A 56,097-nucleotide genomic window follows, 5' to 3' on the forward strand; every position below is an offset into this window, starting at 1 on the left:
GCCGGAGGAGACGGCCGCGCTGCTGCGCCGGCTGGAGGAGGCCGGGCTGCGCGCACTGGACTCGATGGACGCCATGGTGGGCGCGCTGCGGGAGCCGCGCGGGGACGGTGAGGGCGTGCACACTCCGGTGGGCGCGGTCGGCGCGACGCGGGTGTACGGGCTGGGGGACCTGCCGGAGTTGGTGGAACGTTTCGGCAGGACCGGGCCGACCCGTGCCCGGTTGGAGGCGGCGCCGGAGGCCGTGGGCCTGCTCACCGGGGAGGCGGAGGCCGCGGCGTACGCGGCCGTGCTGGAGGCGCTCACCAATGTGCGGCGGCACGCGCCGGGTGCCGCCGAGGCGGTCGTGCGGGTGGAGGTGCGGGCGGGCGGCGACGTGGCGGCGGTGATCGTGTCGGTGAGCGACGACGGCGCGAGCGGATCCGGTGTCAGGGGGCTGCTCCGGCGCCGGCCGGGCAGCGGCGGCACCGGGCTGGTGGCGCTCGCCGAACGGCTCGCCGCGCACGGCGGCACGCTGGAGGCGGGGCCGCTGCGCCCGGCGGGGTGGCGGACCGGCTGCGAACTGCCCGTTCGGTAGGCCGGATCGGCGGGGGGGTAGGGCGGAAACTGCCCGCCGAAGATCTGCCGATCGGCGGATGGCGGCGGTGCGGCGGACGGCGATGCTCGTAGCCGTGACCGCGTCTGTCGAAGGAGAAGCCGCCATGGCCGCCGTACCCGCCGTTCCGAACCGGCCCGACGAGCCCGCCCCGACCACGTCCCCGACCGTGCCCCCGGCCGGCCCGGGCCGTCGGCGGCGGGGGAGGTCCGCGGGCCGGATGCCCGTCGCGGGCGCCGCCGTGGCCGTTCTGCTGACCGCGGTCGCCGGCTGCGCCGAGGCCGGGGACGCCACGCCCGAGTCGACGGTCTTCGGCTTCAGCGGCGGCACGTTGAACGTCGTGTCACGGCACCACGTCCCGACCGACCTCGTGGCGACGGACCGTCAGGACGTGAAGGTGACCCGCTGGTTCAAGGCGGACGGGATCGGCAAGGAGCGGACCGGCTGGACACTGGAGGACAACACCCTCACCCTGGAGGCGAGTTGCTCCGGCTTCGCCAACTGTGACGCGCGGTTCCGCGTCGAGGTGCCGACGCGGACAGCCGTGCTGCGCGACGGCCGGGCGACCGACCTCAAGGGCACCGGGGCGGCCTGAGTCCGGCCGCCGCGGGGTGTCGTGCGAGACTGCCGTGCGTGACGAGTCCGAACCCGGAACCCATCCGCACGCTGATCGCCGACGACCAGGAGGCCGTGCGCCGGAGCGTGCGGCGGATCCTGGACGCCCAGCCCGACATCACCGTGGTCGGCGAGGCGGCGGACGGGGTCGCCGCGCTCGAACTCGCGGCACAACTGCGCCCGGACGTCGCGCTGGTGGACATCCGGATGCCCCGGATGGACGGTCTGGAGCTGACCAGGCGGCTGGCCGCTCCGGGGGCCGCGACGCCGGTCCGGGTGGTGGTGCTGACCACCTTCGACCTCGACGAGTACGTCTACCCGGCGCTGCGGCACGGGGCCTGCGGGTTCCTGCTGAAGCGCTCCGGTCCGGCGCTGCTGGCCGAGGCGGTCCGGGCGGCGGCGGGCGGGGAGAGCCTGATCAGCCCGTCGGTCACCGTGCGGCTGCTGCGGCACATGACCGCGCCCCGGCGGGTGGACCGCCGGTCGGCCCCGGCCGCGCCGCTGACCGAACGCGAGGTGGAGATCGCCGGCCAGGTCGCGGCCGGACGGACCAACGCGGACATCGCCGCCGAGCTGTTCATCTCCCCGGGCACGGTGAAGACCCATGTGGCGAGCATCCAGCGGAAGCTAGGGGTGCAGAACCGGGTCGGCATCGCCGTGCACGCCTGGGAGATGGGGTACGCGGTGCCGCCCGTGCGGTGACGCGGGCCGTAGGACGTGCGGAACCTGCGAGGTGGAGGATGGCCTCCGGATGTGATGTCCTCCGGCCAAGTGGTTCGATCGTCGACCGAGGTACCAGCGGCAGACCTTGATCCGTCTCGATCTGTCGCCACTGCCTCCTGCGGTCGAACTTCCTCTACGACCCCGCAGGTCCACCACCATGATGCGCCCGGGGCGGGGGAATCACCAGGGGGTTTCGGGAAAAATCCGCCGGATTCGGACATTTGTTGTCCTGGCGGTTCACCTTCGTCGCCCGGGCGGTTCAGTCGCGCAGCGCGTCCTTGCGCAGGAACCGCTTCAGGCGCTGCCACGGCCAGGTGTTGATCACGTCCTCGGCGCTCAGCCAGGCGCGCTGCGCGGTGCCGATCCCGTACCGGGGGTAGGCGAGGTGCGGGGTCGCGTGCGCGTCGCTGTCGATCGAGAACTTCACGCCGTGGCGCTTGGCCCGCAGCACGTCCTCGTCCCGCAGGTCGAGGCGCTGGGGCGAGCTGTTGATCTCGACGGCGGTGCCGGTCCGGGCGGCGGCCGCGAAGACGGCGTCCAGGTCGACGTCGATCGGCCCGCGCCGGCCGATCCGCCGGGTGGTGAGGTGGCCGATGACGTGGACGTGCGGGTTCTCGCAGGCCCGGATCAGCCGGCGGGTCTGGGCGTCCCGGTCCGCGCCGAAGTGCGAGTGGACGGACGCCACGCAGACGTCGAACCCGGCCAGGAACCCGGCCGGCCAGTCCACGGTGCCGTCCGGTCCGATGTTCAGCTCGGTGCCGTGCAGCAGCCGCATCCGTCGGTGGCGCCCGGCCAGTGCGCGCAGCCGCTCGCGCTGGGCGAGCATCTTCTCGTCGGTCATCCGCTGCATCACCAGGTCGGGGGCGTGGTCGGTGACCGCGAAGTACGCGTAACCGCGGGCGGCCGCGGTGTCGATCATCTCCTCCAGGGTGGCCAGCCCGTCGGTCAGGTCGGTGTGGGTGTGCAGGTCGCCGCGGAGGTCCGCCTCGGTCACCAGCTCCGGCAGCTCGCCGCGCAGGGCGGCCTCGATCTCCCCCCGGTCCTCGCGCAGCGGCGGCGCGATCCACGGCAGGCCGAGTGCCGCGTACACCTCGTCCTCGCTCGCCGAGACGATCTTCCCGCCGCCCTCGGCCTCGAACAGCCCGTACTCGGAGAGCTTCAGCCCGGCCCGGACCGCCATCGTCCGGAGCCTGATGTTGTGCGCCTTCGAGCCGGTGAAGTACACCAGCGCCGCGCCCCAGTCCTCCTCGGGGACCACCCGCAGGTCCACCTGGACGCCGTCCGTGGTGCGCACCGAGGTCTTGGTCGGCCCGCTGCCGATCACCTCGGCCACGAAGGGCAGCCCGGTGAGCGCGGCCATCAGCGGCGCCGAGTCCTCGGCGGTGGCCAGCACGTCGATGTCGCCGACCGTCTCGCGCATCCGGCGCAGCGAGCCCGCGTACGCGCACCGGGTGCACCCCGGCACGGCGCTCAGCGCCGCGACGAGCTGGTCGGCCAGCGCGGTGGCGGCGTCCAGCAGGGTCCGGCCGCCGGACTGCCGCATCAGCTCGATGCCGTGCAGGATCTTCTCGCCGCTGCGCTCGCCCAGGCCGGGGACCTCGCTCAGCCGGTCGGCCCGGATCGCCTCGGCGAGCTCGTCCACGGAGGCGATGCCGAGGTCGCGGTAGAGCGCGAGGGCGCGTTTCGGCCCGACGCCGGGCACCGACACCATGGCGCGGACCCCGGCCGGGATCGCGGCCCGGAGCGTCTCCAGCGCCTCGATCCGTCCGTAGGCGAGGTACTCGGCGATCTTCTCGGCGGTGGACTTCCCGACGCCCGGGATTTGCTGGAGCCCCTTGGCGTCCAGGCCGTCGATGTCGTCGGGATGGCCGCCGACCGCCCGGGCGGCCTTCTCGTAGGCGCGGGCACGGAAGGCGTCGCCACCGGTGATCGAGACCAGGTCGGCGTACTCCTGGAGCAGCTCCCTGACCTTGTCGTTGAGCCGGGCCATGGGGCCAGTCTAGGTTCGCGGCGCAGATCCGGCCCGGGAGTCCGGGGCGAGGCGGCGGCACGGTGACGGCGGGGTGGGCGGCAGGGTGACGGCGGGATCGGGGACGGGGTGGGGGACGGGGTGGGGGCGCACGGCGGAGGGCGCGCGCCGGTGCGGTGCTCCCGTCGGTCGGCGGGTGACGGCCCCGCTGGTCGGAGGGGTGGCAGTGCCCTCCGGGGCCCGAGGGCCGGATTGTCACCCGGGCGGCGGGAGCGCAGGCTTGGCGCAGGGCCGGGGAAAGCGGCCCGCACCGGGCCGTCGTGGAGGCGGCGGACCCGGTTCGCGCGGGACGAGGGGCAGGACGATGGCAGGCGGGAAGCTCTGGGGCTACGTCGCGTCGGGCGCCCGGGCGCTGGGCGGGCTCGGCCCGCTCGGGCGGTCCGGGGCGTTGGCGGGCGCGCGGCTGGTCAAGGGCGTCGGCGGGGGCGGGCGGCAGGAACCGGGCGGGCGCGCGGGAGTGCTCGGCGGCGTGGCGGGGCCGGCGGACGCCGGTCGTCCGGGGCGGGTCGGGACCGGCGGCATGGCCGGGCCGCAGCCGTTGTCGCGGCCGGAGCTGGAGCGGTTGCGCTGGACGGACCGGGCCGGCGGGTGCGTGCCGGACGCGCGGCACGTGCAGCCGGCCGAGCTGGTGGGGCGGGTGCTGCGGGGCGGCGGCCGGGCGTCGGCGGTGACGGTGCGGGTGCCGGTGGGGCTGCCGGTGGTGGTCGCGGACTCGGTGCGGCTGGAAGCGGCGCTGGCCGGGCTGGTGGACCACGCGATCCGCCGCAATCCGCCGGGCGCCCGGGTGCTGGTCCGGGCCGATCCGCTGCCGGGTCCGGACCCTCGGTTCGGCGGCCGGGGCGGTTCGGGTGGTTCGGGTGGTTCAGGTGGTTCGGGCGGGTGGGCCGGTTCGGGCGGGGTGGAGTTCGCGGAGGTCTTCGGCGGGCCGGACCCCTGGGCGGTGGAGCCGGCCCGGGTCGAGCTCCGGGTGGTGGACCGGGGCACGTCGGAGCCGCCGGAGGCGCGGCAGTGGCTGCTCGGCGGGGTGTCCGGCGGCGGGCTGCGTGACGCCGGTGCGGGCGGGCCCGAAGGCCGACCGGAGGGCGGGCTCCAGGGCGGCCTCGCGGGTGGGGCCGAGCGGGTCGGGCCGTCGATGTCGGGCCTGGTGCGGGCGGCCGGGGGCCGGCTGTCGGTGGAGCAGACGCCCGGCGGCGGGCTCACGGTGGTCGTGGTGCTGACGGTCGCGCGGGACTGAGGGCGGGCCCGTCGGCGCCCGGCGGGGCCTCGCGGGCGCTCCCGCCGGGGCGTGGGCGTCCGCCCTGTTCGAATCCGCAAAGAGTTCTTCGCAAAAACCCTTTGCGAAGAGTCCTTTGCGGTCCTATGGTGCTGCCATGACCGATGACCGCAGGTGGCCGCACAGCCCGGACCCGCAGACCGATGTCGTGATCGACGCCAGGGGCCTGCGGGCCCTGGCCCACCCCGTGCGCGTGCAGCTGATCGGGCTGCTCCGCAAGAACGGGCCGTCCACCGCCACCAGGCTGGCCGAGCAGCTGGGGCTGAACTCCGGCGCGACCAGCTACCACCTCCGCCAGCTGGCCGCCGCGGGCTTCGTCGCCGAGGACACCGAGCGCGGCAACGCCCGCGACCGCTGGTGGAAGGCGGTCCACCAGGTCACGTGGTGGACCGACAGCGACCTCGCGGAGCAGGAGCCGGAGGCGGCGCTCGGCTATCTGCGCTCGATCGTGGCCGCGCACACCCTGGCCGCGCAGACGGCGCTCAACGCGTACGAGACGATGCCGGTCGAGTGGCGGCACGCGCTGGACCTCAGCGACATGGTGCTCCAGCTGACCCCGGCGGAGGCCCGGGCCCTGGCCGGGGACCTCTCGGCGGTGATAGCCCGCTACCGCCGGATCGAGCCGGGGGCAGCCGCGCCGGAGGGCACGGACCGGGTGGCCGTGGTCGTCCACGTGCTGCCCGAGCCGCAGGGCGGCGCGGCCGGCGACGAGCCGAAGGAGCGGCGGCCATGACCGCGCGGGCCACGGGCGCCGCCCCGGCCGCGGCCACGCCGCGCAGCCTGTGGCCGATGGCCGGCGTGCTGACGGCGATGGCCGTCTCGCTGACCGGTACCCGGGTGTCGGCCATCGCCCTGCCGTGGTTCGTGCTCGCCACCACCGGCAGCGCCACGATGACCGGCGTGGTCGCGTTCGTCGAACTGGCGCCCTACGTGCTGGTGAAGGCGTTCACCGGTCCGGTGATCGACCGGCTCGGGCCGCGGGTCGTCTCCTGGACCACGGACGCGGTGAGCGCCGTCGCGGCCGGCCTCGTGCCGCTGCTGCACGCGCTGGGGCTGCTGCCGTTCTGGCTGCTGCTGGTGATGGTCGCGGTGATCGGCGGTGCCCGCGGCCCGGGGGACCTCGCCAAGGAGGTCATGGTTCCCGAGGCGGCCGACCGGGGCCGGGTCCCGCTGGAACGGGCCACCGGCCTGGCCGGTGTGACCGAGCGGCTGGCGACCACGATCGGCCCCGCGGTCGGCGGCGGACTGGTCGCCCTGGTCGGTCCGATGGCCGGGCTGACGGCCAATGCGATCGCCTTCGCGCTCGGCTCGCTGGTCATCGCCGTCGCGCTGCCGCGCGGAACGGGCCGCGCCGCCGCCGCGCCCCCGGCCGCGGCCGGGGACGACCGGCCCGCCGGCTACTGGCAGCTGTTCCGGGAGGGCTTCGCGTTCCTTCGGCGTGAACCCCTGCTGCTGGCGATCATCGTGATGATCGCGGTGACCAACCTCCTGGACGCGGCGTTCATGACCGTGCTGGTCCCGGTCTGGGCCCGGGACTCGGGCGGCGGACCGGCCGCGATCGGCCTGACCGGGACGGTCTGGGGGGTCGCCGCGGTGGCCGGCAGCCTGATCGCGGCGGCGGTCGCCCACCGGCTTCCGCGCCGCGCGGTCTTCTTCGCCGGCTTCCTGCTCGCCGGAGCCCCGAGGTTCGTCGTCCTGGCCCTGGACGCGCCGATGAGCGTGGTGGTCGCCGTGTTCGTGCTGAGCGGCTTCGGGTCCGGCTTCCTCAATCCGATCCTCGGCGCCGTCCTGTTCGAGCGGGTACCGCGCCACCTGCTGGGCCGGGTCAACGCCCTGGGCGACTCGCTCGCCTGGGCCGGTATCCCGCTGGGCGGCCTCCTGGCCGGCGCCGCGGTGGCGCTGTGGGGGCTGATACCGGTGCTGCTCACGTGCGGCGGTCTGTACCTCGTCACCACCACCCTGTCCGGCCTGCGACCGGAGTGGCGGCAGATGGACCGCGAACGCGGCCACGCCCGGGCGGCCGCCGCCGCGAGCAGCGAACCGGAGAAGAAGGCACCCGACCCGGCGCACCTGCCGGTGGGGGCGTCGACGGCGGAGTGACCCAGGCGGCGGTGAACCGGTCGCCGCGTCGGTACTCGACGCCGAAGGGCCACCGCTGCCACCGCTGCCACCGCCTGGCCGTCAGCCGGGCGGCGGTGGCCGGTGCGGGTGCGCGGGCCGAGGGGTGGACGTCCAGTGGAGGAGGAGGACGGAGGCCAGCGCGGCGAGGGCGCACCAGGTGGAGATGAAGGCCAGCCGCCAGAGGAGGGCGCAGACCAGCGCGCCGATGCCGGTGAGCAGGCCGAGGCGGCGCAGCCCGCGGTCGCCGCTGACGAGCAGGGCGCCGACGGTGGCGAGGAGGTAGCCGGCCAGCAGGAGGGCGGGGTGCGGGACGCCGACGCGGTAGTCGAGGGTGTGGGCGTGGGCGGTGACGCCGACCGGGTGGGTCGCGACGGCGTGCGCCAGCGGCACGGCCACCAGGAGACCGAGGAGGACCAGGGCCGTGAGCAGGCGCCGCCGGGACCGGCCGGCGTCGAGGGCCGCGCAGCGTACGCCGAGCGGCACCAGCAGGGGGAGCAGCGGCAGGGCGATCACCGCCCAGGCGGTGCGGGCCCAGGCGGCCGGGGCGGCGGGCAGCTCGCCGTCGGCTCCGAGCCAGACCGCGGCCTCGATCAGCTGGTGCACGCCGAGCACGAGCGGGAGCGCGGCCAGCGGCAGGCGTTCGGGTCGGCCGGCCCGGTGGGCGCGGACCAGGGCGAGCACGCCGACGGCCGTCACCGCGCCGCCGACGACGAGGTCCGCTCGGGCACTCCAGCACATGGGGGCTCCTGCCGCCGGTCAGCCGTGGCCGGCGGGCGGGTCGTCGGTCGTGCTGTCGGTCGCGCCGTCGGCTGTGTTGTCGGGCGCGCCGTCGGGCGGGTCGTCGGTGGCGCCGTCGTCCGGGTCGTCCGGGACTTCGCCGATGGACTCCAGGGTGTCGCCGACGGTGCCGGGCAGGGCCGGGTGGCGGCCGATCACCACCACGCCGACGACGATGGCCACCAGCCCGGCCGCCTGCCAGGCCAGGGCGCCGGGGGTGACCCGGAGGCGGTCGCCGAGGAACCCCACCGCGCAGGCGATCCCGCTGATCGGCTGGGCGGCCGTCAGCGCGGGCAGGGACATCCGCAGCGGTGCGGCCTCGAAGGCGCTCTGGACCAGCAGCAGTCCCACCACCCCGGCCGCCACCACCGCGTACGGCTGCCAGCTGCGCAGCACGGCATCCAGCCCCTGGTGGTCGAGTCGCTGGGTGGTGGTGCGGGTGAGCGCGTCCTGGAGTCCGTAGAGCAGGCCGGCCGCGAGGGCGAGCACGGTCGCCTCCTCGAACAGCGGCAGGCGGCGGGCCGTGGAGATCAACAGCAGCGTCAGCCCGACCACCGTGCCGACCACCAGCCAGTGCCGCAGCTCGCTGGCCGGGGGCCCGCCGCCGGTGGGCCGGCCGGCCACGATGAACGTCGTCACACCGAGTGCGAGCAGCAGCACCCCGGCCCAGCCCGAGCGTCCGAGGGTCTGGCGGGTCAGCACCCGGGCGAGCGCCATCGCGAAGATGAGGTTGGTGGCGAGCAGCGGTTCGACGAGCGAGACCTCGCCCTTGTTGAGGGCGAGCGCGGAGAGGATCAGCCCGGTGATCATGAAGCCGGTGCCGAGCAGCCACTGCGGCATCCGCAGCAGGTCCAGCAGCAGCCGCCAGTGGAGCAGGTCGGCGCGCGGGGCCCGCTGCGCCGCGTGCTGCTGGAGGACGAATCCGAGCCCCAGGAAGCAGGCGGCGCTCAGAGCCAGGACGAAGACCGCCACGGAGGGACCACCCGAGGGTTGTTGACCGCACCGCACCGCCGCCGGCCTCCGGGGCGGCTGCTCGGACGGGTCCGCCCGCGCGGCCCGGCGATCCGGCACGGGGTGTCCCGCGGCATCGGCGCGTTGGGGCCAGCCTACCGCCGGGGTGGGGCGCCGACCCGTGGAGCCGCGCCGTCCGGCGGGTCGCGGCGGGGTGTGCGACGGCGGGCGGCGCGGCCCGGTGCCCGGTTGCCGCCCCCGCGCCGGGGGGCGCACGCTGGTGTCAGCGGCCGCCGCGGGAGCGCCGCCCGTACCGGCCCGATCAGGCGCGACGGGGGACCGGCGCCAGGAGGTGTGGCATGCACAACCAGTGGGATGTGGAGCTGAGCTTCGAGGAGGACGGCGTCCACACCGGATGCCAGGCGAGGCTGACCGGCGCCCGGGCCCCGGGCCTCACCGCGCACGGGGAGTCGACCAGGAGCGTGGACGACCGCCCGCTCGCCCGGATCGGTGAGGAGGTCGCGGCCTCACGCGCCCTGGAGGCACTGTCCCGCAAGCTGAAGGCGCAGGCCGACGGCGAGATCGAGGACGAGGGGCACCGGCCGGGTTACCTGATCTACTGACGGGCCGGCGCCGTCGTCGCCGCCGTCCGGTCGGTGGCGTGGCGGGGCGGGACGAAGAGCAGCGCGAGCAGGGTGGCCACGCCGAGCACCCCGGCGGTGACCACGAACGCCTGGTCGTAGCCGGCGGCGAGGGCGGCCCGCGCGGTGTCCCCGTCCGTGGCGGCCCGGTGGGTGGCGGCCACCGCGACGGCGGACAGGACGGCGAGCCCGATGCTGCCGCCGCACTGGCGGCCGGCGTTGAGCAGCCCGCTGACCAGCCCGGCCTCGCGCGGGTCGACGCCCGAGGTGCCCATCGCGGTGTTGGCGACCATGCAGACGCCGACGCCCAGGCTGGTCACGATCGACGGTCCGACGAAGCCGGTCAGGTAGTCGGAGTCGAGGCCGAGACCGCCGAACCAGAGCATCCCCAGCGCCGAGAACAGCAGTGCGCCGGTGAGCGTGGCCCGGCCGCCGAAGCGGGCGGTGAGGCGGCCCGCGAGCATGCTGCCCGCCGCCGTCCCGGCGCAGAACGGCAGGAACGCCGCGCCGGCCGCCAACGGCCCGTAGTCCAGCACGTTCTGCAGGAACAGCGAGCAGAAGTAGAAGCCGGCCAGCATGCCCGCGCCGAGCAGGGTCACGAGCAGGCTCGACACCCAGGCCGTCCGGGCCCGCAGCACGCCAGGCCGGACGATCGGCGCGTCGGCGAACCGGGTCTCCCAGAGCAGGAAGAGGAGCCCGAGCAGGACGGCGGCGCCGAGCGTCCCGAGCGTCCGGCCCGAACCCCACGGGTGGCGCTCGGTCTCCATCAGGCCGTAGACCAGGACGGTCGTCGCCCCGGTGCCGAGCACGGCGCCGAGTACGTCGGGGCGGCCGGTGAGCGGCGGGCGCACGGCGGGCACCGAACGGAGCGCCAGGGCGAGGCCGAGGAGCACGATCGGTGCGTTGACGAAGAACACCCAGCGCCAGTCGAGCAGGTCCGTCAGCACGCCGCCGAGCAGGACGCCCAGCGCGCTGCCGCCCGCCGTCACCATCGACCAGATGCCGACGGCCCTCGCCCTGGCGGCCCCCTCGGCGAAGGTCACCATGATCAGGGTCAGCCCGATCGGGGCGAGCACGGCCGCCGCCACGCCCTGGCCGGCCCGGGCCGCGACCAGCTGCGCGGGGGTCTGCGCGAACCCGCCGATCACCGAGGCGAGACCGAACAGCACCAGGCCGGAGAGCACCGCGCGGCGGTGTCCGACGAGGTCGGCGATCCGGCCGCCGAGCAGCAGCAGTCCGCCGAAGGCGAGCGCGTAGGCGTTGACCACCCACGGCAGCGAGCTGTCGGCGAAGCCGAGGGACTCGCCCATGGCGGGGAGCGCGATGTTCACGATGCTGGCGTCGAGCGTGACCATCAGTTGGCAGACGGAGACGGTGGCCAGGACGAGGCCGGGCCGGGCGACGGCGCGGTCGCGGCTGCCGGGCGGGGCGGAGCCGGGTGGGCCGGCGGCGGGTGGGGCCGCGGCGGACGGGGCGGTGCGGCGGGACGGCGCGGTGCCGGGCATGGCGATCTCCAATGCGAACGTTGTTCGCGTAAGGTAAGCCTTACCTGAATGGCGGCGCAAGCGCCCAGGTCGGGAGGGGGGTTGGCGCAGGCATGGCAGGATGGCGGGGTGTCAGAACGGAGCGGCCGGCCAGAGGCCGGCGACCACCAGGTGGACGGGCCGGACGGCGCCGAGCGAGGCAAGTACGGTCGCAGGCGGCCGCGTCCCGGGCTGACCACGGCCGGGGTGGTCGCCGCCGGGCGCCGGGTGATCGAGCGTGACGGCATCGACGCGCTCACCATGCGGGCCGTCGCCACCGAACTCGGCACGGCGCCCGCGTCCCTCTACCGGCACGTCGCCGACCGCGACGCGCTGCTGATCGCCGTCCTGGAGCAGATCGCCGAGGGTCTCCCGCTCGACGTGCCCGGCGCCGGGCCGCAGGAGCGGTTGCTGCGGCGGCTGGTCGGCGCCCACGACTACATGGCCGGCCACGCCTGGGTGCTGCACATCCTGATCCGGGGCGAGCTGGTCGCCCGGAACGCGCTGGCGTTCAACGACGCCTGCCTCGCCGATCTGATGGCCGCCGGACTGTCGCCCGAGCGGGCGCTGGCGGCGTTCCGCGCCTGCTGGCAGCTGGTCCTCGGCGAGCTGCTCTCCGAGCACCCCGTCAGTGCGCCCCGTGAGCCGAGCCAGCGCCGGGCCGTCATCGAAGCCGCGGACCGCGAGCGGCTGCCCGCGCTGGGCCGGGTGCTGGCGGAGGTGGGTTACGTGGGAGTGGGGGAGAGCTGCGCGGACCTGGAGACGGCGCTGGCGGCGCTGATCGGCGGGTTGGCGGGGGAGTGATCCCGCCCGCCCCCGCGCAGGCCGGCAGCTGGTCCCGCCGGCCGGCCCGGGTCGCGACGAGGCGGTGTCCGGACGGTTCCCTGGTGGCGAACTGCCCATGATCGCACGGAGGTTGATACTCGGGGCCAATGGCGGCCGGCGGTGGAGGTGGTGACGATGAGTGCCGCACTCGGACCAGTTCGAGCACGCCCGACCAGGGGCCCGGATCGCACCCGATCGTGGACCGGGACCGGCTCGTGGATCAACAGCCAGGGAGCCTATCCGTACGTCAAGTTCTACGACCGGAACGGCAACGTCGGCCGGCCCTCGCCCGGCGGCTGCAGCGCGGACCCCGACGCCCTGTGGGGCTGGGTCCACTGGCTCAACCCCTGCTGAACCGGCCTACGGTGGCGCGGCCCGGCCTGCCGGGGGCCAGGAAGGCGGTGAGGCGGCGGTTCAGCTCGTCGGAGTGGGCCGTCAGCAGGGTGTGGTGGGAGGCGTCGGGCAGGACGGCGACCGCCGCGTCCGGCAGGGCCCGGCGGGCGCGGGCGGCCACGGCGCGGGCGTCGTGGGTGCGGCTCCGTCCGGCGAGCAGGACGAGGGTGGGGGCGGCGAGGGCGCGCAGTTCCGCCGCGCCCGGGCGGGGGCCGATGACCGGGCGGGCGGCGGGGAAGCCCGCGAAGCCGAGGGCGTAGAGCTCGCGCCAGGCGGGGTCGAGGCCGGTGCCGCCGCTCTCCCAGTCGAGGTAGGCGCGGGCCTTGGCGGCGGTGCGCGGCGGCAGGAGGAGCGGCAGCGCGCGCGGCAGGTAACGGGCCCGGAAACCGGCGAAGCACCGGGTCGGGTCGAGCAGCGCGAGCCGACGGACCCGGGACGGGGCGTGCAGGGCGTACCGCAGGGCGATCCACCCGCCGTACGAGTGGCCGGCCAGGTCGGCGGCGGGTACCTCCAGGCCGTCGAGGACGGCGTCCAGCCAGCCGAGCAGGCCGGGGAGGCCGCCGAGGCGGGGGCGGTCGAGGGTGCTGCGGCCCGGGTCGCCGATGAGGTCGACGGCGAGCACCCGGTGGCCGGCCCCGGCGAGGGCGGCGGCGTTGGCGGACCAGCAGGCGGCGGTGGCGCCGCCCCCGGGCAGCAGTACGAGGGGGCGGCCGTCACGCGGGCCGCAGGCGTTGACCCGGGTGGCGCCGTACGTGGTGGGGATGGTCAGCGCCTCGACGGGGAGGGGCCAGCGGGCGAGGGCTTCGTCATAGGCGGCGAGGAAGGTGTCGAGGGCGGAGGGGGAGGGGGCGGGGCCGGTGGCAGGGCGTACGGACATAGTCTTCCCCCAGGGTTTGACGTAATCGCTCGTCGAGCATGTATCTCGCTCAACGAGAGAATACGTCCGGAGCACTCCCGAGGGAAGGAGTTGAGGTGGAGCCGGAGCGGACGCCGATGCAGCTGGTGCATCTGCTGCGCGGGCTGACCGTCGAACTCGACTTGTTCGGCGCCGAGTTCGCCGCACGGAACGGCCTGCACCCGACCGATCTGCGGGCGCTGATCCATCTGCTGGACGCGGCGCGGGCCGGGACGGTGGTCACGCCGGGGCGGCTCGGCGAGGCGCTGGGGCTGAACTCGGCGGGGACGACCGGGCTGGTCGACCGGCTGGAGCGGCTCGGGCTGATCCGGCGCGAGCGCGACCCGGCGGACCGCCGCAAGGTGCGGCTGCTGGTGGAGGAGCGCGCGATCGAGCTCGGCGAGGGCTTCTTCGGCGGGCTGATCGCCGATCTGGTGGCCGCGATGGGGACGTTCGGGGACGCGGAACTCGCGGTGGCCCGGCGCTTCCTGGCGACCATGACCGAGGTGGTGGCCGCGGCCCGGGCGGAGTGAGGATCGCGGGCCGAGGGCGGTGAGGAGCCCGGGCCCGGCGCGAAGGCGGCCCCGCCGCCACGGTCGGGCACTCCCGTGGCGGCGACCCCGGCGACCCCGGCGACGCGGCCCGCGCCGCCGGGGGCCTGGCGGACGCCCCGGAGCCGGCCGGTCAGGGGCGCAGGCCGGCGAACTCGTCGAGGACGGCGACCCGCAGCTCGTGCGCGCCGTCCGGGCGGGTCTGCTCGTAGTACAGGTACCAGCGGCCCCGGGCCGCGACGACGTCGGCGTAGCGGACGTCCAGCCACGGGCCGTCCGGCGTCAGGCGCTGCCAGTGCCGCAGGTCGGTGGAGACGGCGAGTCCGCAGCGCTCCTCGTAGTTGCCGGCCGCGTCGGCCGAGCCGTCGTAGAGCGCGAGCCAGCCGCCGGAGCCGTCGGGCAGCACGGTGGTGATCCGTGACTCGTAGGCGTCCCAGGCGGTGTCCGGGCCGACGTCGAGGACCTCGGCGGCGCGGCCGGTCGGCGCGGTGAACCGCAGGCCGTCGGCGGAGTCGGCGAGTGCGCTGGGCTGGACGGTCAGGCCGGTGGTGTGGATGTCGGCGGCGGCGTGGGCGCGGGCCTGCTCCTCGGCGGTGAAGGCGCGGGCGCGCGAGACCGTGGCGAACAGCCGGACCCCGCCGTCGTGTTCGAGCAGGTAGGGGTCCTTGACGCCCTCGGTTCCGGTGCCGTCGGCGGTGAGGACCGGGGTGCGGGTGGCGAGGTCGAAGGCCTCGGGCGTGTCGGCGCGGAGGGCGTCGATCCGCCAGCGCCGGTCGGCGGGGTCGACGTAGCTGAGGTGGAGCAGGTAGCCGCCGTCGCGGCGGAGCAGGGCGAAGCGTTCCATGGAGGGCGAGCCGAGCTCGGCCCGCTCCACCGACCAGAGGTCGCGGAACTCCACGCCGTCCCGGCTCTCGGCCACCGCGCAGCGCCAGCCCCGGTCCTGGCCGGCGGAGGCGCCGCCCGCGCCGCCCGCACCGGCCGGACCGCCCGCGCCGCGCGGGCGGCGTTCGCGGTAGGTGAGCAGGAAGCGGTCGCGGTCGGGCTCGTAGCGCACGCTCGGGCAGCCGGCCCAGTAGCCGGGCTCGGGGCGTTCGGGGGCGCGGACCAGGGCGGAGCCGGAGAGGTCGGGCGCGGTCGGCAGGGTGGTGATCGGCATCGTCGGCGGGTCTTCCTCACGGGGTAGGGGCGGGATCTCCGCCACTTTCTATCAGATCGATAGAAAGTGGCGGAGAGGGTTCCGGCTGCGGCCGTCATGTCGGTCCCGGGCGCGAGCGGCCTGTCACATGGAGTGATTCTATGAATCGGATGTTTCCCCCTGTGGCGATCGGGCAACGCAGCCCGGCCTGGTCTTGACCCTTCTTGCAAGATCGGGAAAAACTTCTTCTCAGAGTCGATCAAACAGAGGAAGCCCGATCCGATGACAGCCCCCACCACCGACGCACCTGGCTACGGCGGTCTCGGCCTCTACGTCGGAGACCTCCACAACCACTGCGGGATCAGCTACGGCCACGGTCCGATCGAGGACGCCTACGCCAACGCCCGCCTCCAGCTCGACTTCGCCAGCGTCACCGGCCACGGCTGGTGGCACGACCTGCCCGAGCGCACCCCCGAGCTGGCCGGCCTGGTCGACTACCACACCGAGGGCTTCGCCCGGCTCGCCGACCGCTGGGAGCACGTCCAGGAGGTCACCGCCGCCGCCCACCAGGACGGCCGCTTCGTCACCTTCCAGTCCTTCGAGTGGCACAGCCTCGCCCACGGCGACCACTGCGTGTACTTCGACGGCCCGCGCGGCGAGATCATCCGCGCCGCCGACCTGGAGGGGCTGCGCGTCCGGCTGCGCGCACTGGCCGCCGAGGGCGTGCGCACCTGGGCGATCCCGCACCACATCGGGTACGGCACCGGGCGGCGCGGCATCGACTGGTCCAGCTACACCGAGGAGTTCGCCCCGGTGGTGGAGATGATGTCGATGCACGGCTGCGCCGAGTCCGACGAGGCGCCGCGCACCTATCTGCACACCATGGGGCCGCGCGACACCGCCGGCACCGCCGTGCACGGGCTCCGGCTCGGCCACCGGTTCGGGCTGATCGGCTCCACCGACCACCACAGCGCCTTCCCCGGCAGCCACGGACACGGCCGACTCGCCGTCTGGGCGCCCGAGCTGACCCGCCCGGCGGTCTGGGACGCGGTCCAGGCGCGCCGTACCTACGCGATCACCGGCGACCGCATCCTGCTCGCCACCTCGGTCAACGGCGTGCCGATGGGCGGCGAGGCGCCGTCCGCCGACCACCGCCGGATCGAGGTCACCGTGCGCGGCCGGGACGCCCTCGACCACGTCGAGGTGGTCCGCAACGGCGTGCCGATCCACCGTTTCTCCCGGCCCGAACTCCTGGCCGCCGCGGGGCAGGAGGCGGGCTTCGACGGCACGCTCGGCTTCGCGGTCGGCTGGGGGCGGCGCGAGGCGGCGGTGCGCTGGGACGTCACCCTGCGCGTCGAGGGCGGTGAACTGCTGGACGTCCAGCCCCGGTTGCGGGGCTCGGAGACGGTGGCGCCGGCCGAGTCGGAGCCCGCCGGCTACCGGCCGCACGACTGGCGGCGCACCGGGCCGGGCGAGCTGCGGCTGCGGACCGTCACCGAGGGCAACCCGAACACCGCGACCGACGCCACCCAGGGCTTCTCGCTGGCCGTCGTCGGCGACGACCGGACCAGGCTGACGGCGCTCGTCAACGGGGTCGAAACCTCCTACAGCGTCGGCGAGTTGCGGCAGGGTCCGCGGACCGGCTTCATCGGCGGCTTCGTCTCCGGCGCCTTCCGCTTCGACCGGGCGGTGCCCGATCGGGAGCTCACCGCCGATCTCGACCTGGTCGACGAACGGCCGGGCGGGGACGGCGACTTCTACCACGTGCGGGTCCGGCAGCTGAACGACCAGTGGGCCTGGTCGAGCCCGACCTGGGTGGGCCGGGCGGGTGGCGGCGGACGGGCGGAGTCCTGTCGACGGGCCGGCTGACGCCTGCCAACCGTCGTCGGCCGGCCGCCCCGGTCACCGCCCACCGTCACACCCGACCCGCACCGATCGAGGAGTACCACCATGTCCGCCCGCATCTCCGCGCGCCGCGCCGCCGGCACCGCGCTGGCCGCCGCCCTGCTGACCGGCACCCTCGCCGCCCCGGCGGCCGTCGCGAGCACCGCCGCGACCACCGCGAGCGCCGCGACCGCCACCACGGCCGCCACCACGGTGTTCGCCGACGACTTCGAGTCCGGCACCGTCTCCCAGTGGACCCGCCAGCGCATCGACGGCAACGGCAGCATCACCGTCACCGGAGCGCCCGCCGGCGGCTCCGGCCTCGCCGCCCGCTTCAGCGTCCCCAACGACGGCGCGTCCTACCGCTCCGAGGTCGCCGTCAACGCCCTCGGCTGGGGCAGCTACCGCTTCGCCCTCGCCGACTACCTGCCCGCCGACTGGGTGCAGACCTCCACCGAGACCATCGTCGCCCAGTGGCACGGCTACCCGCTCGCCGACGGCAGCGACACCAAGCCGCCGATCGCGCTCACCGTCAAGGACGGCAGCTGGCGCCTCAAGGTGCACTGGCTGACCGACCCGACCACCGTCGCCGAGGCGGTGATCCCGCTCGGCACCGTGCAGTTCGGGCACTGGAACCAGTGGGCGTTCGACATCACCTGGTCCACCGCCACCACGCCCGGCTCGATCACGGTGTACCGCGACGGCGTCCAGGTCGGCGCGCACAGCGGGCTCAACAACTACCACCAGAACCAGGCCCCGTACTTCAAGACCGGGATCTACCGCGCCAACTGGAACCCCGCCAAGGGCATCCCGTACCCGACCGGCGGGCCCGACGTGGTGCTCTACAGCGACAGCGTGGTCGTCACCCAGTACTGAGCCGGCCGCCCCACCCCCCAACCACCACAAGAGGTAGCAGCACCATGAGCGAAGCGGCCCGTCACCCCGGCCTGCCCCGAAGAGGCTTCCTGGGCCTGAGCGCCGGAGCGGCCCTGCTGGCGGCGGGCTGCCGCTCGGCCACCGACCCGGACGCGGGCGCCGCCCCCGGCGGCACCGCCGCGGCGTCCGCGCCCGACCTGCAGATCGTGTACGGCAGCGCGCCCGACCCGACCCAACTGCTCCACCGCGGCCCGGACACCCCGGCGTTCGTCAACCTCGTGCTGGACCGGCTGGTCGACCTCGACCCGGCCACCCTCCAGCCGGTGCCGTGGCTGGCCACCTCCTGGGAGTGGAGCGCGGACCGGCTGAAGCTGGTGCTCAAGCTGCGCGAGGACGTCACCTTCCACGACGGGCGCGCGCTGGAGGCCGACGACGTCGTCTTCTCGCTGGTCGGCGCCACCAAGAGCTCGCAGGTCAAGCCGCTGCTGGAGCGCCTCGCCGATGTGAAGGCCAGCGCGCGGAACGAGGTCACCCTCACCCTGGCCAAGCCCACCAGCAACCTGTTCGACGCGCTCGCCTTCAACCCGGTGGTGGACGCGCGGACGTACGTCGAGGGCCGGGCGAGCGACACCGTCAACGGCACCGGCCCGTTCTCCTGGCAGTCCTTCAAGGGCGGCAACCAGCTCGACCTCGCCCGCAACGAGCGGTACTGGCAGAGCGGGCGCCCGCGCTTCGAGCGGATCACCGTCCGCTCGGTGACCAGCAGCCAGGCCGCGCTGTCCGCCCTGCAGTCCGGGCAGGGCCACCTGATCGGTGCCGTCCCCGGGCGGGACCTCAAGGTGCTGGCGGGCAACCCCGGTTTCACCGTGCAGTCCGCCAAGGCCTCCTACCAGCAGGCGTTCCTCGGCGTGAACGTCGCCTCCAAGCCCTTCGACGACCTTCGGGTCCGCCAGGCGCTGCAGTACGCGGTGGACCGCGAGCGGATCGTCGCCCAGGTCTACGGCGGCCACGCCGAGGCCAGCAGCCTGCCCTGGCCCTCCACCACCCCCGGCGTCACCCCGGACCAGGTCACCCGCTACCGGCACGACCCGGAGAAGGCGCGCGGGCTGCTGCGCGAGGCCGGTGCCGAGGGCGCCCGGGTGCCGCTCACCGCCGCCAACTCGCCGGTCTTCAGCTCGCTGGTCGAGCTGGTGAAGTACGACCTGGAGCAGGCCGGCTTCGGCGTCGACGTGCAGCTGCTGGACAACGCCGCCCTCCAGCCGAAGATCCAGCAGGGCACCCTGGAGGGCCTGTTCGTGGCCAACCACGGCATGGTCAGCGTCTCCCCGCTCAGCGGGATCACCGTCTCCGGGCCGCTGCAGGTCGGCAAGAACACCTCGCACGTCACCGACCCGGCCTACGCCGACCTCCAGGCGCGCGCCTTCGCGGCCGCCGACGAGCAGGCCCGCGCCGACGTCAACCACGAGCTGTCCGAGTACCTGCTCGCGCAGTCCTTCCACATCACGCTCGCGCACGCCTGGGAGACCTACGCCTTCGCCTCCTCGGTGCGGGACGTGTCCACCAGCGCGCTGGGCTACCTGAAGCTGACCGACACCCGCCGGGACGCCTGAGCCGCCGGCCCGCGTGGTCGGCCGTCCGCCGCCCGCCGCCCGCTGCCCCGCTGCCCGTCGACCGCCGACCGCCGTCCCCGGACGACCCCCACCGCCCGGGGACGGTGAACCAGCCCGCCCCCGTAACGCCGCCGTCCCGCCGCCCACCCCCGGAGAACCCCGTGCCGTACTGGACCAGAAAGGCCGCCGGAGCCCTGGCCACCCTCTGGCTCGCCTCGATGGCCGTCTTCCTGCTGCTCCGCCTGGCCCCCGGCGACCCGGTCTCCGCCGCCCTCGGCGCCGAGGCCGACCAGGAGCAGCGCGACCACCTCGGCCGCCAGCTCGGCGTGGACCGGCCGCTGCCCGCCCAGTACTTCAGCTGGCTGGGCGGCCTGCTCGGCGGCGACCCCGGGCTCTCCTTCCACTACCGCGAACCGGTCACCCGGATGATCGGCCAGAGCCTCGGCTCGACCGTCCAACTCGCCCTCGCCGCCGGCCTGCTGATGCTCGTCCTCGGCCTGCTGCTGGGCGCCGCGCTGGCCGCCGAGCGGCGCGGCCGGCTGGCCCGGGCGCTCGACCCGCTCACCACCGCCGTCCTCGCCCTGCCGGTCTACGTCACGGCGGTGCTGTTCGTCTTCGTCTTCGCCGTGCTGCTGCGCGTGCTGCCGGCCGGCGGCGAGAAGGACCTGTTCACCGCGCCGGACCTGGCCGTGCAGTACCTGGCGCTGCCCGCCGTCGCGCTCGCCCTGCCCGGCTCGGTGGTGCTCGCCCGGCTGCTCGCCACCGAGCTCCGGCGCACCCGGCAGGAGGAGTTCGTGCTCACCGCGATCGCCAAGGGCGCCCCGCCCCGGCGGATCCTGCTGCGGCACGTGCTGCCCAACAGCCTCGCGCCGTTCTGCGTCGAGTTCGGGCTCAACCTGGGCGAGCTGCTCGGCGGCGCCGTCGTCGCCGAGCAGCTGTTCGCCCGGCACGGCCTCGGGCAGCTGCTGCTCGACGCGATCAACCAGCGGGACTACCCCGTCGCGCAGACCCTGATCATGCTCGCGGTCGCGGTGGCCGTCACCGTGCAGCTCGGCTCCGAGCTGCTGGTCGGCCGGCTGGACCCGCGGATCGCCCACGCCGGCGCCGGGGAGGCCCGATGAGCACCACGGCCACGTCCGCCGCCGGGGGACGCCGTTGGCGGCCCGCCCTGCCCGCCGCGCTGCGCGGTCGGCGCGCCCGGACCGGGGCGGTGCTGGTCGCCCTGGTGGTGCTGCTCGGGCTGCTCGGCCCGCTGCTGCTCCCCGCCGACCCCTACCAGCAGGGCCGGGAGGCGCTGGCCGGACCGTCCTGGTCGCACCCGCTCGGCACCGACGAGGTCGGCCGCGATCTGCTGGCCCGCGCGCTGTACGGGGTCCGGATCGAGCTGCTGGTCTGCCTGCTGGCCGTCCCCGCCGCCGCCGTGCTCGGCACCCTGCTCGGGCTGCTCGGCGGGGTGAACCGGCTGCTCGGCGAGGCCGTCCAGCGCCTGTTCGACCTGCTGCTCGGCTTCCACGGGCTGCTGCTCGGCCTGGCCATCGCGCTGATCGTCCGTCCCGGCCTCGGCAGCGTCGTGGTCACCGTCGTGCTCAGCGCGCTGCCCGCCTTCGGCCGGCAGGCCCGCGCCGCCCTGCTCGCCCAGCTCGCCCGCGACCACGTGGTGGCCGCCCGGGTGCTCGGCGTGCCGCGCGCCCGCACCCTGCGCCGGTACGTGCTGCCCAACGTCACCGACGCCGCCACCGCGCTGCTGGCCGTGGCGATGGCGCACGCCGCCAAGATCGAGGGCGGCCTGAGCGTGCTCGGCTTCGGCATCCAGCCGCCCACCCCCTCGCTCGGCACGATGATCAACACCGGCAGCAAGTACCTCTTCCTGCACCCGGGTTACGCCCTCGCTCCGGTGCTGCTGCTGGGCCTGCTGGTCTTCGGGCTGACCCTGCTCGCCGACTCGTTCAACCGGGAGAAGCTGCGGTGACCGCGCCGACGACGAACACCCCGACCGCCGCCGCACCGGCCGGGACCACCGCACCGCCGCTGCTGGAGGTGGCCGGGCTGCGCGTCAGCGCCGGACCCCACCAGGTGGTCCACGGCGTGGACTTCACGGTCCGCCCGGGCGAGATCCTCGGCCTGGTCGGCGAGTCCGGATCCGGCAAGACGCTCACCGCGCTGGCCGCCAACCGGATGCTCCCGCCCGGCTGCCGGACCACCGCCGGCACCGTCCGCCTGGACGGCACCGATCTGCTCGCCCTCCCCGAGCCCGCCGTCCGCGCCGTGCGGGGCCGGCGGATCGGCATGGTCTTCCAGGACCCGCTCGCCTACCTCAACCCCCGGATGCCGATCGGCCGCCAACTCGCCGAGGCCGCCCTGGTGCACGGCGCGAGCCGCACCGACGCCCGCGCCCGCGCGCTCGAACTCCTCGACCTCGTCGGCATCCCCGAGCCGGCCCGCCGCCACCGCGACCGCCCGCACGAGTTCTCCGGCGGCATGCGCCAGCGGGTGCTGATCGCCATGGCGATGGCCAACCGGCCCGACCTGCTGATCGCCGACGAACCCACCACCGCCCTCGACCCCACCACCCAGGCCGGCATCCTCGACCTGCTCGTCCGGCTCCGCGACGAGACCGGCACCGCCGTCCTGCTGATCACCCACGACCTCGGCGTGGTCGCCCGCACCTGCGACACCGTCCAGGTCATGTACGCCGGACGGATCGCCGAACGCGCCCCGGTGAAGCGGCTGCTGGCGGCGCCGCGGCACCGCTACACGGCCGGGCTGCTGGCCGCCGTGCCCCGGTTGGACGGCCCGCGCGGGCTGCCGCTCGCCGTGATCGGCGGCCGCCCGCCCGCCGCCGGGGAGCCGCTGCCGGGCTGCGCGTTCGCCCCGCGCTGCGCCGCCGCGGTGGAGCGGTGCGCGCAGGAGGCGCCGGGGTGGGTGACGGAGCCGGCGGTGGACGGGGAGCGCGGGTACGCCTGTCATGTGCCGGTGGCGCCGGGGGAGGAGGCCCCGGCCGAGGACCTTTCCGCGGTGCCGGAGGAGCCCGCGGTGCCGGAGACCGCCACCGAGCCGGTGCTGGTCGCCGAGAACCTCACCGTCCGCTACGGACGCCGCCGGGGCGCGCCCGCGCTCGACGGCGTCGGCCTGACCGCCGCGCCCGGCCGGGCCGTCGGGGTGATCGGCGAATCCGGTTCCGGCAAGTCGACGCTGGCCCGCGCCCTGCTCGGGCTGCTGCGCCCGCAGTCCGGCAGCGTCCGGGTCGGCGGCCGGTCCTGGGACGGGGCCAGCGGGGCCGAGGAGCGCGCGCTGCGCCGCCGGGTCCAGTTCGTCTTCCAGGACCCGTACGCCTCGCTCAGCCCGCGGATGACCGTGCGCGAGGCGCTCGCCGAGCCCCTGCTCGCCCACGGGCTGCCGCTCGGGCGCATCGACGAGCTGATCGAACTCGTCGGGCTCCCGGCCGCGTTGCTGGAAGCGCTGCCGCACCGGCTGTCCGGCGGACAGCGCCAGCGGGTGGCGATCGCCCGGGCGCTCGCCGTCGGCCCGGAGGTCCTGGTGGCGGACGAGCCGACCTCCGCGCTGGACGTCTCCGTGCAGGCGCAGATCCTCAACCTGCTGATCGACCTGCGCCGCCGCACCGGCATCGGCCTGGTGTTCATCTCCCACGACCTCGCGCTGGTCCGCCACCTCTGTGACGAGGTGCTGGTGATGCGGCACGGCCGGGTGGTCGAACAGGCCCCCGCCGAGCGGCTGTTCACCGCACCCGAGCACCCCTACACCCGGCAGCTGCTCGCCGCCGCCGGGCAGCACTGAACCCTGCCACCGTCCCCGCCCGAGGAGTACCATGACGCCGCCCGCCCGACCGTCCCGCCGCCAACTCCTGCGCGGTGCGGGCTCCGTGACCGCCCTGACCGCCCTGACCGCGGTCGGTGCGGCGCCCGCCTCGGCCGCGCCCGGCCGCCCGTCCGGCACCCCCGAGGTGACCGGACTCGGCCCGGGGAACGCCGACTTCCCGCTGATGAGCGCCACCCTGATCGGTGAGACGCTGTGGATCGGCTCGCGCAACCTGGCCCCGGCCAAGGTGGTCGGCTACCACGTGCCCACCGGCCGGGTCACCCGCACCGCCACCCTGCCGACCGGCAACTTCGTGCAGGGCTCGGCCGCCCACGGCGGCGTGCTGTACCTCGGGGTGACGGACGCGCCGAAGGCCGTCAACCTGTACCGCCTCGACCCGGCGGACGGCAGCGTGCGCGGCCTGGCCGCCGTGCCCGGCGCCGACGTCCGGGACGTCGCGGTCGCCCCCGACGGCGTGGTGTTCGCCACCGGCCGGCAGAAGGGCCGGGCGGCCGGTCCCGGCCTGTACGCCTACGACCCGGCGACCGGTGCGCTCACCGAGGTCGCCTCGCCCGCGCCGGACGCCACCCAGGGGCGGGCCGTCGAGGCCACCGCCACCCACGTCTACCTGGGCGTCGGCAGCAATCTGGCGGGCGGCGGCGGGGCCACCCTCGCCTCGCTGTTCGCGGTCGAGCGGGCCACCGGCCGGGTCACCGACATCACCCCGCCCGCGCTCGCGGCCGACACCATCATCCGCCAGATCACCGCCCTCGGCGACGACCTGCTCGCCGTCTCCACCGAGGGCAAGCCCGCCCACGTCGCTCTGCTGGACCCGGCCACCCACACCGTGCTGCGCTCCTTCCCGGTGCCCGGCACCAAGAGCGTCACCAACTTCCAACGCCGGGGCGACACCGTCTGGTTCACCTCCACCGAGCACGGCACCGTCTGGCGCTACCGGCTCGGCGCGGACGGCCCGGAGGCCTTCGCGGTTCCCGTCCCCGACGGCAACTCCTGGGGCCTGGGCCGGATCGGCGACACCCTGGTCGGCGTCACCGAGGGCGGCACCGCCTGGACCCTCGCCACCGCGACCGCCGCCGTCACCACCACCGACCTGGTGGCCGCCGGCGCGCCCGCCGAGGCGCAGCTCGGCATGTCGGTGGCGGCCCGGTACGGCCGGGTGTACGTCGGCGGCAACGGCTCGGTCGCGCTGCACGACCTCAACGCCGGCACGGTGCGCAAGCTCCCCGTCCCCGGCGAGGCCAAGGACACCGTGGTCCTCGACGACGGCACCCTCTACCTGGGCGTCTACTCCTCGCAGGGGATCTGGCGGTACCGGCCGTGGGCCGACGAGGCGCCGGTCCAGGAGGCGAAGCTGCCGCAGGAGCAGAACCGGCCGCAGACCGTGCGCTGGGACGACGAGCACCGCCTGCTGCTGCTCGGCGTGCAGGCCGACACCACCGGCGGCGGCTCGTTCGTCACCTACCGCCCCGGAAGCGGGCAGCCCACCGTGCACGTCGACCCGCTCGGGCCCGAGCAGTTGGTGCGCGCGGTCGCGGCCGGGCACGGGCAGGCCTTCCTCGGCGGCGACAACGCCAAGGCCACCGGCCCGCGCGGCGACCTGGCGGCCTGGGACCCGGTGGCCGGGCGCGAACTGTGGCGCGCCGCCACCGACTTCGGCTCGGGCATCAGCAGCCTGGTGGTCCACGGGCACCGGCTGTTCGGCATCACGGTGAACGGGCAGGCCTTCGCCGCCGACCTGCGCACCGCCCGGCCGGGGCGCCCGCCGGTGATCGACGCCAGGGCCGACCTGCGCGCGATCACTTCCGCCAACCCGCGCCTGCTGGTGGCCCGCGGCCGGGTGTACGGGATCAGCGAGAAGACGCTGTTCCGGCTGGACCCCGTGACGCTGGCCGCCACCGTCCTCGTCCAGGTCGACGCGGAGTGGTACAGCGGCGCCCGGGTCGCGGTCGACGACGCCGGAGTGCTGTACACCCTGCGCGGCCGCGAGCTGATCGCCGTCCGGGACCGCTGACGCGGCCGGGTGCGTGCCCGGACGCACTAGGCTGGCGCCATGGGGGAGTCGAGGGGTCGGTCGGGTGCGAAGCGGTCTCGCTGGGTACGCCGTGGGATCGGTGTCTTCGTGGCGACGTTCATCTGCGTGATGCTCGTCCTGATGTGGGCCGCAGACGATCCGGGACCCCGGATCGACCCCAACTCGTCCGGCTCGCCCCCGGGCGGGGGGACCCAGACCTCGGCACCGGCCGGGCTCGACTTCGGTTCGGCGGCGACGATCAGCGCGGTCGCCGGCCTGGTGACCTCGGTCGGCGTCAGCGCGTCCAAGATCATCGGTGCTGTCGCCGAGCTGACCCGAAGCCGGGCCGACCTTGCCCGCGCCCGCCGGGAGGAGGAGGCTGCCGCCCCCGCCCCGGCCCCCGCCCCCGCCCCCGGTGCCGGGCCGGAGCCCGCGCCGGGGGAGGATGCCTGACGGACGAGGGTGCCGGTCGGCACCCTTCGGAACGGCGGCCGAGGGGCTGCGGGCCTGGTGGGCGGAGCACGTCGGCGCGCCGCTGCGGCCGGTCGGCCTCGCGGACGTCGACGACGCGGTGGCGGCGGCGGTGCGCGGCGGCGTGTCCGGCGGTCCCGACCGGGTGGTGCGGCTCGCCGAGGTCGCCGGGCTCGTCGACCCCGCCGCCGGGGAGGTGGTCGTGGTCCTCCAGGAGGCGGAGCACGTGTTCGCCGCCGCGATGACGGCGGGGGAGTTCCGCGCCTCGGCGGGCGCCGTCCTCACCGCCGAGGGCGGGGTGCACGCGATCCTGGCTCCGGGGGCGGCGCCGGTCCTCGCCGAGCACGACCGCGACCACGCACCCGACGGCCGCTCGGCCGGCTGGGTCGCGCTCTGGGAGGCCTGACCGGGCGTCCGAACCGCCGCGCCCGCCGCCCGCCGCCCGCCGTCAGCCGGCCGGTGCGAGCGCGTCGAAGGCGGTAGCGCCCGGCTCGGTGAGCAGCGTCAGGACCGCCGCGCGCACATGGCGGGCCATGTCGACCGAGCGGTCGAAGAGCCACTGCGCCTGGAGCCCGTCCATCAGCGCCGTGAGCCGCACGGCGGCCTCCTCCGGGTCCACGTCCTCGCGCAGGTGCCCGTCCCCGCCGACCCGGCGCAGGGCGTCGGCCGTGCCGCCGCGGATGCGCGCGTAGCGGTCGGCGAAGTAGGCGTGGGCGGGGTGCTCCGGGTCGGAGGCCTCGCCGGAGAGCCGGACGAACAGTTCGATGAGCCCGGGGGCCAGCTCGTTGTGCCCGGCGAGGTCCACCATCCCGCGCAGCACGCCGAGGCCGCCGCCGAGCCGGGTGTAGGGGCGGAAGCGCTCGCGGTCCAGGCGGTCGCGGTCCTCCAGGACGGCCTGGAGCAGCGCGTCCTTGTCGGGGAAGTAGCGCAGCAGACCGGCCCGGGAGATGTCGCACGCGGCGGCGAGGTCGAGGATCGTCACCGCCCGGAACCCGCGCTGGGCGAAGTGCTCGGCGGCGGTCTGGATGATCGCGGCCCGGCGGGCGCGGCCCTTGGCGTAGCCGCCGGACGCCACCGCCCCGGCTCCTGAGGTGGTCATGGGGGAACGGTAGCAGGGTTGCTTGACAGAAAGCTACACGTGTGTAGCAATTGGGCCCACGCCACGCCGCCGTGGCTGGTCCCCTAGGAGCTCCCCCATGCTCGACACCCCCTCGCCGCCCGCGGAGGCCCCCGCTCCGCAGGCGCCCCCCGGCTTCGTGCGAAGACTGGCCCTCGGTCAGTTCGGCATGTACCTCGCGGTGCTCGCCCCCGTGATGGGCGGTCTGTCGGTCAAGATCCAGCACCTGGTCGGCCTGGACGCCGCCCCCGCCCAGCTCGGGCTGGTGACCGGCACCGGCGCCCTGTTCGCGCTGGTCGGCCAGCCCCTCGCCGGCCGCCTCTCCGACCGCTGCACCTCCCGCTTCGGCATGCGCCGGCCGTTCCTGGCCGGCGGTGTCGTCGCCATGGCGGCGGCCCTGGTGGTCTGCGCCCTCGCCCCCAACATCCCGGTCCTGCTGGTCGCCTGGTGCGCCGCCCAGGGCGCCGCCAACGTCGCCTTCGCCGCCTCCGGCGCGACCGTGGCCGACCACGTGCCCGAGGCCAGGCGCGGCCGCGTGTCCGGCATCGTCGGCGCCGTCACCCCGGTCGGCATCATGGTCGGCTCGGTCCTGCTCTCCGCGCTGCCCAGCGACCTCCTGCGGTTCGCCGTGCCGGCCGCCGTCGCCCTCGTCCTCGGCCTCTGGTTCGCCGCCCGCCTGCCCGACCGGGTGCGCACCGAAGCGCCGGACGAGCCGCTGAACCCGCGCAGCCTCCTGCTCTCCTTCGTCTTCGACCCGCGCAAGCACCCGGACTTCGGCTGGGCCTGGCTGAGCAAGTTCCTCATCATGCTCGGTTACGGTTCCCTCAGCGGCTATCTGACCCTCTTCCTGGCAGCCGAGTTCGGCATGGACGACACCGACGAGCAGCTGCGCTTCAACGCCCTCGCCAACGGCCTGAGCGTCGCCACCCTGGTCGTCGCCAGCGTCGTCGGCGGCGTGCTGTCCGACCGCCTCGGCCGCCGCAAGCCGTTCGTGATGGGCGGCGGCCTGGTGATGGCGGCCGTCCTCGCCGTGGTGAGCGCCACCCCGTACCTCGGCGACGCCGGTCTGGGGACCCTGCTGGTCCTCGAAGCGCTCCTCGGCATCGGCGCCGGCCTGTTCCTCGCCGTCGACAGCGCGCTCACCATCAGCCTGCTGCCCAGCCAGGACGACACGGCCAAGGACCTGGGCGTGCTCAACATCGCCAACGCCCTGCCGGGTTCGCTCGCGCCGTTCCTGGCCGGCGTGGTCGTCATACCCGTCGGCGACGCCCTGCTCGGCGGCGCCGGCTACTCGCTCTGGTTCGGCCTCGCCGCCGTGTTCTGCCTGGTCGGCGCGCTGCTGGTGACCAGGATCAGAAGCGCCGCCTGACCGCACCCGCCCCGGACCCCCCCCGCATCCCCCGCACCATCGAGGAAGGCCCCCGTCATGAGCACCGAAGCCCGCTTCCCCTACCAGGACCCGACGCTGAGCGTCGACCAGCGCGTCGAGGACCTGCTGAGCCGTCTGCCCGTCGAGGACAAGGCGGGCCTGATGTTCCAGCCCCTGGGCACCCTCGGCGCCCCGGAGGAGCCCGGCCTGTTCGGCACGCCGTCCATGGCGACCCTGCTGGAGCGGCGCATCAACCACTACAACATCCTCTGGGCGACCGACGCGCGCTCCCTCGCCGTCTGGCACAACGCCCTCCAGCGAGCCGCCCTGGAGCGGCCGCTGGGCATCCCGGTGACCATCTCCAGCGACCCGCGCCACTCCTTCACCGACAACCCCGCCACCGCGCTGCTGGCCGGCCCCTTCTCGCAGTGGCCCGAGCCGCTCGGCTTCGCCGCCGTCGGCTCGCCCGAGCTGGTCCGCCGCTGGGCCGACACGGTGCGCCGCGAGTACCTGGCCGTCGGCATCCGGGTCGCGCTGCACCCCCAGATCGACCTCGCCACCGAGCCGCGCTGGGCGCGCATCAGCACCACCTTCGGCGAGGACGCCGACCTCACCTCGAAGCTCGCCGTCGCCTATGTGCGCGGGCTCCAGGGCGAGGAGCTCGGCCCGGAGTCCGTGTCCGTGATGGCCAAGCACTTCCCCGGCGGCGGCGCGCAGCTGAACGGCGAGGACCCGCACTTCGAGTACGGCCGCGAGCAGGTCTACCCGGGCGACAACTTCGACTACCACCTGGAGCCGTTCAAGGCCGTCATCGAGGCCGGCGTCGCCCAGATGATGCCCTACTACGGCATGCCGGTCGGCACCGAGCACGAGGAGGTCGGCTTCGGCTTCAACCAGGGGATCATCACCGGCCTGCTGCGCGAGCGGCTCGGCTACGACGGCATCGTCTGCACCGACTGGGCCATCCTCGCCCACAAGTACTGGGGCGTGGAGGAACTGACCTACGAGGAGCGCATGCTCAAGTCGCTGGACGCCGGGGTGGACCAGTTCGGCGGCGAGTTCCGCCCGGAGGTGCTGGTGGGCCTGGTCAAGGCCGGCAAGGTGGCCGAGCAGCGCCTCGACACCTCGGTGCGCCGCCTGCTGCGCGAGAAGTTCCGGCTCGGCCTGTTCGACCGGCCGTACCTGGACGAGGACGCCGCCGACCTGCTGGTGGGCACCGCCGAGGCGCGCGCCGAGGGCCTCGCCGCGCAGGCGGCCGCGCACACCCTGCTGGTCAACGCCGACAGCGGCCCGGCCCGCCTGCCGCTCGCGGCCGGCGGCCTGCGGGTGTACGCGGAGGGGCTGTCCGCCGACGCGCTCGGCGGCCGGGCGGAGCTCGTCGCCACGCCGCAGGAGGCGGACGTGGCGGTGCTGCGCCTGGCGGCGCCGTTCGAGCCGCGCGGCGAGGAGGGCACCCTGGAGTCCTTCTTCCACGCGGGCTCGCTCGACTTCCCCGAGGAGGAGATCGAGCGCGTGCGGCGGATCTGTGCCACCGTGCCGACCGTGGTCGACGTGTACCTGGACCGCCCGGCGATCCTGACCGGCCTGGCCGGGCACGCCGCCTCGCTGACGGTCAACTTCGGCGCGGCGCAGGAGGCCTTCGCGAAGGTGCTGTTCGGCGAGGAGCGGCCGCAGGGCTCGCTGCCGTTCGACCTGCCGTCCTCGATGGCGGCCGTCGAGGCGAGCCGGTCGGACGTGCCGTTCGACACCGCCGACCCGCTGTTCCGCTTCGGGTACGGCCTGCGCTACGAGGGCTGACCGCACTCCCGGCACGGCCCGCCGCCTTCCGGTGGCGGGCCGCTACGCCGGGCCGAGGGCCCAGGCGACCAGGGACAGCGTGGCCATCGAGACCAGCGTCGAGGCGAGCACCGCGTCCCGGGCGAAGGCGGCCCCGTGGCCGTACTCGCGCGCGTAGGTGAACGCGTTCTGCGCGGTCGGCAGCGCCGAGAACAGCACCACGGTGAGCAGTTGGTGCGGCGGCAGGTCGAGCACCAGCGCGCCGACCGCCCAGGCCGTCAGCGGCTGGACGAGGGTCTTCAGCGCGACCGCCGCGCCGACCTCCAGATAGCGGGAGGCGCCGGTGACGGCGGGTGGATGGCAGAGCGAGAGGCCGAGCGCCACCAGGGCGGTCGGCACGGCCGCGCCGCCGAGCAGTTCGCAGGAACGATTCAGCTCGGCGGGCGGCCGCCACCCGGTCGCCGACAGCGCGGCGCCCAGCCCCACCGCCAACAGGATCGGATTGCGCAGCGGCAGCGTGAGCGCGGCCCGCAGACCGGCCCGCCCGGAGTCCAGCACGGTCAGCACCGCCGGGGTGACCACCAGGATCTGGAACAGCACCACCGGGCCGACGAAGGACGCGTCACCGAGCACCTGGGTGGCCACCGGTATGCCCAGGTTGGCCGAGTTGACGTACCCGGCCGCCATCGCGCCGAGCGCCCGCTCCGGCACCGCGCGCCCGAACAGCCGGTGGGAGACGAGCAGCCCGAGCCCGCCCGCCACCACCGTGCCCGCGACGAACGCCGCCATCGACGGGTTGGCGAACCGGTCCAGCGGGGTGCGGGCGATCATCAGGAACAGCGCGGCGGGCATCGCCGCGTGGAAGACGAACCGGTTCAGCGCCTGCTCGGCCTGCTCGCCGAGCAGGCCGCCGCGGCCGAGCAGATAGCCGACGCCGGTCAGCGCCCAGATCGGGGCGAAACCGGACAGCAGCGGGTGCGGGCTGGGCATGACTCCCTCGGTGCGGTCGCGGGCGGGGCCGGACGGGCCGGCCGTCGGCAGTCAATCAGGCGCCCGGACGGCCCCGGCGGGCAGGCCCCCGCGCGGCCCGGCGGGGCCGGCGCCTACCATGGCGGGGTGGACCATCTGAGCCTGGCCGAGGTCGAGCGGATCGCCCGGAGCGCGCACGCGGGGCAGACCGACAAGAACGGCCACCCCTACACCGAGCACCTGGCGGCGGTCGCCCACGGTGTGGCGGCGCGCGGCGGCAGCGACGAGCAGATCGCGGCCGGCTGGCTGCACGACGCGATCGAGGACGACGCGCTGACCCGCGAATGGCTGGCCGACGCCGCCCTCGGCGCCGCCACCAAGGCCATCGTGGACGCCCTCACCAAGCGGCCCGGCGAACCGCTGGAGGGGTACACGGCGCGCATCCTGGCCACCCCGGGAGCGCTCCTCGTCAAGCAGGCCGACCTCGCGCACAACGCCGACCCGGCCCGGCTGGCGAGTCTGGACCCGGCCACCGCCGAACGCCTCGCCGCCAAGTACCGCCGGACCCGGGAACTGCTCGGCCTGGACCCCGAATCGGCCTGACGCCCCGTCAGATCGCGGTCGTGGCGGGCACGAAGCGCGCGAAGGGGTCGCCGGACCGGGCGCAGTGCCCGGCGAGCAGGGCGCGGAACCGGTCGAGCAGGGCCGCATGCCGGGCGTCCACCGCCAGGTTGACCATCTCGCCCGGATCCCCGGCGAGGTCGAAGAGCTGCTCGCGGTGGTCCCCCCAGGCGTAGCAGACGTACTTGTGCCGCTCGTCGCGGATCATCCGGCCGAGGGCGTTGTTGAAGCCGGGCAGCTCCCAGCGGGTCTCCACCACCACGCTCTCCCGGGGCTGCGGCGCGCGCACGCTGCGCCCGGGAAGGCCGGGCGGCACGGGGATCCCGGCGAGGTCGCAGAGGGTGGGCAGGAGGTCCGGCCCGGTCGACACCAGGCGGTCGCTGACCGCGCCCGGTGTGCTGCCGGGCCCGCCGACCAGGAACGGCACCCGCACCGACTCCTCGAACAGCGCCCACTTCTGGTTCCACCCGTGCGCGCCGGCGCCGTCGCCGTGGTCGGAGGTGAACACCACGACGGCCTCCCGGCCGGTCGCGCGCTCGTGCTCGCGCAGCGCGGCCAGCACGGTGCCGAGGTGCGCGTCCACCCGCTCGACCAGCGCGTAGTACGCCTGCCGGTAGCGCCGCCAGTCGTCCTCGCGCCACGCGGCGGTGGGGTGGGTGTGCGCCCAGGCCCGCTGGGCGAGCCGGGGGAGGTGGGCCTCGTACGGCGCGGGCGGGAAGTTGGCGGGCAGCGGCGGGCACTGCGCGACGGGCGGCGGGGCGGGCAGCGGGCCGGTCTTCGGGTCCTGGCCGCGCGCCCATTCGCAGATGCCGTGCGGCTCCAGGAAGGAGAGCACCAGCAGGAACGGGCGCGGGCGCGGCTCGCGGAGGAACCCGGCCGCGGCGCCGGCGAGTCCGGCGTCGTCCCCGGCGGGGTGGAGGCGGCGGAAGCCGCGGCCCTCGGGCAGGTCGAGTTCGGGCAGGTGCCACTTGCCGCCGTAGGCGCAGTCGTAGCCGGCCTCGGCGAACACCCGGCCCAGCAGCGGCTCCGGCGCGGTGCCGTCGGGGGCGGCGGCCTCGTTGCCGGTGACACCGAGCGCGCTGGGCAGTTGCCCGGTGAGCAGACTGGCCCGGGAGGGCGCGCAGAGCGGCTGGGCGCAGTACGCCTGCCGGTAGCGGGTGCCGGCGGCGGCCAGCGCGTCCATCGCCGGGGTGGCGAGGTGCGGGTTCCCGGCGGCGCCCATCGCGTCCGCCGTCTGCTGGTCCGTCAGGATCACCAGCACATCGGGTAGTTCACGTGGCACGTCTCAGGCCATCCGTTCGTAGGCGTGGCGCTCCAGGGCGTGGCGGAGCGGTTCGCCGAGGGTCCACCGCTCGAACTCGCCGACCACCAGGTCGCCGAGGCGGCGCCGCTCCAGCGCCTGGCTGCCGGCCAGGTGCGGGGTGACCACGGCGTTCGGCAGGGTGAACAGCGGCGAGCCGGGCAGCGGCGGTTCGGGGTCGGTGACGTCCAGCACGGCGAACAGGTCGGGCCGTTCGGTGAGGACGTCGATCAGCGCCGGTTCGTCGAGGACGGCGCCGCGCGCGGTGTTGACCAGGGTGGCGCCGGGCTTCATCGAGGCGAGCAGGCGCCGGCCGACCAGCCCCCGGGTCTCCGGGACGAGCGGGGTGTGGACGCTCACCACGTCGGCGGTGGCGAAGAGTTCGTCCAGGCCGACCGCCCGCACCCCGGGCGGCGGCGCGGCGTACGGGTCGTGGGCGACGACCCGCAGGTCGTAGCCGCGCAGCCGCTCGCAGACCAGTCGGCCGGTCTCGCCGAGCGACAGCACGCCGACGGTGGCGCCGTACGCGCCGGGGGCCCGGCCGACCCGGACCGGCGCGCGGGCGGCGCGGGCGGCGAGCACGTTCCGCCAGCCGTCCTTGAGCGCGTAGACGATCTGCGCGACGGTGAACTCGGCCACCGGCACGGCGTTGGCGTGGGCGGCGGTGACGATCGGGAGGCCGGCCGCCCAGAACTCCTCGGTGACGATCCGGCGCACCGACCCGGCCGCGTACAGCACCAGGGCGAGCCGGGGCATCCGGGCCAGCGAGGCCACGTCGAGCACGGGTCCGCCCCAGCCGGTGAACAGCACCTCGACGTCGTTCAGGGCGTCCGGCGCCGCGGCGAGCCGCCCGGGGGACCAGACCCCGCCGGGGGCGGTCGGATCCTCGACGAGTTCCGCCCGGGCGAGCACCCGGGCGCGGGCCTCGGGGCCGTAGACGTCGGGGAACCGGGCCGGGTCCATGGCGAAAGCGGCCGCGAACATCCGGTTCTCCTTTGGTCGAGTGGCCACGAGGAGTTTCTATCACATTGAGAAATAGTCGGGCCGGGGAAGCCCCCGGTGCGGTGGAGGCTCGGCGCGTGGTGGAGCCTCAGCGCGTGATGAAGGTGGCCCCGTCGGCGAGCCGCACGGCGGCCGCGGCGGCGCCCACCAGCTCCGTGGTGGTCGAGTGCACCATCATCAGCCGCGGCAGCACCGGCACCCGGCCCTGCAGCCGGGACTCGATCGCGGGCAGCATCTCGCCGCCGCTCTCCCAGAGCAACCTCCCGCCCAGCGCGACGAGTTCGGGCCCGAGCACACTGGTCAGATTGGCCACCAGCAGGGCCAGGTCGTCGGTGAACTCCTCCACCAGCCGCACCGCCGCCGGCACGCCCTCCCGGGCCAGCCGGAACAGCTCGGCGACCCGCTCGGCCGACGTCCCCGAGACGGTCAGCCCGGCCTCCGCGATCCGCCGGTCGACGGCGTGGTCCCCGATCCGCGCCTGGGTGTCGCCGGTGCGGCCCAGCGGGCGGTCCAGCGCCCGGCGGTCGCCCATCAGGTACCCCAGCGCCCCCGCCGACCCGAGCCGGCCCCGGTGCAGCCGGCCGCCCAGCACGATCCCGGCGCCGACCTCGATCCCGACCACCACCGCGGCGAGGTCCCCCACCCCGGCCGCCGCCTCGCTGTGCTGGACGGCCAGCGCGACCAGGTCCACATTGCTCTCGACGGCCACCGGGATGCCCAGGTGCTCCTGGAGCAGCGTGCGCAGCCGCAGGCCGGGCCAGTCCAGCGCGGGGGCGAACTCGACCAGGCCGGTCCGGTCGCGGACCACCCCCGGCACCCCGGCCACCAGCGCGCGCGGCGCACCCGCGTGCCGTGCGGCCCACGCCCGCAGCCCCTCGACCAGGGCCAGCAGCGGTCCGGTGAGGTCCTCGGCGGACGGCTCGCGGCCGCGCTCCGGCCCCAGGCCGGCCGCCCAGTGGTGCTCGGCCTCGTGCAGCACGGCGCCGTGCAGGTCGGCGACCACCCCGACGATCCGGCGCGGGCGCACCGCCACGGCCAGGACGGTCTGCGCCCCGGCGTTGTAGCGGATCAGCTGCGGCGGGCGGCCGCCGCTGGACGGCGCCCGCTCGGCCTCCACCACGACCAGGCCCGCCGTGCGCAGCACCTCGACCAGCCGGTGCACGGTCGCCGTCGACAGCCCGCTCTCGGCCGCCAGCCGCTGCCGGGACAGCGACCCGTGCCGGCGCAGCACCTCCAGCAGCACGGTCTGGTTGACCTGCGCCACGGTCTGGGTGGTGGCGGTCGCCGGGGTGCGGGGGGACTTGGGCACCGGATGCTCCTCGGGCGGGGCGGGCTGGGCGGGGCCCGAGCGGTGGCGGGACTTCGTCTCGGCCCGAATATATCCGAGCAGGATCCGGGCGTTCCCGCTCCGACCGGCCCGGGAACGCCCGAAGGCCCGGCCGCGCGGATTGCGCGCGGCCGGGCCGTCGGTCACCCCGGTGATCCCTGTCCGACCCCGGGGTGAGGGGGGACAGATGGTCCGGTGAAGTCGAGTACTGCTGCTGGTCGGCTTAGTACCAGTGGTGGGTCTGCCAGAACGCCCAGGCGTTGTTCGGGCTGCCGTAGCGGTCGTTCATGTAGTCCAGCGCCCAGCGGATCTGGGTGGTGGGGTTGGTCTTCCAGTCGGAGCCGTGCGAGGCCATCTTCGAACCCGGCAGCGCCTGCGCCAGACCGTACGCGCCCGAGGACGGGTTGGTCGCGGTCACGTTCCAGCTGGACTCGTGGGCGATGATCTGGCTGAACGAGTTGAGCTGGTTCGCCGGGACGATCTGCGCGGCGATGGTCTGCGGCGTGGCGGCGGAGGCGGTGGCGGGCACCAGGCCGGCACCGAGGGCGGTCACGGCGGCGGCACCGGCGAGAACGACGGCGGAGGTACGCATACGAAGCTTGAAAGCGGGCATGAAGAACAAGACCTCAATCAGGTTGGGCCGGCGTTCGCCCCGCCCGGACCGTGGCCGGACAGGGGCCGTAACGGTCGCGGGGCGTGCGCCGGACAGTCGTTGTGAAGAGCCGCACTCCGGTGGGACAGGTACCGAGTGCGGCTGGCGACGAGACCAATTGTTGCCAGACGGGTTTGCCCGCTGCCAAGACCCCGCGGCTACGACGCCCGGTCGTAGCGATCTCGCGCGCCGTCGATTCGAAGGACCCCCGCCCCACCCCCTGACCTGCGACGCCGCCACCCCCGCCCGGGTATCGCCCCGGCCACTACCGCGCGTCGTGCCGAGGGAATCCCTGTGAGCGCACTCACCGCCCGGCGGCCCCCGCCGTCACCGAGGGCGGCCCGCGCCGCCACGCCGAGTCGCGGTTGATCTGAGACCGGCACCACAGGACGGCGCGCCTCCCCCCGCGAACGGGACTCGTGGACGAGTTCGCCGGGGGCAGCGGACCGGCGGGCATCAGAACGGAACGATCACCCCGGCATCGCGCAGCTGGATCAACGCCCGCCCCATGCACTGCTCGGCGGACGCGCCGTCGGCCCTGAAGGGCTGCGACAGCGGTCCGCCGCTCGCGGCGAAGGTCCACGGTGGACGGCGGTCCCGGACTCGCTCCGCATCCACCCGGATCATGGCGTTCACCCCCTGCTCGCCGAGCCATTCCAGGATCAGCAGCGTGACATCCTCCACCCCGCTGTGCGGCTCCGGCTTCGTCCAGCGATATTTCGGCCCCCGGCCCCGCGGTCCTGTCACGCCGCCGAACCTATCGGCAGCACGGCCGGCAGGGGACGGCGGGACCGGTGGCAAGCGGACGGCGGACCCGGAGTGGGAAGTCGGACCGGCCGACTTCCCACTCCTCGGCGGCCGTCAGGGCAGGTCGAGGGCGTCGCCCAGGCGGCGGTGGCGGGTGGCGCGGGCGGTGAGGCGGATCGGTTCTGCGACGGCGGTGAGATCGGCGAGGGCGGTGGCGACGGCGTGGCCGAGGCGGGCGCAGAAGGCGGCGGGCTCGTCGGCGGCGTCGGGGCGTTCGGGGACCACGGTGTCGACCAGGCCGACGGCCGCGAGGTCGTGGGCGCCGATGCCCTGGGCGCGGGCCAGCTCCGGGGCGTGGGTGCCGTCGCGGTGGACGATGGCCGAGGCGCCCTCCGGGGGGAGCGGGGCGAGCCAGGCGTTGGCGGCGGCGAGGACGCGGTCGGCGGGCAGGAGGGCCAGCGCGCCGCCGCCGGAGCCCTGGCCGAGGAGGACGGCGAGGACGGGGGTGCGCAGGGCGAGCAGGGTGGTGAGGCAGTGGGCGATCTCGACGGCCACGCCGTCCAGCTCGGCCTGGACGGAGAGTTCGGCGCCCGCGGTGTCGACCACCGTGACGAGGGGGAGGCCGAGCTGCTCGGCGAGGCGGGCGGTGCGGCGGACGGCGCGCAGGTCGGCGGCGGTGAACGGGCGCTCCCGGGTACCGGCCTGCCGCTGCTGGCCGACGACCACGGCCGGCTGCCCGTTCAGCACCGCGAGCGCCCGGACGAGGGCGCCGTCGCGGCCGCCGGGGGCGTCCAGGAGCACCAGCTCCTCGGCGGTGCGGCGCAGCAGCTCGCGGGTGCCGGGACGGTCGGGGCGACGGGTGCGCAGGACGGCCTGCCAGGCGTCGGGGCGCTCGGCGGGCTCCGCGACGGCAGGGGCAGGGGCAGGGGCTTGGGAGCGGGCAGGGGAGGGGGCGGGCAGCGGCCGGCGGGTCAGCACGGACAGCGAGCGGCGCAGCACCTCGCGCAGTTCCTCGGGGGCCACCACCGCGTCCACCAGCCCGCGTTCGGCGAGCGTCTCGGCGCACTGGACCTCGGGCGGAAGGCAGACGCCCCGCAGCTCCTCGTACACCCGCGGGCCGAGGAAGCCCAGCCGCGCCCCCGGTTCGGCGAACACCAGCTGCCCGAGCGTCCCCCAGGAGGCGAACACCCCGCCCATGGTCGGGTTGCGCAGATAGGTGAGGTACGGCAGGCCGGCGGCGCGGTGGGCCTGGACGGCGGCGGTGATCCGCAGCATGCAGAGGAAGGCCGCCGAGCCCTCCTGCATCCGCGTCCCGCCGGAGACCGGCAGGGCGACCAGCGGGAGGCGCTCGGCGGTGGCCCGCTCCACGGCGCGGGTGATCCGTTCGGCGGTGGCCACGCCGATGGACCCGCCGAGGAAGCCGAACTCGGAGGCGACCAGGGCCACCGCCTCCCCGCCGATCCGGCCGAGGCCGGTGAGCACCGCCTCGTCCACGCCGGTCCGCTCCCGCGCCCGGGTGAGGCTCGCCCGGTAGCCGGGGTCGGCGGGCTCGGCGGTGCCCGGTTCGTCCCAGCTCCGGTAGCTGCCGGGGTCGACCAGCAGCCCGATCAGCTGGTGCGCTGTCAAGGAGACGCCCATCTGTTCCACCCCATCGCGTGATCCGGGTCCGCGCCGACGAAGATCACCCTAGGGGGAGGGCGGAGCGCGGAGCGGGATTGGGCGGCGGGTGTGAGGAGCCCGACAGCTACGCGGCGGGCACCGGCGTCGGTGCGGGGCGGGCTCTTCGGACGTCCGCGCGGGCCTCGTCGTAGCGGAGGGCGACCAGGCGGGCGAGGGCGTCGTGGGTGCCCAGTGGGGCGCTCGTCCAGCGGGCTCCGGTGGCGGCGGCGCGGTCGGCGAAGAAGCCGGGGGCGAGCAGGTGGGTGGCGACGGCGACCCGGCGGTGGCCGGCGGCGTGCAGGGCGGCGACGGCCTGCCGAGGGGTGGGGCGGGCGGCGGACAGGTAGGCCGCGACGACCGGCTGGCCGTCGCCGAGGCGGTCGGCGAGCAGGGCGGCGGTCCGCGCGGTGTCGGCGTTGGCGGCCGGGTCGGAGGAGCCCGCGGCGGCGAGGACCACCGGCCCCGCACCGGCCGGGCGTCCGGCGGCGGCGAGGCGGTCGGCGAGCGCGGTGGCGAGCAGCGGGTGGGGGCCGAGCGCGCGGGCCAGCGGGAGGTGGGCGAGGCCGGCGGCGGCGAGCGCCTGCGGCAGGTCGACCCGCAGGTGGTAGCCGCCGCCGAGCAGCAGGGGGACGAGCACGGCGGCCCGGCCGTCCAGCGCCGTGAGCGCCTCCGACAGTACGGGCCGGGCGAGGTCCAGGAAGCAGCAGCGGACGTCGAGGCCGGGGCGCAGCGCGCGGACCCGGCTCAGCAGCGCGTGGGCGGCCGCCACCCCGGCGGCGGAGCGGGTGCCGTGCGCGACGGCGAGCAGGACCGGACGGCGGGTGTCCATCAGGCCGCCGCCAGCCGGTAGCCGCGCTTGGGCACGGTGCGGATCAGCGTCCCGTACGGCCCGAGCGCCACCCGCAGCCGCCCGACCGCCGCCTCGACGGCGTGCTCGTCGGCGCCCGCGCCGGGCCAGGCGGTGCGCAGCAGGTCGGCGCGGCTGAGCACATGGCCGGGGCGTTCGGCGAGGGCGCGCAGGACGGCGGCGCCGCGCGGGCTGAGCCAGCGGCTCTCGCCGTCGGCCAGGACGGCGTTCCCCTGGAGCGTCAGGGTCGCCTCGCCCAGGACGAGTTCGCGGCGCCCCCGGCCCGGCAGGGTCTGTGCGAGCAGGCGCACCATGGAGCCGAGGCGCGCGCGGTCGGGGAGGGCGGCCGGCAGGCCCAGCTCGGTGAGCGGCCGCGCGCAGAGCGCGCCGACGCAGACCACCAGGACGTCCGCGCGCAGGGCGTCCAGCAGCGGTGCGCGCAGCCCGTCGGCCTTGGCGAGGTCGACGAAGGCGGTCACGGCGGGGGAGCTGGTGAAGGCCAGGGCGTGCACCTGGCGGCGGACGGTCTGCTCGACCAGCCGCCGCACGGGCGCCGGGTCGTCCGGGGGACCCCAGCGGTAGACCGGGACGGAGATCACCTCGGCGCCGCGTTCGCGCAGCGCCGCCGCGAAGCCGTCCAGCTGCACGCCGTGCTCCTGGACGGCGATCCGCCGCCCGGCCAGCGGGCGGGCGAGCAGCCAGTCCAGCAGTTCGCCGGTGGCCTCGGAGCCGGGGGAGAAGCCCTCGCCGAGGCCGCTGGCCCGGACGGCGCCGGTGGCCTTGGGGCCCCGGGAGAGGACGACGGCCCGCCGGCACGCCTCGGCCAGGGCCGCGCCCCGGCCCCAGCCCTCGGCGGCGCTCATCCAGCCGCGCCAGCCGACGCCGGTGGTGGCGACGACGTAGTCGAGCGGGGCGGCCAGGCAGGCCTCGGTGGCCCGGCGCAGGGCGAGGTCGTCGGCGAGCGGCATGATCCGCAGCGCGGGCGCCTCGACGACGTGGGCACCGTGCCGGGCGAGCAGCGCGGTCAGCTCGTCCCGGCGGCGGACGGCGGTCACCCCGATGGTGAAGCCGGTGAGTGGCCCGGGCGGCGGGGTGCGACCCGGCCCGGTGCAAGTTGGTGTGGCCATGTCGGCAGCATGCGACGGGTTCGTTACGAGGGGATTGCCTGTCGGTCAAGCGCGGGTCATCGAACCGTCATCCAGGTCAAGGGCGTTGTGTCGCACACGGCATGACGACCGGTGTGAGCGAACCGTACCGTGCGCGCAACACGGCGGACCCGGCGGCGTAACGGGCGGGAGCGAGATTCTGGCCATGACCCCCGCCACCCCAGCCGGCGGCACCGCCGCGGAGACCGCCACCCACTGCCCGTACTGCGCCCTCCAATGCGGCATGCGGCTGCGCCCGGTGGAGGCCGCGAGCGCCGGCGCGGCGCCCGTCGAGGTGACGGAGCGCCCGGACTTCCCGGTCAACCGCGGCGCGCTCTGCGGCAAGGGCCGGTCGGCGCCCGCCCTGCTGGCCCGGGGTGTGCGGCTGACCGAGCCGCTGGTGCGCGACCGCCCGGGCGGCCCGCTGCGGGCGGCCGGCTGGGACGAGGCGCTGGACCGGGTGGCCGCCGGGGTGCGCACGGTCCGCGAGCGCTACGGCGCGGACGCGGTCGGGGTGTTCGGCGGCGGCGGGCTCACCAACGAGAAGGCCTACCAGCTCGGCAAGTTCGCCCGGGTGGTGCTCGGCACCGCGAACATCGACTACAACGGCCGGTTCTGCATGTCCTCGGCCGCCGCCGCGCACCGCCGGGCGTTCGGCCTGGACCGCGGGCTGCCGTTCCCGCTGGCGGACGTCCCGCACACCGGCTGCCTGATCCTGGTCGGCGCCAACCCGGCCGACACGATGCCGCCCGCGCTCCGCTACTTCCGCGAACTGCGGGAGAACGGCGGCACGTTGATCGTCGTCGACCCGCGCCGCACCCGGACCGCCGAGCAGGCCGACCTGCACCTCCAGCCGCGCCCCGGCACCGATCTCGCGCTCGCCCTCGGCCTGCTCCACCTGGTGATCGCCGACGGCCTGGTGGACGAGGAGTTCGTCGCCGCCCGGACCACCGGCTACGACCGCGCCCGGGCCGTCGCGATGGCGCACTGGCCGGACCGGGTGGAGCGGATCACCGGCGTCCCGGTCTCCCGACTCCGCGAAGCGGCCGGGCTGTTCGGCCGGGCCGCGACCGGCATGGTGCTCACCGCACGCGGCCCGGAGCAGCACAGCAAGGGCACCGACACCGTCGGCGCCTGGATCGACCTCTGCCTCGCCACCGGCAACGCGGGCCGCCCGTACGCGGGTTACGGCTGCCTCACCGGGCAGGGCAACGGCCAGGGCGGCCGCGAGCACGGCCAGAAGGCGGACCAACTGCCCGGCTACCGCTCGATCGAGGACCAGGCCGCCCGCGCGCACGTCGCCGCCGTCTGGGGCGTCGACCCGGACGCGCTGCCCCGGGCCGGCCGCTCCGCGTACGAGCTGCTGGACGGCCTCGGCCGCCCGGACGGCGCCCGCGCGCTGCTGGTGGCGGGATCCAACCCGGTGGTCTCCGCACCGAACGCCGCCCATGTCACCGCCCGGCTGCGCGAGTTGGACCTGCTGGTCGTCGCCGACCTGGTGCTCTCCGAGACGGCGCGGCTGGCCGACGTCGTCCTGCCGGTCACCCAGTGGGCGGAGGAGGACGGCACCACCACCAACCTGGAGGGCCGGGTCATCCTGCGCCGCCGCGCCCTCGACCCGCCCGAGGGGGTGCGCGGCGAGCTGTGGCTGCTGGGCGAACTCGCCCGCCGGCTGGGGGTGGACCGCGGCTTCCCGGCCGACGCCGAGCAGGTCTTCGAGGAGCTGCGGCGCGCCTCGGCCGGCGGCGACGCCGACTACGCGGGCATCAGTTACCGGCGGATCGCGGCCGAGCACGGCGTCTTCTGGCCCTGCCCGGACCCGGCGCACCCGGGCACGCCGCGGCTCTTCCTGGAGCGCTTCGCCACCCCGGACGGCCGGGCCCGCTTCGCCGCCGTCACCCACCGCCCGGCGGGGGAGGAGCCGGACCGGGAGTACCCGCTGCACCTGACCACCGGCCGGGTGCTCGCCCAGTACCAGAGCGGTGCGCAGACCCGCCGGGTGGCCGAGCTGAACGCGGCGGCTCCCGGGCCGTTCGTCGAACTGCACCCCCGGCTGGCCGAGCGGCTCGGCGTCGCCGACGGGGAGCCGGTCGCGGTGGTCAGCCGGCGCGGCCGGGCGGTGGCGCCGGCCCGGGTGAGCGCGGCGATCCGGGCGGACACGGTGTTCATGCCGTTCCACTGGCCCGGCGCCGGGCGGGCCAACAGCCTCACCAACCCGGCGCTCGACCCGGTCTCCCGGATGCCGGAGTTCAAGACCTGTGCGGTGCGGGTCGAGCGGATCGGCATCGCGGGTGACGGGGGCGGCGCGGGTGACGGGGTCGACCGGCTCGACGGGGCCGAGCGCGCCGAACCGGCCCGGGGCGCCGACGGCGAGCGGGCGGCGGGCTGATGGGCGGCGCGGGGGCGGACCGCCGGATCGCGGTGGTCGGCGGCGGCATGGCGGGCGCCCGGTTCGCCGAGCGGTACACCGCGCTCGGCGGCCCCGGCACGGTCACCGTCCACGCCGCCGAGGCGCGCGCCCCCTACAACCGGGTCCTGCTGGCCGACGTGCTCACCGGCCGGTACGACGCCGAGGCGATCGCCCTGCCGCTCGGCACCTCCCGGCTGCGCACCGGCTGCGCGGTGGTGGCCGTCGACCCGGCGGCCCGCACGCTCGGGCTGGCCGACGGGACGGTGGAGCCCTGGGACGAACTCGTCCTGGCCACCGGCGCCAACCCGGTGCTGCCGCCGATCCGCGACCTGCGCCGGGCCGGTGGCGGCGGCCTCACCGAGGGCGTGCACACCCTCCGCTCGCTGGACGACTGCGCCCGGCTCGCCGAGCAGGCCGGCACCGCCCGCCGGGCCGTGGTGATCGGCGGCGGGGTGCTCGGCGTCAGCGCCGCCCGCGCACTGGCCGCGCTCGGGGTGCGGACCGGGATCGTGCACCGTGCCGCGCATCTGATCGATCGTCAACTCGACGAGGAGGCGGGCGCGGTGCTGCGCGAGCGGCTGGCCGCACTCGGCGTCGAGACCCACTGCCGCAACCGCGCCCGGGCGCTGGCGACGGCCGCCGAGCGGGCCGCCGGGGTGCACCTCGCCAACGGCCACCTGCTCGACTGCGACCTGGTCGTGCTCGCCTGCGGCGCCCGCCCGCGCACCGCGCTCGCCCGCGCCGCCGGCCTGCCCGTCGCCACCGGCGTCCTGGTCGACGACCGGCTCGCCGCCGGCGCCCCGCACGTCCACGCGATCGGCGACTGCGCCGAGCACCGGGGCACCGTCCACGGCCTGGCCGCCCCCGCCTGGGACCAGGCCGACGTGCTCGCCCTGCGGCTGTCCGGCGCCGACCCCGGGGCCCGCTACACCGGCTCGCGCCCGACGTCCCGGCTCTCCACCGGCGGCCTGGAGTACGCGGCGTTCGGCGCCGTCGACGAGACGCTCGACGAGGGGCTGGACGTGCTGCGGCTGGCCGACGCCACCCGTGGCAGCTACAAGAAGCTGGTGCTGCGCGGGGACCGCCTGGTCGGCGCGATCCTGCTCGGCGACCTGGCCGGACTCGACGTCCTCGCCGACGCCTGGGAGCGCGACGACCCGCTCACCGGCCACCCCCTCCACCTGCTGACGGCGGCCGCCCCGGGCCCCGCCCCGGCCTGACGGCCGCCCCGTCCCTCCCCACCCACCCGAGGAGTCACGCATGACGTCGTCGCACACGCCCGACCGGACGGGGGACCTCGTCCTGGTCGGTCACGGCATGGTCGGCCAGCGCTTCCTGGAGGCCTGGACCGAGCAGCCCGGCGCCGGGCGCCGGCGGGTCACCGTGCTGGCCGAGGAAGCGCGCCCCGCCTACGACCGCGTCCACCTCAGCTCGCTGTTCGACGGCAGGACCCCCGAGGACCTCGCGCTCTGCCCGCCCGGCTTCCTCGCCGAGCACGGCATCGACCTGCGCCTGGGCGACCCGGTCACCGCCGTCGACCGCGCCGCCCGCACCGTGACCACCGCCTCCGGCGCCGAACTGCGCTACGACGCCCTCGTCCTGGCCACCGGCTCGGTCCCGTTCGTGCCGCCCGTCCCGGGCCGGGACGCCGCCGGCTGCCACGTCTACCGCACCATCGAGGACCTCGACGCGATCCGGGCCGGCGCCGTGCGGGCCCTCGCCGGCGCGGCGAACGCCACCGGCGTGGTGGTCGGCGGCGGCCTGCTCGGCCTGGAGGCGGCCGGCGCGCTGCGCGCGATGGGCCTGGCCACCCACGTGGTCGAGTTCGCGCCCCGGCTGATGGCCGTCCAGGTCGACGAGGGCGGCGGCGCGCTGCTGCGCCGCACGATCGAGGGCCTCGGCGTCAGCGTCCACACCGCCGCCGCCGCGAGCGGGGTCGTCACCGGACCGGACGGCGCGGTGCGCGCGCTCGCCCTCTCCGATGGTCGTGAACTCCCCGCCGACCTGGTGGTGTTCTCGGCCGGCGTGCGCCCCCGCGACCAGCTCGCCCGGGAATGCGGACTGCCGGTCGGCCCGCGCGGCGGCATCGTCGTCGACGAGCGCTGCCGCACCGAGGACCCGGCCGTGCTCGCCATCGGCGAGTGCGCCCAGGCCGCCGACGGCCGGGTCTACGGACTGGTCGCCCCCGGCTACCAGATGGCCGAGACCGCCGCCCGCGAACTCGCCGGCCGCCCCGGCCCCGGCTTCACCGGCGCCGACACCTCCACCAAGCTCAAGCTGCTCGGCGTCGAGGTCGCCAGCTTCGGCGACCCGCACGGCGCCGCCGAGGGCGCGCTCGACGTGCTGTACAGCGACAGCCGGCTCGGCGTCTACCGCAAGCTGGTGATCGGCGCCGACGGCGCCCTGCTCGGCGGCGTCCTGGTCGGCGACACCGACTCCTACGGCACCCTGCGCCCGCTGGCGGCGGCCGGCCGGCCGCTCACCACCCCGCCCGAACAGCTGGTGCTGCCCGCCGGGTTCGCCGCCGCGGGACCGATCGCCCTGCCCGACGACGCCGTCCTCTGCTCCTGCCACAACGTGACCCAGGGCGCCGTCCGCGCGGCCGTCCGCGACCAGGGCTGCGACAGCGTGGCCGCCGTCAAGAAGTGCACCCGGGCCGGCACCGGCTGCGGCAGCTGCCTCAAGCAGATCACCACCGTGGTCACCGAGGAACTCGCCGCCACCGGCGCCGAGGTGCGGGCGGGGCTGTGCGAGCACTTCACCCGGACCCGCGCCGAGCTCTACGAGATCGTCCGGGTCACCGGCATCACCACCTTCTCCGAGCTGGTCGACCGGCACGGCACCGGCGAGGGCTGCGACATCTGCAAGCCCGCCGTCGCCTCCATCCTGGCCGGCCTCTCCCACGGCCACATCCTGGACGGCGAACAGGCCGCCCTCCAGGACTCCAACGACCACTTCCTGGCCAACCTCCAGCGCAACGGCTCCTACTCGGTGGTGCCCCGGGTGCCCGGCGGCGAGATCACCCCCGACGGCCTGATCGCGATCGGCGAGGTGGCCCGCGACTTCGGCCTCTACACCAAGATCACCGGCGGCCAGCGGATCGACCTGTTCGGCGCCAGCGTCGACCAACTCCCCTCCATCTGGGGCCGCCTGGTCGCGGCCGGCTTCGAGTCCGGCCACGCCTACGGCAAGGCGCTGCGCACCGTGAAGTCCTGCGTCGGCGAGACCTGGTGCCGCTACGGCGTGCAGGACTCCGTCGCCCTGGCGATCGAACTGGAGCTGCGCTACCGGGGGTTGCGCTCCCCGCACAAGATCAAGTCGGCGGTCTCCGGCTGCGCCCGCGAGTGCGCCGAGGCGCGGAGCAAGGACTTCGGGGTGATCGCCACCGCCGCCGGCTGGAACCTCTACGTCGGCGGCAACGGCGGCATGACGCCCCGGCACGCCGACCTGCTCGCCGCCGACCTGGACCGCGAGACGCTGATCCGCACCGTCGACCGCTATCTGATGTTCTACATCCGCACCGCCGACCGGCTGGAGCGCACCTCGGTCTGGCTGGAGCGGCTCGACGGCGGCCTCGCCCACCTGCGCGCCGTCGTCCTCGACGACGCGCTCGGCATCGGCGCGGAGCTCGACGCCCTGATGGACCGTCACATCGGCGGCTATCAGGACGAATGGGCCGCCACCCTGGCCGACCCGGACCGGCTGCGCCGCTTCGCCTCCTTCGTCAACGCCCCCGGCACCCCCGATCCGGCGCTCACCTTCGTCACCGAACGCGGCCAGATCCGCCCCGCCCGCCCCGACGAGCACGGCCGCGTCCGCACCGCCCCCGACCCTGCCGCCGCCCCGGTCCTGGTGGCCGGCCCCCGCCTGGAGGTGCTCGCCCCGTGACCGTGGAGATCCACGACGGAACCCGCTGGCAGCCCGTCTGCGCCCTCGACGACCTGCAGCCCGGCCGCGGCGTCGCCGTCCTGCTCGCCGAGCACCAGGTCGCCCTCTTCCGCGACCGCTCCGGCGCCCTGCACGCCGTCGACAACCGCGACCCGTTCAGCGGCGCGTACGTCCTCTCCCGCGGCCTGCTGGGCAGCCGCGGCGACCGGCCCACGCTCGCCTCGCCGATGTACAAGCAGGTCTTCGACCTCACCGACGGCCGCTGCCTGGACGAGGAGACCGCCCCCGACGGCAGCCCCGCCGTGCTCCGCCTCTGGCCGGTCCGCGCCACCGCGCCCGAGCCCCCGCAGGAGCGCCCATGACCACCGTCACCGGCCCGGCCCCCGCCCGGGTCGCCCACTGGGACCCGGAGGACCGGGAGTTCTGGGAGCGCACCGGCGCCCGGATCGCCCGCCGCAACCTCGCCCTGTCCGTGCTCTGCGAACACCTCGGCTTCTCGGTGTGGAGCCTGTGGTCCGTCCTGGTGCTGTTCCTCGGCCCCGAGTACCACATCGACCCGGCCGGGAAGTTCACCCTCACCGCCCTGCCCACCGCCCTCGGCGCCCTGCTCCGCCTCCCGTACGGCCACGCCGTCGCCCGCTTCGGCGGCCGCACCTGGACGGTCGTCAGCGTGCTGCTCCTGCTGGTGCCGACCGCGCTCGCCGCCCTCGTCCTCACCCCCGGCGTCTCCTACGGCACCCTGCTCGCGGTCGCCTGCGTCGCCGGGGTCGGCGGCGGCAACTTCGCCTCCTCGATGGCCAACATCAACGCCTTCTACCCGCACCGCCTCAAGGGCTGGGCGCTCGGCCTCAACGCCGGCGGCGGCAACCTCGGGGTCCCCGCCGTCCACCTGCTCGGCCTGCTCGTCCTCGCCACCGCAGGCGCCGCCCACCCCCGGCTGCTGCCGCTGCTCTACCTGCCGCTCGTCCTGGCCGCCGCCGCCCTCGCCCGGCGCCGGATGGACAACCTGCCGCGCCCGCCGGGCGGCGCCGCCCACTCCCTGCGCGAGGTCGCCCGCGACCCGTACGGCTGGGCCGTCTCCGCCCTCTACATCGGCACCTTCGGCTCCTTCATCGGCTTCGGCTTCGCGTTCGGCCAGGTCCTCCAGACGCAGTTCCACGACCGCTTCGACACCCCCGTCAAGGCCGCCGCGCTCACCTTCCTCGGCCCGCTGCTCGGCTCCCTGCTGCGCCCCGTCGGCGGCCGGCTCGCCGACCGCTGGGGCGGCCCCCGGGTCACCCTGGCCGCCTTCGCCGCGATGGGCGCGGGCGCCGCCGCCGTCCTGGCCGCCTCCCGGTCCGGCTCCCTGCCGCTCTTCCTGGCCGGGTTCGTCGCCCTCTTCGTCCTCAGCGGCCTCGGCAACGGCTCGACGTACAAGATGATCCCCGCCCACTACGAGGCCCGCGCCCGCGCCGCCGTCGCCGCCGGCACCGACCCGGCCACCGCCGCCGCCATCGCCCGCCGCCGCACCTCCGCCCTGATCGGCCTGGCCGGCGCGATCGGCGCCTTCGGCGGCGTCCTGGTCAACCTGGCCTTCCGCGAGTCCTTCCGCACCAGCGGCAACGGCGACACCGCCTACCTGGTCTTCCTCGCCGCCTACGTCTGCTGCGCCGCCCTCACCTGGGCCGTCTGGCTCCGCCCGGGCGCCCGCCGCTGACCTCCCGGAACGCCGTCGGCCCCGGACGCGGCCCGCGCCCGGGGCCGACGGCGGCCGGTCAGCTGTGGACGACCGAGCCGCAGGCGAACGCGGACAGCGACAGGAAGCCGTAGCTGCGGATGACGGGCGCACCGCCGTTGGAGCGGCAGATCCACCCACTGGGGCCGAAGATGTCGCGCAGCGCCGTTCCGTGCGCGTCGGTGGTGTACCAGTCGGCCGCGCGCACGACGTTGTAGAGCACGTGTCCGAACGGACCGGCCGTGAAGGCGATGTTCAGCTGTCGGTTCACGGTGTCCACCGCCGAGATCCCGCTGATGCCGCGCACGGTGAGTGCGCCCGGTTCGTCGCCGGGGCGGGTGTGGCCGCCGTACACCTGGCCGACGTAGCGGCCGGCGGAGTAGGGCACGATCGCGTTGGGGTCGTGCAGGATCGCGTCCGTGCCCTGGTTCTCCCGGTAGACCCGCTGGACGCACGGCCCGAAGTCGTAGGCCGCGCCCTGGGCGGCCGCGCGCAGGAAGAACTCGGAGGTGTCGGAGAGGTACCCCCCGGGGTGGAGGGCGAGCACCGGCACGATGGTGGCATCGGGCAGGGCGGGATCGATCTGTCGCCAGTTGGTGTAGTAGCAGCCGTAGATGAGCCTCAGCTCGAAGGGTGTCAGGCTCGCCGGGGCGTTGCCGCCGGCCGGGGCCGCCCAGGAGACCCCGTCCTTGGCCATGGCGACGAACAGGTCGGTGACGGGATCCTCGATCCTCGGGCCGCGGTTGCTGCGGGCGAAGTCGACGGTGCCGCTGGTGTTGACGTTCAACGAGGTGATACCGGCGAAGGAGTTGGCCGGGCGGTAGATCGAGGTCGCGCCGGTCTTGGTGGTGATGTACGTCGTGCCGGTGGAGTCCCAGCTGTACAGGCGGGGCGAGGTGGTGTTCCCGGCGGCGGCCAACTGGGCGTTGTAGTCGGTGGAGAACTGGTTGAACAGCGCCTCCGTCGTGCCCGTCCCCACGCCGACGATGTCGGTGGCGGCGGGCTGGGGCGGGTCGGCGAGGGCGGGGGTGGTGAGGGTGAGAGCCAAGGCGGAGGCGAGCGCGAGGGCCGAGGCGGCCCGGGCGGCGAGGCGGAGCAACATGCTCACTCCCGTGTGGGTGAGGGCGGATGGTCGCATCACGGGCATCCTCGGTCCGCTCGTCCCGCCCCCGGAAGTGCCCGGGATCCGGCGCGCGCGGGCCTTCGCAGGCCACCCCCGCTGTCCGGGCGGTCCCGCCACCGGCTGTTCTTCCACCGGTGGCCCCCCGGCCACCGGTCCACCCGCCGCCCGGGCTACACCGGCGGCTGCGGGTCGTACTGGATGCCGCGCCGCACCCGGCGGGCCCGCTCCGCCGAGGCGAGCCGGGCCACCAGGTGCAGCGCCATGTCGATCCCCGCCGAGATCCCCGCCGAGGTGATCACGTCCCCGTCGTCGACGAACCGCTCCTCGCGCCGCACCTCGGCGGTCGGCTCCAGCTCGGCCAGCAGGTCGAGCGACGCCCAGTGCGTGGTGACCGGCCGGCCGCGCAGCAGGCCCGCCTTCGCGTACACCAGCGCGCCGGTGCAGACGCTGGTCATCAGCGGCACCGACGCGGCCAGCTCCCGCACCCGCGCCAGGTGCTCCCCGTCCGCCAGCAGCGGCCGGGTGCCCTGCCCGCCCGGGTGCACCACCACGTCCGGGGCGGGCATCGACGCCCAGGAGTGGTGCGCCCCCACCGTGAGTCCCTTGGCGCACTCCACCGGCCCGCCGTCCCGGGAGACGCAGGACACCCGCCAGCCGTCCTCGGGGAAGTTCCGGGTCCAGTAGGCGAGCACCTCCCACGGGCCGACGGCGTCCAACTCCTCGACGCCGGGGAACAGCAGGATCGCGATGTGGCGGAGCCGTCCGGGCGGCCCGCCGTCCTGGGCGCTGATGTCCATGGCCCCGCATTCAAGCAGGGCGCCGACGATTCCGTCCGGCAATAAACGCCCGGGGTGCCGGGGCATGGCGGCGGGCAGCACGGGCGGCGCAACCGCGATCTGCTGCTCGCCACCGCCCGCGACCTGTTCGCCGGGCCGGGCGCCGCCCGAGCGGCGTCCGCCGCGCGTCAGGAACCCGTACGGACCGGGCCCGCCCGCGTCAGGGCTCCGTCAACGAACCGCCCTTCCCCCGTCCGCCCGGCTTGGCTGGTGACCGACGACACCAGCCACCAGCCGGAAGGACGGACAGCACCATGGCGGACGAGCCGACAGACCTCACCAGCACGACCGGGGTTCCCGGGGACGACGGCCGCGGCCGCGTCGTCGTCGGCGTCAGCGGTTCGCTCGGCAGCCTCGCCGCCCTGCACCGCGCCGTCGCCGAGGCCCGCCGGCTCGACGCCGAGGTCCTCGCGGTGCACTGCTGGACCCCGGCCGGCGGCGAGTTCGGCTACCGCCGCGCGCCCTGCCCGCCGCTGCTGTCCGCCTGCCGCGACGCGGCCGCCACCCGGCTGCGCGACGCCCTCGACCAGGCCTTCGGCGGTGCCTGGGCCGGTGTCCGGCTGCGCAGCATCGCCGTCCGCGGCGAGACCGGCCAGGCCCTGGTGCGCTGCGCCGACCGCCCGGACGACCTGCTCGTCCTCGGCGCCGGCAGCCGGGGCACCCTCGCCCGCGTCCTGCACCCGTCGATCACCGCCTACTGCGCCCGCCATGCCGGCTGCCCGGTCCTCGCCGTCCCCAAGCCGCCCCTCCAGCGCGAACTGGAAGCCCTGCAGCGCCACCCCCGCACCCGCCTGACGGTGACGGCCTGACCGCCCTCGCCCCGGTTCGGACACCCGTTCTGACCTGGTAGTGTTCTTCCTGTCGCGAGGGAGTGATTCCTCGTCAGGCGTCAGCGGTGCTACCAGAGCACGTCCCACTTTCAGTGGGAAGAGTCCGTGCGACCCGGGCCTGGCGCTCCGAGCCGGAAGGGCCCGGCACCTGTTCGTTCAGGTGCCGGGCCCTTCCGCATGTCCGGGCCGGTGGTTCGCCCGGGGTTCTCCTCCGGTTCGGACACCCGTTCCGGCCTGGTAGTGTTCTTCCTGTCGCGAGGGAGTGATTCCTCGTCAGGCGTCAGCGGTGCTACCAGAGCACGTCCCACTTTCAGTGGGAAGAGTCCGTGCAACCCGGGCCTGGCGCTCCGAGCCGGAAGGGCCCGGTACCTCTTCAGGTACCGGGCCCGTTCGCGTCGGTCCGTCAGCGCCGGACGCCGCGGACGGCCTCGGGGTCGGTGGGGGCGAGCGGGGCGGCGTCGGGGGAGCCGGCGGCCTTGGCGGCCGGGGGCGGGGTCACGTAGACGGGGTCGGGTTCGGCGCCGGGGGCGCAGGTCTTGGCGATCCGGCCCTTGCCGCTCGGCAGGCTGCCGTCGCGGAGGTAGGCGGTGAAGGTGTCGTCCAGGCAGGCGTTGTCGTGGAACAGGATCTCGTGGAAGCTGCCGCCGTCCTGCACGACGAGCTTGGCGCCGGGCAGTGCGTCGCGCATGGCGAGGCCGCCCTCGTACGGGGTGGCGCCGTCCTCGGTGGACTGGAAGAGCAGGACGGGCGGCAGGCCCTTCCCGGTGATCTTCAGCCGGCCGGCCCGGTTGCCCTCGTTCGGCCAGAACATGCAGGCGGCGTTGTACCACATGTTGTTGTAGGTGTAGAAGGGCGCGACGGCGTTGACCTCGGCCTGGTCCTTCTTCCAGTACTCCCAGTCGCGGGGCCAGGCGTTCTCGGTGCACTGGACCGCGTTGTAGGCGGGGAACGAGCCGTCGTCCGCGCCGGGGGCCGCGTAGCGGTTGTAGGCGATGGCGAGCGGCCGGGTGTCCTGCCGGGTCACGTACGCCGAGATCACGGTGGCCATCCGGGGCCAGCGCAGGAAGTTGTAGCCGCCGCCGTAGAAGGTGTCCTCGAACTCGGCCGGCCCGATCTTCCCGACGGCCGGGGCGGCGTCCACCGGGTCGGTCCGCAGGGCGGCCTCGACCTGGTCGTAGGCCCGCTTGACCGCGGCCGGGTCGGTGCCGAGGTGGTAGACGGAGTCGGCCTTGGCGGTCCAGGCCGCGAAGGCGTCGAAGCGGCGCTGGTGCTCCTTGTCCTGGAGCTTGTTGTGCTCGTACCAGGTGATGCTCGGGCCGACGATGCTGTCGAGCACCATCCGGCGCACCCGCGAGGGGAACAGCTGCCCGTAGGTCGAGCCGAGAGTGGTGCCCCAGGAGCCGCCGTAGAAGTTGATCTTCGGCTCGCCGAGCGCCCGCCGGATGCTGTCGAGGTCGCGCGCGTTGTCGACGGTGGTCATGTGCGGGAGCAGCCAGGACCAGTTTGCGGCACAGTCGGCGGCGTACCCGGCGGCCTTCTTCAGCCAGGCCTTCGCGGTGCCCCGGCTCAGCTGGTAGTCGGGGCGCTCGGCGTCGAAGTAGTCGGCGTCGCAGACGACATGGGGCTCGCTGCCGTTGGTGCCGCGCGGGTCGAAGCCGATCCAGTCGTAGGTCGAGGCGACGTCGGCCGGGACCTTTCCGGCGATGTAGGCGGGCATCCAGAGGCCGGAGTTCCCCGGGCCGCCGGGGTTGAGGAGGATCGGCCCCTGGCGCTTCTCCTTGGGCGCGGTGGCCGGGAGCCGGTTCAGCTTGATCTTGATCTTGCGTCCGCGCGGGTCGGAGTAGTCCACCGGCACGTCGAGCATCGCGCACTGCAGCGCGGGCGTGGCCGCGTCCTCGCACGAGCTCCACGTCAGCGTGCCCTGGCCGGTGTCGGCCAGCACGCTCTCGGCGTCCAGTCCGCCGGCCCCGGGCTGGGCCCCGACGGCGGTGGCGCCGCCGAGGACGGCGATGGCGGTGGCGGCGGACAGTAAGGTGATGAGTTTTCTCATGGGGAGCATGATGTGATATGTGCAATGTCACATCCACTCAACTGACGCGACGTTATGAAGCTGTGACAGCACCGCGGTTCGGCGTCGGCGACCGTTCGTGGTCCGGCGCACCCGCTCCGGCCTGGTAGTGTTCTTCCTGTCGCGAGGGAGTGATTCCTCGCCAGGCGTCAGCGGTGCTACCAGAGCACGTCCCACTTTCAGTGGGAAGAGTCCGTGCAACCCGGGCCTGGCGCTCCGAGCCGGAAGGGCCCGGCACCTGTTCGTTCAGGTGCCGGGCCCTTCCGCGTGTCACGCCACCGGGCGGTCGGAGCCGAGTTCGCGGGAGATGCGCAGACCGACCTGGGCGACCACGGGGCCGAGTGCGCGGACGCGGGCGGCGGTCATCCGGGAGGTGAGGCCGGAGACCGAGAGGGCGGCGGTGACCTCGCCGGTGTGGTCGAAGATCGGGGCGGCGACGCAGCGGACCTCGGGCTCGTTCTCCCGGTCGTCGATGGAGTAGCCGCGGGCGCGGATCCGGGCGAGGTCGGCGCGCAGGTGGGTCTCGTCGGAGATGGTCCAGGCGGTGACCGGGCGCAGGCCGGCGGCGACGACCTCGGTGACGGCCTCCTCGGGGAGCCAGGCCAGGATCGCCTTGCCGGTCGCGGTGCAGTAGGCGGGGGCCCGGCTGCCGACCCGGGAGGCCATCCGGACGTTGGTCTCGTCCTCGACCTTGTCCAGGTAGACGATGCCCGGCGCCTGCCAGACGGTGAGGTGGACGGTCTCGCCGGCCTCGCGCTGGAGGCGGCGCAGGTGCTCGGCGGCGACGCTGCGCAGGTCGAGGGTGGAGAGGTAGGCCTGGCCGAGGCGCAGCGATCCGTGGCCGAGCCGGAACCAGCCGGTCTCCCGGTCGCGGTCGAGCAGGTGCTCGTCCAGCAGCGGGCCGGTCAGCCGGAGCACGGTCGACTTGTTGAGGTCGAGGGCCTCGGCGAGCTGGGCGAGCGGGACGCCGCGCCCGTCGCCGTGGTCGCGGACGTAGCCGAGGACGGACAGCGCCCGGCGCAGCGAGGAGGACTGGTTGCGCTCGCCCGCCGCCTTCTTCGGTTTCGCGGTGGTGGCGGTGGCCGAGCTGGCCTCCTGCTCCGTCATCGGTCCCGTTCCCCTCTCGTTCCGCCACCGGACTGCGGCGGTTGTCGAACCGTACCCCCTCCGGGCATGGCCGCCGCGTTTTCGATACAGCGTTGTGCAGTGCAAAACTTCGCGAACCGGGTCTTGTTGGGCGTGAGCGCCCCCGCCTAACGTCCCTGGCATCGAGCAGGCGACGCAGCCCACCCGAGCGGTCGCTCTGCCGTACCCGCGTAGCACCACCCCCACATCCACGCGTTCACGCACGCACCCATCACCGGCCCCGGTCAGGGCCTGCTTCGACGTGCCCGTCCCCAGCGGCCGCACGTCTCGGCGGCAGCTGTCGGGAGGGGAGGCTTCACACCCATGCGCATCGTCAGACGGACCACCGCGGCCGCCGTCCTCGCCGCCACCTGCCTCGCGGCCGCCGCCTGTTCGCCCGGCACCGCCGTGCCGGCCGGCGACAAGGCCGCCGACGACAAGACCGGCACGCTGCAGGTCTGGCTGTACAACGAGGCCGGCAACGCCGCGAAGGAGGCGGTGATCAGCAAGGCGGTCGCCGAGTTCCAGGCCTCCCACCAGGGCGCCACCGTCAACATCAGCTACATCGACACCGACGCCTCGGCCCGTGCCGCCAAGATGAAGGGCGCGTTCAACGACCCGAACAGCGCCCCGGACCTGGTCGAGTTCGGCAACACCGACCTGCCCGGCTACGTCGCGGCCGGCGGCCTCGCCGAGATCGGCGCCGACCTCGACAAGTGGAAGGACAAGGGCGACCTCGACCCGGCGATCGCCGCGACCGCCGTGCTCGACGGCAAGACCTACGGCCTGCCGTGGTGGGTCGGTGTGCGCGCGCTGTACTACCGCACCGACCTGTTCACCGAGGCCGGCCTGGCCGCGCCCACCTCCTACGCGGACCTGGTCGCCGCCACCGAGAAGATCCACGCCGCGCACCCCGACACCTTCGGCATCGCGGTCGGCGGCAAGTACACCTTCGGCGCGCTGCCCTTCGTCTGGGACGCGGGCGGCGACATCGCCGCCAAGGAGGGGGACAAGTTCAAGGCGGCGATCAACTCGCCCGCCTCGCAGGCCGGCCTCAAGCGCTACACCGACCTGTTCAACGAGAACGGGTGCCCGGCCCAGCAGTGCGCCGACCTCACCGGCGGCAAGACCGTCGACCTCTTCGCGGCCGGCAAGGCGGCGATGGCGATCCTGCCCAACTCCAGCCGCAGCAAGGTGGACGCGGGCGCGGCCAAGGACAAGTACGCGGTCGTCCCGCTGCCCGGCGAGAAGGCCGGCTCGATCGCCCCGGCGTTCGCCGGCGGCAACAACCTCGGTGTGATGAAGGCGGCCAAGCACCGCACCCTGGCCGTGGAGTTCGCCGAGCTGCTGGCGAGCCCGGCGTACCAGGAGCAGATGTACGACGCCATGGGCAACCTGCCGACGCTGAAGTCGGTCAACACCAAGGTCGCGGCCAAGGACGCCTTCCTGAAGCCGTTCACCGACACCATCGCGGCCGGCACCAAGTTCGTGCCGCTGGACCAGGCGTGGGCGCAGATCGACGCGCAGTCCGTCATCCCGACGATGCTCCAGCAGGTCGTCACCGGCAAGGCGGACGTGGCGAAGGCCTCGGGCGACGCCGCCGCCCAGATCACCTCGGCCTTCGCCGCCCACTGAGCCCGGCCGCTCACCGAGCGCAGGCCACCCGAGAGCGCAGGCCACCCGAGAGCGCAGGCCGACCGAGAGCCCAGGCCGGCTGAACCCGGGTCCGGTGGTGGCTCCCCGCCACCGGACCCGGGCCCACCGGGCATCCAGAGAGCAGGTCCCGTACGTGTCCGCACCCACCACGACCGCCCCGGCGGCGCCGCCTTCCCCGAGCGG

The 56,097-nt window shown here is 75.4% G+C and carries 48 protein-coding genes (1 of these 48 only partly in view); 28 read left to right on the forward strand and 20 right to left on the reverse strand.

All coding sequences use genetic code 11. The annotated features are described in order from the left end of the window. The 3 genes from ACFCLZ_RS32715 to ACFCLZ_RS32725 form a co-directional block, all read left to right on the forward strand. Nucleotides 1-574, forward strand: the 3' end of a protein-coding gene (locus ACFCLZ_RS32715; RefSeq protein ID WP_380281495.1) for a sensor histidine kinase. It extends 698 nt beyond the left edge of the window; only the last 574 of its 1,272 coding nucleotides appear in the window; the start codon falls outside the window, past its left edge; its stop codon occupies nt 572-574. Nucleotides 575-698: 124 nt separating this feature from the next. Further along, a complete protein-coding gene (locus ACFCLZ_RS32720) occupies nt 699-1,187 on the forward strand; it encodes a hypothetical protein (RefSeq protein ID WP_380281496.1) in 489 nt (162 codons plus the stop codon). 38 nt (nt 1,188-1,225) lie between these two features. Continuing rightward, the gene (locus tag ACFCLZ_RS32725; RefSeq protein ID WP_380281497.1) at nt 1,226-1,909 is read left to right on the forward strand and encodes a response regulator; all 684 of its coding nucleotides are present in this window, start codon (nt 1,226-1,228) and stop codon (nt 1,907-1,909) included. Nucleotides 1,910-2,189: 280 nt separating this feature from the next. Here ACFCLZ_RS32725 and polX read toward each other — a convergent pair whose 3' ends face one another. Further along, a complete protein-coding gene (gene polX, locus ACFCLZ_RS32730) occupies nt 2,190-3,920 on the reverse strand; it encodes a DNA polymerase/3'-5' exonuclease PolX (protein ID WP_380281498.1) in 1,731 nt (576 codons plus the stop codon). A gap of 343 nt (nt 3,921-4,263) precedes the next feature. Here polX and ACFCLZ_RS32735 point away from each other — a divergent pair, with 343 nt between their 5' ends. The 3 genes from ACFCLZ_RS32735 to ACFCLZ_RS32745 all read left to right on the forward strand — a co-directional run bounded on the left by ACFCLZ_RS32735 (nt 4,264) and on the right by ACFCLZ_RS32745 (nt 7,332). Further along, nucleotides 4,264-5,193 (forward strand): hypothetical protein, encoded by a 930-nt coding sequence (locus ACFCLZ_RS32735; RefSeq protein ID WP_380281499.1) that lies wholly within the window; start codon nt 4,264-4,266, stop codon nt 5,191-5,193. A 136-nt stretch (nt 5,194-5,329) separates the two neighbouring features. Continuing rightward, nucleotides 5,330-5,965, forward strand: coding sequence for an ArsR/SmtB family transcription factor (locus tag ACFCLZ_RS32740; protein WP_380281500.1), 636 nt, complete (start codon nt 5,330-5,332; stop codon nt 5,963-5,965). Next, nucleotides 5,962-7,332 carry an MFS transporter gene (locus ACFCLZ_RS32745; protein WP_380281501.1) on the forward strand — a complete coding sequence of 457 codons (1,371 nt, stop codon included), beginning with the start codon at nt 5,962-5,964 and terminating at the stop codon, nt 7,330-7,332. The genes ACFCLZ_RS32740 and ACFCLZ_RS32745 overlap by 4 nt, the downstream gene beginning before the upstream one ends. Nucleotides 7,333-7,413: 81 nt before the next feature. Here ACFCLZ_RS32745 and ACFCLZ_RS32750 read toward each other — a convergent pair whose 3' ends face one another. After that, nucleotides 7,414-8,091 (reverse strand): DUF6629 family protein, encoded by a 678-nt coding sequence (locus tag ACFCLZ_RS32750; protein ID WP_380281502.1) that lies wholly within the window; start codon nt 8,089-8,091, stop codon nt 7,414-7,416. A gap of 18 nt (nt 8,092-8,109) precedes the next feature. Next, nucleotides 8,110-9,102, reverse strand: coding sequence for a DMT family transporter (locus ACFCLZ_RS32755; protein ID WP_380281503.1), 993 nt, complete (start codon nt 9,100-9,102; stop codon nt 8,110-8,112). A gap of 338 nt (nt 9,103-9,440) precedes the next feature. Between ACFCLZ_RS32755 and ACFCLZ_RS32760 the strand changes: the two genes are divergently transcribed. Next, nucleotides 9,441-9,704 (forward strand): dsRBD fold-containing protein, encoded by a 264-nt coding sequence (locus tag ACFCLZ_RS32760; RefSeq protein ID WP_350547934.1) that lies wholly within the window; start codon nt 9,441-9,443, stop codon nt 9,702-9,704. Here the strand turns inward: ACFCLZ_RS32760 and ACFCLZ_RS32765 are convergent. After that, nucleotides 9,698-11,227, reverse strand: a complete 1,530-nt coding sequence (locus ACFCLZ_RS32765; RefSeq protein WP_380281504.1) for an MFS transporter — start codon at nt 11,225-11,227, stop codon at nt 9,698-9,700. The two genes, ACFCLZ_RS32760 and ACFCLZ_RS32765, sit on opposite strands and share 7 nt — an antisense overlap. A 108-nt stretch (nt 11,228-11,335) precedes the next feature. Between ACFCLZ_RS32765 and ACFCLZ_RS32770 the strand changes: the two genes are divergently transcribed. Beyond that, nucleotides 11,336-12,049: a TetR/AcrR family transcriptional regulator gene (locus ACFCLZ_RS32770; RefSeq protein WP_380281505.1), complete on the forward strand. Its 714-nt coding sequence runs from the start codon at nt 11,336-11,338 to the stop codon at nt 12,047-12,049. A 361-nt stretch (nt 12,050-12,410) separates the two neighbouring features. Here the strand turns inward: ACFCLZ_RS32770 and ACFCLZ_RS32775 are convergent, their stop codons facing one another. Then, on the reverse strand, nt 12,411-13,340 hold the full coding sequence (locus ACFCLZ_RS32775) for an alpha/beta fold hydrolase (RefSeq protein ID WP_380281506.1): 930 nt from the start codon (nt 13,338-13,340) through the stop codon (nt 12,411-12,413). Nucleotides 13,341-13,456: 116 nt separating this feature from the next. On the opposite strand from ACFCLZ_RS32775, the gene ACFCLZ_RS32780 reads away from it, so the two are divergent. After that, on the forward strand, nt 13,457-13,891 hold the full coding sequence (locus ACFCLZ_RS32780) for a MarR family winged helix-turn-helix transcriptional regulator (protein ID WP_380286366.1): 435 nt from the start codon (nt 13,457-13,459) through the stop codon (nt 13,889-13,891). A 151-nt stretch (nt 13,892-14,042) separates the two neighbouring features. On the opposite strand, the gene ACFCLZ_RS32785 is transcribed toward ACFCLZ_RS32780, so the two are convergent. After that, nucleotides 14,043-15,065: a hypothetical protein gene (locus ACFCLZ_RS32785; protein WP_380281507.1), complete on the reverse strand. Its 1,023-nt coding sequence runs from the start codon at nt 15,063-15,065 to the stop codon at nt 14,043-14,045. Between the two features lie 261 nt (nt 15,066-15,326). On the opposite strand from ACFCLZ_RS32785, the gene ACFCLZ_RS32790 reads away from it, so the two are divergent. The 9 genes from ACFCLZ_RS32790 (at nt 15,327) to ACFCLZ_RS32830 (ending at nt 26,139) form a co-directional block, all read left to right on the forward strand. After that, nucleotides 15,327-16,913, forward strand: coding sequence for a DUF3604 domain-containing protein (locus ACFCLZ_RS32790; RefSeq protein WP_380281508.1), 1,587 nt, complete (start codon nt 15,327-15,329; stop codon nt 16,911-16,913). Nucleotides 16,914-16,994: 81 nt separating this feature from the next. Then, on the forward strand, nt 16,995-17,804 hold the full coding sequence (locus tag ACFCLZ_RS32795; protein WP_380281509.1) for a polysaccharide lyase: 810 nt from the start codon (nt 16,995-16,997) through the stop codon (nt 17,802-17,804). Between the two features lie 44 nt (nt 17,805-17,848). Continuing rightward, complete coding sequence (locus tag ACFCLZ_RS32800; protein ID WP_380281510.1) at nt 17,849-19,414, forward strand: ABC transporter substrate-binding protein; 1,566 nt, start codon at nt 17,849-17,851, stop codon at nt 19,412-19,414. Between the two features lie 161 nt (nt 19,415-19,575). Further along, nucleotides 19,576-20,535 (forward strand): ABC transporter permease, encoded by a 960-nt coding sequence (locus ACFCLZ_RS32805; protein WP_380281511.1) that lies wholly within the window; start codon nt 19,576-19,578, stop codon nt 20,533-20,535. After that, the gene (locus ACFCLZ_RS32810; RefSeq protein WP_380281512.1) at nt 20,532-21,383 is read left to right on the forward strand and encodes an ABC transporter permease; all 852 of its coding nucleotides are present in this window, start codon (nt 20,532-20,534) and stop codon (nt 21,381-21,383) included. Before ACFCLZ_RS32805 ends, ACFCLZ_RS32810 begins: the two co-directional genes overlap by 4 nt. After that, nucleotides 21,380-23,209, forward strand: coding sequence for a dipeptide ABC transporter ATP-binding protein (locus ACFCLZ_RS32815; RefSeq protein ID WP_380281513.1), 1,830 nt, complete (start codon nt 21,380-21,382; stop codon nt 23,207-23,209). The genes ACFCLZ_RS32810 and ACFCLZ_RS32815 overlap by 4 nt, the downstream gene beginning before the upstream one ends. Nucleotides 23,210-23,240: 31 nt before the next feature. Continuing rightward, nucleotides 23,241-25,262, forward strand: a complete 2,022-nt coding sequence (locus ACFCLZ_RS32820; protein WP_380281514.1) for a PQQ-binding-like beta-propeller repeat protein — start codon at nt 23,241-23,243, stop codon at nt 25,260-25,262. A 108-nt stretch (nt 25,263-25,370) separates the two neighbouring features. After that, nucleotides 25,371-25,715 carry a hypothetical protein gene (locus ACFCLZ_RS32825; protein WP_380281515.1) on the forward strand — a complete coding sequence of 115 codons (345 nt, stop codon included), beginning with the start codon at nt 25,371-25,373 and terminating at the stop codon, nt 25,713-25,715. After that, nucleotides 25,708-26,139, forward strand: coding sequence for a hypothetical protein (locus tag ACFCLZ_RS32830; RefSeq protein ID WP_380281516.1), 432 nt, complete (start codon nt 25,708-25,710; stop codon nt 26,137-26,139). Before ACFCLZ_RS32825 ends, ACFCLZ_RS32830 begins: the two co-directional genes overlap by 8 nt. Before the next feature lie 42 nt (nt 26,140-26,181). Here ACFCLZ_RS32830 and ACFCLZ_RS32835 read toward each other — a convergent pair whose 3' ends face one another. Next, nucleotides 26,182-26,832: a TetR/AcrR family transcriptional regulator gene (locus tag ACFCLZ_RS32835; RefSeq protein WP_380281517.1), complete on the reverse strand. Its 651-nt coding sequence runs from the start codon at nt 26,830-26,832 to the stop codon at nt 26,182-26,184. 97 nt (nt 26,833-26,929) lie between these two features. Between ACFCLZ_RS32835 and ACFCLZ_RS32840 the strand changes: the two genes are divergently transcribed. Continuing rightward, nucleotides 26,930-28,219 carry an MFS transporter gene (locus ACFCLZ_RS32840; RefSeq protein ID WP_380281518.1) on the forward strand — a complete coding sequence of 430 codons (1,290 nt, stop codon included), beginning with the start codon at nt 26,930-26,932 and terminating at the stop codon, nt 28,217-28,219. A 57-nt stretch (nt 28,220-28,276) separates the two neighbouring features. Continuing rightward, entirely contained in the window at nt 28,277-30,016 is a 1,740-nt protein-coding gene (locus ACFCLZ_RS32845) for a glycoside hydrolase family 3 protein (protein ID WP_380281519.1), read from the forward strand. Nucleotides 30,017-30,058: 42 nt separating this feature from the next. Here the strand turns inward: ACFCLZ_RS32845 and ACFCLZ_RS32850 are convergent, their stop codons facing one another. Next, nucleotides 30,059-30,985, reverse strand: coding sequence for an AEC family transporter (locus tag ACFCLZ_RS32850; RefSeq protein ID WP_380281520.1), 927 nt, complete (start codon nt 30,983-30,985; stop codon nt 30,059-30,061). 126 nt (nt 30,986-31,111) lie between these two features. Between ACFCLZ_RS32850 and ACFCLZ_RS32855 the strand changes: the two genes are divergently transcribed. Next, the gene (locus ACFCLZ_RS32855; protein WP_380281521.1) at nt 31,112-31,567 is read left to right on the forward strand and encodes an HD domain-containing protein; all 456 of its coding nucleotides are present in this window, start codon (nt 31,112-31,114) and stop codon (nt 31,565-31,567) included. A 7-nt stretch (nt 31,568-31,574) separates the two neighbouring features. Here ACFCLZ_RS32855 and ACFCLZ_RS32860 read toward each other — a convergent pair whose 3' ends face one another. The 8 genes from ACFCLZ_RS32860 to ACFCLZ_RS32895 all read right to left on the reverse strand — a co-directional run bounded on the left by ACFCLZ_RS32860 (nt 31,575) and on the right by ACFCLZ_RS32895 (nt 40,246). Beyond that, nucleotides 31,575-32,867 carry a sulfatase gene (locus ACFCLZ_RS32860; RefSeq protein ID WP_380281522.1) on the reverse strand — a complete coding sequence of 431 codons (1,293 nt, stop codon included), beginning with the start codon at nt 32,865-32,867 and terminating at the stop codon, nt 31,575-31,577. A 3-nt stretch (nt 32,868-32,870) separates the two neighbouring features. Further along, nucleotides 32,871-33,896: a hydroxyacid dehydrogenase gene (locus tag ACFCLZ_RS32865; RefSeq protein ID WP_380281523.1), complete on the reverse strand. Its 1,026-nt coding sequence runs from the start codon at nt 33,894-33,896 to the stop codon at nt 32,871-32,873. 79 nt (nt 33,897-33,975) lie between these two features. Next, nucleotides 33,976-35,361: an ROK family transcriptional regulator gene (locus tag ACFCLZ_RS32870; protein WP_380281524.1), complete on the reverse strand. Its 1,386-nt coding sequence runs from the start codon at nt 35,359-35,361 to the stop codon at nt 33,976-33,978. 76 nt (nt 35,362-35,437) lie between these two features. Further along, nucleotides 35,438-35,806 (reverse strand): transglycosylase SLT domain-containing protein, encoded by a 369-nt coding sequence (locus ACFCLZ_RS32875; protein WP_380281525.1) that lies wholly within the window; start codon nt 35,804-35,806, stop codon nt 35,438-35,440. 516 nt (nt 35,807-36,322) lie between these two features. Beyond that, nucleotides 36,323-36,550, reverse strand: a complete 228-nt coding sequence (locus ACFCLZ_RS32880; RefSeq protein ID WP_380281526.1) for a hypothetical protein — start codon at nt 36,548-36,550, stop codon at nt 36,323-36,325. Between the two features lie 177 nt (nt 36,551-36,727). Beyond that, on the reverse strand, nt 36,728-38,251 hold the full coding sequence (locus ACFCLZ_RS32885) for a carboxyl transferase domain-containing protein (RefSeq protein ID WP_380281527.1): 1,524 nt from the start codon (nt 38,249-38,251) through the stop codon (nt 36,728-36,730). 106 nt (nt 38,252-38,357) lie between these two features. Beyond that, nucleotides 38,358-39,101, reverse strand: coding sequence for a sirohydrochlorin chelatase (locus ACFCLZ_RS32890; RefSeq protein ID WP_380281528.1), 744 nt, complete (start codon nt 39,099-39,101; stop codon nt 38,358-38,360). Further along, a complete protein-coding gene (locus ACFCLZ_RS32895) occupies nt 39,101-40,246 on the reverse strand; it encodes a uroporphyrinogen-III synthase (protein WP_380281529.1) in 1,146 nt (381 codons plus the stop codon). Before ACFCLZ_RS32895 ends, ACFCLZ_RS32890 begins: the two co-directional genes overlap by 1 nt. Nucleotides 40,247-40,430: 184 nt before the next feature. Between ACFCLZ_RS32895 and ACFCLZ_RS32900 the strand changes: the two genes are divergently transcribed. The 5 genes from ACFCLZ_RS32900 to ACFCLZ_RS32920 are packed head-to-tail and all read left to right on the forward strand — an operon-like array spanning nt 40,431 to nt 48,258. Next, nucleotides 40,431-42,653 (forward strand): molybdopterin oxidoreductase family protein, encoded by a 2,223-nt coding sequence (locus ACFCLZ_RS32900; protein WP_380281530.1) that lies wholly within the window; start codon nt 40,431-40,433, stop codon nt 42,651-42,653. Then, nucleotides 42,653-43,894 carry an NAD(P)/FAD-dependent oxidoreductase gene (locus tag ACFCLZ_RS32905; RefSeq protein WP_380281531.1) on the forward strand — a complete coding sequence of 414 codons (1,242 nt, stop codon included), beginning with the start codon at nt 42,653-42,655 and terminating at the stop codon, nt 43,892-43,894. Before ACFCLZ_RS32900 ends, ACFCLZ_RS32905 begins: the two co-directional genes overlap by 1 nt. Nucleotides 43,895-43,934: 40 nt before the next feature. After that, nucleotides 43,935-46,562: a nitrite reductase large subunit NirB gene (gene nirB, locus ACFCLZ_RS32910; RefSeq protein WP_380281532.1), complete on the forward strand. Its 2,628-nt coding sequence runs from the start codon at nt 43,935-43,937 to the stop codon at nt 46,560-46,562. After that, nucleotides 46,559-46,924, forward strand: a complete 366-nt coding sequence (gene nirD / locus ACFCLZ_RS32915; protein WP_380281533.1) for a nitrite reductase small subunit NirD — start codon at nt 46,559-46,561, stop codon at nt 46,922-46,924. The genes nirB and nirD overlap by 4 nt, the downstream gene beginning before the upstream one ends. Beyond that, complete coding sequence (locus ACFCLZ_RS32920; protein ID WP_380281534.1) at nt 46,921-48,258, forward strand: MFS transporter; 1,338 nt, start codon at nt 46,921-46,923, stop codon at nt 48,256-48,258. The genes nirD and ACFCLZ_RS32920 overlap by 4 nt, the downstream gene beginning before the upstream one ends. Nucleotides 48,259-48,316: 58 nt before the next feature. Here ACFCLZ_RS32920 and ACFCLZ_RS32925 read toward each other — a convergent pair whose 3' ends face one another. Together ACFCLZ_RS32925 and ACFCLZ_RS32930 are read right to left on the reverse strand one after the other, a co-directional pair. Beyond that, the gene (locus tag ACFCLZ_RS32925) at nt 48,317-49,378 is read right to left on the reverse strand and encodes a hypothetical protein (RefSeq protein ID WP_380286367.1); all 1,062 of its coding nucleotides are present in this window, start codon (nt 49,376-49,378) and stop codon (nt 48,317-48,319) included. A 191-nt stretch (nt 49,379-49,569) separates the two neighbouring features. Further along, on the reverse strand, nt 49,570-50,196 hold the full coding sequence (locus tag ACFCLZ_RS32930) for a DJ-1/PfpI family protein (RefSeq protein ID WP_380281535.1): 627 nt from the start codon (nt 50,194-50,196) through the stop codon (nt 49,570-49,572). Between the two features lie 293 nt (nt 50,197-50,489). Between ACFCLZ_RS32930 and ACFCLZ_RS32935 the strand changes: the two genes are divergently transcribed. After that, nucleotides 50,490-51,044 (forward strand): universal stress protein, encoded by a 555-nt coding sequence (locus ACFCLZ_RS32935; protein ID WP_380281536.1) that lies wholly within the window; start codon nt 50,490-50,492, stop codon nt 51,042-51,044. A gap of 424 nt (nt 51,045-51,468) precedes the next feature. On the opposite strand, the gene ACFCLZ_RS32940 is transcribed toward ACFCLZ_RS32935, so the two are convergent. Continuing rightward, a complete protein-coding gene (locus ACFCLZ_RS32940) occupies nt 51,469-53,115 on the reverse strand; it encodes an alpha/beta hydrolase (RefSeq protein WP_380281537.1) in 1,647 nt (548 codons plus the stop codon). 288 nt (nt 53,116-53,403) lie between these two features. Next, the gene (locus ACFCLZ_RS32945) at nt 53,404-54,240 is read right to left on the reverse strand and encodes an IclR family transcriptional regulator (protein ID WP_380281538.1); all 837 of its coding nucleotides are present in this window, start codon (nt 54,238-54,240) and stop codon (nt 53,404-53,406) included. Nucleotides 54,241-54,582: 342 nt separating this feature from the next. Here ACFCLZ_RS32945 and ACFCLZ_RS32950 point away from each other — a divergent pair, with 342 nt between their 5' ends. Then, on the forward strand, nt 54,583-55,893 hold the full coding sequence (locus ACFCLZ_RS32950; protein ID WP_380281539.1) for an extracellular solute-binding protein: 1,311 nt from the start codon (nt 54,583-54,585) through the stop codon (nt 55,891-55,893). Nucleotides 55,894-56,097: the final 204 nt, after the last annotated feature.

Source organism: Kitasatospora purpeofusca (assembly GCF_042691725.1).
Classification (GTDB): domain Bacteria; phylum Actinomycetota; class Actinomycetes; order Streptomycetales; family Streptomycetaceae; genus Kitasatospora; species Kitasatospora purpeofusca_B.

Coding starts and splice junctions, on each gene's coding strand:
- ACFCLZ_RS32720 (WP_380281496.1), top strand. CDS start 699: ATGGCCGCCGTACCCGCCGTTCCGAACCGGCCCGACGAGCCCGCCCCG.
- polX (WP_380281498.1), bottom strand. CDS start 3,920: ATGGCCCGGCTCAACGACAAGGTCAGGGAGCTGCTCCAGGAGTACGCC.
- ACFCLZ_RS32735 (WP_380281499.1), top strand. CDS start 4,264: ATGGCAGGCGGGAAGCTCTGGGGCTACGTCGCGTCGGGCGCCCGGGCG.
- ACFCLZ_RS32740 (WP_380281500.1), top strand. CDS start 5,330: ATGACCGATGACCGCAGGTGGCCGCACAGCCCGGACCCGCAGACCGAT.
- ACFCLZ_RS32745 (WP_380281501.1), top strand. CDS start 5,962: ATGACCGCGCGGGCCACGGGCGCCGCCCCGGCCGCGGCCACGCCGCGC.
- ACFCLZ_RS32750 (WP_380281502.1), bottom strand. CDS start 8,091: ATGTGCTGGAGTGCCCGAGCGGACCTCGTCGTCGGCGGCGCGGTGACG.
- ACFCLZ_RS32760 (WP_350547934.1), top strand. CDS start 9,441: ATGCACAACCAGTGGGATGTGGAGCTGAGCTTCGAGGAGGACGGCGTC.
- ACFCLZ_RS32765 (WP_380281504.1), bottom strand. CDS start 11,227: ATGCCCGGCACCGCGCCGTCCCGCCGCACCGCCCCGTCCGCCGCGGCC.
- ACFCLZ_RS32775 (WP_380281506.1), bottom strand. CDS start 13,340: ATGTCCGTACGCCCTGCCACCGGCCCCGCCCCCTCCCCCTCCGCCCTC.
- ACFCLZ_RS32780 (WP_380286366.1), top strand. CDS start 13,457: ATGCAGCTGGTGCATCTGCTGCGCGGGCTGACCGTCGAACTCGACTTG.
- ACFCLZ_RS32785 (WP_380281507.1), bottom strand. CDS start 15,065: ATGCCGATCACCACCCTGCCGACCGCGCCCGACCTCTCCGGCTCCGCC.
- ACFCLZ_RS32790 (WP_380281508.1), top strand. CDS start 15,327: ATGACAGCCCCCACCACCGACGCACCTGGCTACGGCGGTCTCGGCCTC.
- ACFCLZ_RS32795 (WP_380281509.1), top strand. CDS start 16,995: ATGTCCGCCCGCATCTCCGCGCGCCGCGCCGCCGGCACCGCGCTGGCC.
- ACFCLZ_RS32800 (WP_380281510.1), top strand. CDS start 17,849: ATGAGCGAAGCGGCCCGTCACCCCGGCCTGCCCCGAAGAGGCTTCCTG.
- ACFCLZ_RS32810 (WP_380281512.1), top strand. CDS start 20,532: ATGAGCACCACGGCCACGTCCGCCGCCGGGGGACGCCGTTGGCGGCCC.
- ACFCLZ_RS32820 (WP_380281514.1), top strand. CDS start 23,241: ATGACGCCGCCCGCCCGACCGTCCCGCCGCCAACTCCTGCGCGGTGCG.
- ACFCLZ_RS32830 (WP_380281516.1), top strand. CDS start 25,708: ATGCCTGACGGACGAGGGTGCCGGTCGGCACCCTTCGGAACGGCGGCC.
- ACFCLZ_RS32835 (WP_380281517.1), bottom strand. CDS start 26,832: ATGACCACCTCAGGAGCCGGGGCGGTGGCGTCCGGCGGCTACGCCAAG.
- ACFCLZ_RS32840 (WP_380281518.1), top strand. CDS start 26,930: ATGCTCGACACCCCCTCGCCGCCCGCGGAGGCCCCCGCTCCGCAGGCG.
- ACFCLZ_RS32845 (WP_380281519.1), top strand. CDS start 28,277: ATGAGCACCGAAGCCCGCTTCCCCTACCAGGACCCGACGCTGAGCGTC.
- ACFCLZ_RS32850 (WP_380281520.1), bottom strand. CDS start 30,985: ATGCCCAGCCCGCACCCGCTGCTGTCCGGTTTCGCCCCGATCTGGGCG.
- ACFCLZ_RS32875 (WP_380281525.1), bottom strand. CDS start 35,806: ATGCGTACCTCCGCCGTCGTTCTCGCCGGTGCCGCCGCCGTGACCGCC.
- ACFCLZ_RS32885 (WP_380281527.1), bottom strand. CDS start 38,251: ATGGGCGTCTCCTTGACAGCGCACCAGCTGATCGGGCTGCTGGTCGAC.
- ACFCLZ_RS32890 (WP_380281528.1), bottom strand. CDS start 39,101: ATGGACACCCGCCGTCCGGTCCTGCTCGCCGTCGCGCACGGCACCCGC.
- ACFCLZ_RS32895 (WP_380281529.1), bottom strand. CDS start 40,246: ATGGCCACACCAACTTGCACCGGGCCGGGTCGCACCCCGCCGCCCGGG.
- ACFCLZ_RS32900 (WP_380281530.1), top strand. CDS start 40,431: ATGACCCCCGCCACCCCAGCCGGCGGCACCGCCGCGGAGACCGCCACC.
- ACFCLZ_RS32905 (WP_380281531.1), top strand. CDS start 42,653: ATGGGCGGCGCGGGGGCGGACCGCCGGATCGCGGTGGTCGGCGGCGGC.
- nirB (WP_380281532.1), top strand. CDS start 43,935: ATGACGTCGTCGCACACGCCCGACCGGACGGGGGACCTCGTCCTGGTC.
- ACFCLZ_RS32920 (WP_380281534.1), top strand. CDS start 46,921: ATGACCACCGTCACCGGCCCGGCCCCCGCCCGGGTCGCCCACTGGGAC.
- ACFCLZ_RS32925 (WP_380286367.1), bottom strand. CDS start 49,378: ATGTTGCTCCGCCTCGCCGCCCGGGCCGCCTCGGCCCTCGCGCTCGCC.
- ACFCLZ_RS32930 (WP_380281535.1), bottom strand. CDS start 50,196: ATGGACATCAGCGCCCAGGACGGCGGGCCGCCCGGACGGCTCCGCCAC.
- ACFCLZ_RS32935 (WP_380281536.1), top strand. CDS start 50,490: ATGGCGGACGAGCCGACAGACCTCACCAGCACGACCGGGGTTCCCGGG.
- ACFCLZ_RS32940 (WP_380281537.1), bottom strand. CDS start 53,115: ATGAGAAAACTCATCACCTTACTGTCCGCCGCCACCGCCATCGCCGTC.
- ACFCLZ_RS32945 (WP_380281538.1), bottom strand. CDS start 54,240: ATGACGGAGCAGGAGGCCAGCTCGGCCACCGCCACCACCGCGAAACCG.
- ACFCLZ_RS32950 (WP_380281539.1), top strand. CDS start 54,583: ATGCGCATCGTCAGACGGACCACCGCGGCCGCCGTCCTCGCCGCCACC.